This is a genomic window from Rossellomorea vietnamensis (assembly GCF_025398035.1).
Classification (GTDB): domain Bacteria; phylum Bacillota; class Bacilli; order Bacillales; family Bacillaceae_B; genus Rossellomorea; species Rossellomorea vietnamensis_B.
In genome coordinates this window covers 3,518,185-3,575,855 of record NZ_CP104558.1, presented here as the reverse complement: position 1 = coordinate 3,575,855, position 57,671 = coordinate 3,518,185, and the positions used below count along the sequence as shown (strand labels likewise).

Annotated in this window: 57 protein-coding genes, 1 tRNA gene, 1 other RNA gene and 1 riboswitch (1 of these 60 running past the window's edge); of the genes, 14 read left to right on the top strand and 45 right to left on the bottom strand. The window is 44.3% G+C overall.

From position 1 onward, the window contains the following. Positions 1-299, top strand: the end of a protein-coding gene (locus N5C46_RS18210; protein ID WP_261749703.1) for a sugar phosphate isomerase/epimerase family protein. Its footprint begins 457 nt before the window's first position; only the last 299 of its 756 coding nucleotides appear in the window; its start codon lies beyond the left edge, outside the window; the stop codon is at positions 297-299. Positions 300-344: 45 nt separating this feature from the next. Here N5C46_RS18210 and N5C46_RS18205 read toward each other — a convergent pair whose 3' ends face one another. Further along, positions 345-1,325, bottom strand: coding sequence for a zinc-binding dehydrogenase (locus tag N5C46_RS18205; protein ID WP_261749702.1), 981 nt, complete (start codon positions 1,323-1,325; stop codon positions 345-347). Positions 1,326-1,553: 228 nt separating this feature from the next. On the opposite strand from N5C46_RS18205, the gene N5C46_RS18200 reads away from it, so the two are divergent. Then, a complete protein-coding gene (locus N5C46_RS18200; RefSeq protein WP_261749701.1) occupies positions 1,554-1,928 on the top strand; it encodes a winged helix-turn-helix transcriptional regulator in 375 nt (124 codons plus the stop codon). Positions 1,929-1,967: 39 nt separating this feature from the next. On the opposite strand, the gene N5C46_RS18195 is transcribed toward N5C46_RS18200, so the two are convergent. Beyond that, a complete protein-coding gene (locus tag N5C46_RS18195) occupies positions 1,968-2,858 on the bottom strand; it encodes a TIGR01777 family oxidoreductase (protein ID WP_261749700.1) in 891 nt (296 codons plus the stop codon). Between the two features lie 345 nt (positions 2,859-3,203). On the opposite strand from N5C46_RS18195, the gene N5C46_RS18190 reads away from it, so the two are divergent. After that, complete coding sequence (locus tag N5C46_RS18190; RefSeq protein ID WP_261749699.1) at positions 3,204-4,847, top strand: M4 family metallopeptidase; 1,644 nt, start codon at positions 3,204-3,206, stop codon at positions 4,845-4,847. A gap of 159 nt (positions 4,848-5,006) precedes the next feature. Further along, positions 5,007-6,095, top strand: a complete 1,089-nt coding sequence (locus N5C46_RS18185) for a GGDEF domain-containing protein (RefSeq protein WP_261749698.1) — start codon at positions 5,007-5,009, stop codon at positions 6,093-6,095. A 123-nt stretch (positions 6,096-6,218) separates the two neighbouring features. Here N5C46_RS18185 and N5C46_RS18180 read toward each other — a convergent pair whose 3' ends face one another. From N5C46_RS18180 to N5C46_RS18170, 3 genes are all read right to left on the bottom strand, one after another. Further along, positions 6,219-6,644, bottom strand: coding sequence for a DoxX family protein (locus N5C46_RS18180; RefSeq protein WP_159362785.1), 426 nt, complete (start codon positions 6,642-6,644; stop codon positions 6,219-6,221). Positions 6,645-6,700: 56 nt separating this feature from the next. Next, positions 6,701-6,841, bottom strand: coding sequence for a hypothetical protein (locus N5C46_RS23335; protein WP_261749697.1), 141 nt, complete (start codon positions 6,839-6,841; stop codon positions 6,701-6,703). A gap of 158 nt (positions 6,842-6,999) precedes the next feature. After that, complete coding sequence (locus N5C46_RS18170; RefSeq protein ID WP_261749696.1) at positions 7,000-7,944, bottom strand: arginine deiminase family protein; 945 nt, start codon at positions 7,942-7,944, stop codon at positions 7,000-7,002. Between the two features lie 127 nt (positions 7,945-8,071). Between N5C46_RS18170 and N5C46_RS18165 the strand changes: the two genes are divergently transcribed. Beyond that, positions 8,072-9,382: an amino acid permease gene (locus N5C46_RS18165; RefSeq protein WP_261749695.1), complete on the top strand. Its 1,311-nt coding sequence runs from the start codon at positions 8,072-8,074 to the stop codon at positions 9,380-9,382. 4 nt (positions 9,383-9,386) lie between these two features. On the opposite strand, the gene N5C46_RS18160 is transcribed toward N5C46_RS18165, so the two are convergent. Together N5C46_RS18160 and N5C46_RS18155 are read right to left on the bottom strand one after the other, a co-directional pair. Beyond that, positions 9,387-10,124, bottom strand: a complete 738-nt coding sequence (locus N5C46_RS18160) for a YqcI/YcgG family protein (protein WP_261749694.1) — start codon at positions 10,122-10,124, stop codon at positions 9,387-9,389. A gap of 73 nt (positions 10,125-10,197) precedes the next feature. After that, positions 10,198-10,827 carry a LysE family translocator gene (locus tag N5C46_RS18155; RefSeq protein ID WP_261749693.1) on the bottom strand — a complete coding sequence of 210 codons (630 nt, stop codon included), beginning with the start codon at positions 10,825-10,827 and terminating at the stop codon, positions 10,198-10,200. Between the two features lie 136 nt (positions 10,828-10,963). On the opposite strand from N5C46_RS18155, the gene N5C46_RS18150 reads away from it, so the two are divergent. Both N5C46_RS18150 and N5C46_RS18145 read left to right on the top strand, forming a co-directional pair. Continuing rightward, entirely contained in the window at positions 10,964-11,599 is a 636-nt protein-coding gene (locus tag N5C46_RS18150; protein WP_406686291.1) for a spore coat protein, read from the top strand. 121 nt (positions 11,600-11,720) lie between these two features. Then, entirely contained in the window at positions 11,721-12,215 is a 495-nt protein-coding gene (locus N5C46_RS18145) for a L,D-transpeptidase family protein (protein ID WP_261749692.1), read from the top strand. Positions 12,216-12,249: 34 nt separating this feature from the next. Here N5C46_RS18145 and N5C46_RS18140 read toward each other — a convergent pair whose 3' ends face one another. Both N5C46_RS18140 and N5C46_RS18135 read right to left on the bottom strand, forming a co-directional pair. After that, entirely contained in the window at positions 12,250-13,446 is a 1,197-nt protein-coding gene (locus N5C46_RS18140; RefSeq protein WP_261749691.1) for an aspartate kinase, read from the bottom strand. A 49-nt stretch (positions 13,447-13,495) separates the two neighbouring features. Further along, entirely contained in the window at positions 13,496-14,743 is a 1,248-nt protein-coding gene (locus N5C46_RS18135) for a homoserine dehydrogenase (protein WP_261749690.1), read from the bottom strand. 127 nt (positions 14,744-14,870) lie between these two features. Beyond that, positions 14,871-14,981: riboswitch (SAM riboswitch) on the bottom strand. A 252-nt stretch (positions 14,982-15,233) separates the two neighbouring features. Between N5C46_RS18135 and N5C46_RS18130 the strand changes: the two genes are divergently transcribed. Beyond that, complete coding sequence (locus tag N5C46_RS18130; RefSeq protein WP_261749689.1) at positions 15,234-16,619, top strand: DUF2254 domain-containing protein; 1,386 nt, start codon at positions 15,234-15,236, stop codon at positions 16,617-16,619. A gap of 14 nt (positions 16,620-16,633) precedes the next feature. Here N5C46_RS18130 and N5C46_RS18125 read toward each other — a convergent pair whose 3' ends face one another. Both N5C46_RS18125 and aspA read right to left on the bottom strand, forming a co-directional pair. Then, on the bottom strand, positions 16,634-17,596 hold the full coding sequence (locus N5C46_RS18125) for a helix-turn-helix domain-containing protein (protein WP_261749688.1): 963 nt from the start codon (positions 17,594-17,596) through the stop codon (positions 16,634-16,636). 333 nt (positions 17,597-17,929) lie between these two features. Continuing rightward, complete coding sequence (gene aspA / locus N5C46_RS18120; RefSeq protein WP_261749687.1) at positions 17,930-19,360, bottom strand: aspartate ammonia-lyase; 1,431 nt, start codon at positions 19,358-19,360, stop codon at positions 17,930-17,932. Between the two features lie 248 nt (positions 19,361-19,608). Between aspA and N5C46_RS18115 the strand changes: the two genes are divergently transcribed. After that, complete coding sequence (locus N5C46_RS18115) at positions 19,609-19,974, top strand: cytochrome-c oxidase (protein WP_261749686.1); 366 nt, start codon at positions 19,609-19,611, stop codon at positions 19,972-19,974. Positions 19,975-20,123: 149 nt separating this feature from the next. Further along, positions 20,124-20,546, top strand: coding sequence for a VOC family protein (locus N5C46_RS18110; RefSeq protein WP_034764171.1), 423 nt, complete (start codon positions 20,124-20,126; stop codon positions 20,544-20,546). A 48-nt stretch (positions 20,547-20,594) separates the two neighbouring features. On the opposite strand, the gene qoxD is transcribed toward N5C46_RS18110, so the two are convergent. The 11 genes from qoxD to N5C46_RS18055 all read right to left on the bottom strand — a co-directional run bounded on the left by qoxD (position 20,595) and on the right by N5C46_RS18055 (position 31,216). Next, positions 20,595-20,891 (bottom strand): cytochrome aa3 quinol oxidase subunit IV, encoded by a 297-nt coding sequence (gene qoxD, locus N5C46_RS18105; RefSeq protein ID WP_261749685.1) that lies wholly within the window; start codon positions 20,889-20,891, stop codon positions 20,595-20,597. Next, the gene (qoxC, locus tag N5C46_RS18100; protein WP_098349987.1) at positions 20,891-21,502 is read right to left on the bottom strand and encodes a cytochrome aa3 quinol oxidase subunit III; all 612 of its coding nucleotides are present in this window, start codon (positions 21,500-21,502) and stop codon (positions 20,891-20,893) included. The genes qoxD and qoxC overlap by 1 nt, the downstream gene beginning before the upstream one ends. 2 nt (positions 21,503-21,504) lie before the next feature. Next, positions 21,505-23,466, bottom strand: a complete 1,962-nt coding sequence (gene qoxB, locus N5C46_RS18095) for a cytochrome aa3 quinol oxidase subunit I (RefSeq protein ID WP_261749684.1) — start codon at positions 23,464-23,466, stop codon at positions 21,505-21,507. A gap of 16 nt (positions 23,467-23,482) precedes the next feature. Next, entirely contained in the window at positions 23,483-24,493 is a 1,011-nt protein-coding gene (gene qoxA / locus N5C46_RS18090) for a cytochrome aa3 quinol oxidase subunit II (RefSeq protein ID WP_159362797.1), read from the bottom strand. 372 nt (positions 24,494-24,865) lie between these two features. Then, on the bottom strand, positions 24,866-26,389 hold the full coding sequence (locus N5C46_RS18085) for a multicopper oxidase family protein (protein WP_261749683.1): 1,524 nt from the start codon (positions 26,387-26,389) through the stop codon (positions 24,866-24,868). Between the two features lie 51 nt (positions 26,390-26,440). Further along, a complete protein-coding gene (locus N5C46_RS23235; RefSeq protein ID WP_272501214.1) occupies positions 26,441-26,677 on the bottom strand; it encodes an SHOCT domain-containing protein in 237 nt (78 codons plus the stop codon). Between the two features lie 231 nt (positions 26,678-26,908). Beyond that, on the bottom strand, positions 26,909-27,190 hold the full coding sequence (locus N5C46_RS18075; protein WP_034764181.1) for a glutaredoxin family protein: 282 nt from the start codon (positions 27,188-27,190) through the stop codon (positions 26,909-26,911). Positions 27,191-27,218: 28 nt separating this feature from the next. Then, positions 27,219-29,675 carry a heavy metal translocating P-type ATPase gene (locus tag N5C46_RS18070; RefSeq protein ID WP_261749682.1) on the bottom strand — a complete coding sequence of 819 codons (2,457 nt, stop codon included), beginning with the start codon at positions 29,673-29,675 and terminating at the stop codon, positions 27,219-27,221. 15 nt (positions 29,676-29,690) lie between these two features. Further along, entirely contained in the window at positions 29,691-29,906 is a 216-nt protein-coding gene (locus N5C46_RS18065; RefSeq protein ID WP_034764185.1) for a heavy-metal-associated domain-containing protein, read from the bottom strand. 22 nt (positions 29,907-29,928) lie between these two features. Next, positions 29,929-30,390, bottom strand: a complete 462-nt coding sequence (locus N5C46_RS18060; protein WP_261749681.1) for a CopY/TcrY family copper transport repressor — start codon at positions 30,388-30,390, stop codon at positions 29,929-29,931. Positions 30,391-30,625: 235 nt separating this feature from the next. After that, positions 30,626-31,216, bottom strand: coding sequence for a YdhK family protein (locus N5C46_RS18055; protein WP_261749680.1), 591 nt, complete (start codon positions 31,214-31,216; stop codon positions 30,626-30,628). A gap of 208 nt (positions 31,217-31,424) precedes the next feature. On the opposite strand from N5C46_RS18055, the gene N5C46_RS18050 reads away from it, so the two are divergent. Together N5C46_RS18050 and N5C46_RS18045 are read left to right on the top strand one after the other, a co-directional pair. Next, positions 31,425-32,786, top strand: a complete 1,362-nt coding sequence (locus tag N5C46_RS18050; RefSeq protein ID WP_261749679.1) for a sensor histidine kinase — start codon at positions 31,425-31,427, stop codon at positions 32,784-32,786. A gap of 18 nt (positions 32,787-32,804) precedes the next feature. Further along, positions 32,805-33,491 (top strand): response regulator transcription factor, encoded by a 687-nt coding sequence (locus N5C46_RS18045; protein WP_261749678.1) that lies wholly within the window; start codon positions 32,805-32,807, stop codon positions 33,489-33,491. 51 nt (positions 33,492-33,542) lie between these two features. On the opposite strand, the gene N5C46_RS18040 is transcribed toward N5C46_RS18045, so the two are convergent. Both N5C46_RS18040 and N5C46_RS18035 read right to left on the bottom strand, forming a co-directional pair. Next, a complete protein-coding gene (locus tag N5C46_RS18040; protein ID WP_261749677.1) occupies positions 33,543-33,869 on the bottom strand; it encodes a four-helix bundle copper-binding protein in 327 nt (108 codons plus the stop codon). 217 nt (positions 33,870-34,086) lie between these two features. Then, the gene (locus N5C46_RS18035) at positions 34,087-35,268 is read right to left on the bottom strand and encodes a permease (protein WP_261749676.1); all 1,182 of its coding nucleotides are present in this window, start codon (positions 35,266-35,268) and stop codon (positions 34,087-34,089) included. A 150-nt stretch (positions 35,269-35,418) separates the two neighbouring features. Between N5C46_RS18035 and N5C46_RS18030 the strand changes: the two genes are divergently transcribed. Next, positions 35,419-35,826 carry an LAGLIDADG family homing endonuclease gene (locus N5C46_RS18030; RefSeq protein WP_261749675.1) on the top strand — a complete coding sequence of 136 codons (408 nt, stop codon included), beginning with the start codon at positions 35,419-35,421 and terminating at the stop codon, positions 35,824-35,826. 446 nt (positions 35,827-36,272) lie between these two features. On the opposite strand, the gene ssrA is transcribed toward N5C46_RS18030, so the two are convergent. The 15 genes from ssrA to N5C46_RS17955 all read right to left on the bottom strand — a co-directional run bounded on the left by ssrA (position 36,273) and on the right by N5C46_RS17955 (position 51,518). Continuing rightward, positions 36,273-36,613, bottom strand: a transfer-messenger RNA (tmRNA) gene (gene ssrA, locus N5C46_RS18025). A gap of 158 nt (positions 36,614-36,771) precedes the next feature. Further along, a complete protein-coding gene (smpB, locus tag N5C46_RS18020) occupies positions 36,772-37,242 on the bottom strand; it encodes an SsrA-binding protein SmpB (protein ID WP_201714110.1) in 471 nt (156 codons plus the stop codon). A gap of 118 nt (positions 37,243-37,360) precedes the next feature. Beyond that, a complete protein-coding gene (gene rnr, locus N5C46_RS18015) occupies positions 37,361-39,703 on the bottom strand; it encodes a ribonuclease R (protein ID WP_261749674.1) in 2,343 nt (780 codons plus the stop codon). 27 nt (positions 39,704-39,730) lie between these two features. Then, positions 39,731-40,477, bottom strand: a complete 747-nt coding sequence (locus N5C46_RS18010) for an alpha/beta hydrolase (RefSeq protein WP_261749673.1) — start codon at positions 40,475-40,477, stop codon at positions 39,731-39,733. A gap of 317 nt (positions 40,478-40,794) precedes the next feature. Continuing rightward, on the bottom strand, positions 40,795-41,022 hold the full coding sequence (gene secG / locus N5C46_RS18005) for a preprotein translocase subunit SecG (RefSeq protein WP_060672588.1): 228 nt from the start codon (positions 41,020-41,022) through the stop codon (positions 40,795-40,797). Between the two features lie 409 nt (positions 41,023-41,431). Continuing rightward, on the bottom strand, positions 41,432-42,724 hold the full coding sequence (gene eno / locus N5C46_RS18000; RefSeq protein ID WP_034764211.1) for a phosphopyruvate hydratase: 1,293 nt from the start codon (positions 42,722-42,724) through the stop codon (positions 41,432-41,434). 13 nt (positions 42,725-42,737) lie between these two features. Then, positions 42,738-44,273: a 2,3-bisphosphoglycerate-independent phosphoglycerate mutase gene (gene gpmI, locus N5C46_RS17995; RefSeq protein WP_254652316.1), complete on the bottom strand. Its 1,536-nt coding sequence runs from the start codon at positions 44,271-44,273 to the stop codon at positions 42,738-42,740. Continuing rightward, complete coding sequence (gene tpiA / locus N5C46_RS17990) at positions 44,266-45,030, bottom strand: triose-phosphate isomerase (protein ID WP_261749672.1); 765 nt, start codon at positions 45,028-45,030, stop codon at positions 44,266-44,268. Before tpiA ends, gpmI begins: the two co-directional genes overlap by 8 nt. 61 nt (positions 45,031-45,091) lie before the next feature. Further along, positions 45,092-46,276, bottom strand: coding sequence for a phosphoglycerate kinase (locus N5C46_RS17985; RefSeq protein WP_261749671.1), 1,185 nt, complete (start codon positions 46,274-46,276; stop codon positions 45,092-45,094). A gap of 181 nt (positions 46,277-46,457) precedes the next feature. After that, complete coding sequence (gene gap, locus N5C46_RS17980) at positions 46,458-47,465, bottom strand: type I glyceraldehyde-3-phosphate dehydrogenase (RefSeq protein ID WP_044338275.1); 1,008 nt, start codon at positions 47,463-47,465, stop codon at positions 46,458-46,460. A 55-nt stretch (positions 47,466-47,520) separates the two neighbouring features. Then, positions 47,521-48,540: a sugar-binding transcriptional regulator gene (locus tag N5C46_RS17975; protein WP_098439085.1), complete on the bottom strand. Its 1,020-nt coding sequence runs from the start codon at positions 48,538-48,540 to the stop codon at positions 47,521-47,523. 149 nt (positions 48,541-48,689) lie between these two features. After that, complete coding sequence (locus tag N5C46_RS17970; protein ID WP_261749670.1) at positions 48,690-48,935, bottom strand: glutaredoxin family protein; 246 nt, start codon at positions 48,933-48,935, stop codon at positions 48,690-48,692. A 160-nt stretch (positions 48,936-49,095) separates the two neighbouring features. Then, positions 49,096-50,436 (bottom strand): RNA polymerase factor sigma-54, encoded by a 1,341-nt coding sequence (gene rpoN, locus N5C46_RS17965; RefSeq protein WP_261749669.1) that lies wholly within the window; start codon positions 50,434-50,436, stop codon positions 49,096-49,098. Positions 50,437-50,732: 296 nt separating this feature from the next. Beyond that, on the bottom strand, positions 50,733-51,332 hold the full coding sequence (locus N5C46_RS17960) for a 3'-5' exonuclease (RefSeq protein WP_261749668.1): 600 nt from the start codon (positions 51,330-51,332) through the stop codon (positions 50,733-50,735). 114 nt (positions 51,333-51,446) lie between these two features. Then, positions 51,447-51,518 (bottom strand) — tRNA-Arg (locus N5C46_RS17955). A 571-nt stretch (positions 51,519-52,089) separates the two neighbouring features. Between N5C46_RS17955 and clpP the strand changes: the two genes are divergently transcribed. Beyond that, on the top strand, positions 52,090-52,689 hold the full coding sequence (clpP, locus tag N5C46_RS17950; protein ID WP_034764224.1) for an ATP-dependent Clp endopeptidase proteolytic subunit ClpP: 600 nt from the start codon (positions 52,090-52,092) through the stop codon (positions 52,687-52,689). Positions 52,690-52,801: 112 nt separating this feature from the next. On the opposite strand, the gene N5C46_RS17945 is transcribed toward clpP, so the two are convergent. The 6 genes from N5C46_RS17945 to N5C46_RS17920 form a co-directional block, all read right to left on the bottom strand. Further along, on the bottom strand, positions 52,802-53,059 hold the full coding sequence (locus N5C46_RS17945; protein ID WP_060672665.1) for an HPr family phosphocarrier protein: 258 nt from the start codon (positions 53,057-53,059) through the stop codon (positions 52,802-52,804). A 27-nt stretch (positions 53,060-53,086) separates the two neighbouring features. Next, entirely contained in the window at positions 53,087-54,034 is a 948-nt protein-coding gene (whiA, locus tag N5C46_RS17940) for a DNA-binding protein WhiA (protein WP_034764240.1), read from the bottom strand. Between the two features lie 60 nt (positions 54,035-54,094). Further along, on the bottom strand, positions 54,095-55,057 hold the full coding sequence (locus N5C46_RS17935; RefSeq protein WP_261749667.1) for a gluconeogenesis factor YvcK family protein: 963 nt from the start codon (positions 55,055-55,057) through the stop codon (positions 54,095-54,097). After that, on the bottom strand, positions 55,054-55,947 hold the full coding sequence (gene rapZ / locus N5C46_RS17930; RefSeq protein ID WP_034764245.1) for an RNase adapter RapZ: 894 nt from the start codon (positions 55,945-55,947) through the stop codon (positions 55,054-55,056). The genes N5C46_RS17935 and rapZ overlap by 4 nt, the downstream gene beginning before the upstream one ends. Before the next feature lie 48 nt (positions 55,948-55,995). After that, positions 55,996-56,454: an 8-oxo-dGTP diphosphatase gene (locus N5C46_RS17925; RefSeq protein ID WP_261749666.1), complete on the bottom strand. Its 459-nt coding sequence runs from the start codon at positions 56,452-56,454 to the stop codon at positions 55,996-55,998. 425 nt (positions 56,455-56,879) lie between these two features. Next, entirely contained in the window at positions 56,880-57,596 is a 717-nt protein-coding gene (locus N5C46_RS17920) for a GDSL-type esterase/lipase family protein (protein ID WP_261749665.1), read from the bottom strand. Positions 57,597-57,671: the final 75 nt, after the last annotated feature.

The window sequence follows — 57,671 nt, the reverse complement described above, 5'->3', positions numbered from 1 at the left end:
CCCATATGGTCAAAGCTGAATTTGATATCTATTGGCTGACCTACGCAGGGGAAAAACCTGTTGAGTGGCTGAAGCGTTATCAGGGCCGGACTCCACTTGTCCATTTAAAAGATATGACAACGGATGGCGAACGATTTTTCGCAGAACTTGGATCGGGTGGAGTGGATTTGGAACCTATCCTGGAATTCGGTATGCACAGCGATGTGGACTGGTGGATCGTCGAACAGGACGACTCCAAGATCCCGCCCATCGACAGCGTTCGAAAAAGTCTTGAGTATTTACGGCATAATCAAGTTTAATATAAGAAAAAGGAGAGCCGGGTATAATGGCTCTCCTTTCTTACATTATTTTAGTTTCGCTACAATCTTGCCTTTCACATGGCGCTCGGATAAACGGCCGAGGGCTTCCGGCACTTCTTCAAGTGTCACCGTCTCCTTCAGCATGGCATCCAGCTTCCCTTGTTCCAACAGGTAAAGCATCTCATCACCGATAACCGCAAAGTCCTTTTGGGCTTTGAAATCTTCCGTTTGATGCGCTGCAGCAAGGGCGATTTCATGATAGGAAACGACTTTTGTGAATGATTTGATTTTGGTGAAATCAGGGGCACCGGCGATGTACACCATGTGACCCATATAGGCTAGGGCATCCAGGGAGTCCGTCGCACTCTGTCTGCTGACCGCATCCACGACGGCGTCCACACCTCGGCCATCCGTGATTTCCATTATCTTCGCCGTGACATCTTCTTCCCTGTAGTCGACACAATAGTCTGCTCCAAGTGATTTCACATAGTCATGATTATGACGGGACGCAGTCGATATGACGGTCTTCCCTGCAAGCTTCGCAAGCTGTACACCAAACCCGCCTACTCCACCGGCACCGCCGTGAATCAAAATCGTCTCGATGTTGTCGAGGGGCAATTTACGGTGAATGGCCTGGTAAGCTGTATAACCCGCAGTCGGAAGGGCTGCAGCATCCTCGAAGGAAACATTGTCAGGGATGCGTGAAGCCGTGTGTGCTGTGATGGTGGCGAATTCTGCATATCCGCCTTTTTTCGTAAAGTCTCCGTGGTAAACGACACGATCTCCTTCTTTAAAATCGGTTACCCCCTCACCGACTTGTACGACCACTCCCGCCACATCCAAACCGAGGATATGCGGATAGGACCAGACAGGCATCCCATTCGTGGCTGTCTTGTAGTCAACCGGGTTCAATCCGACGGCATAGACCTCCACGAGAAGTTCTCCTTTTTGCGGTGAAGGTGTTTCGATTTCCTCCACCTTCATGTCTTTCCATAAACCTTTATCTTTCAATAATAAAGCTTTCAATATATTCATCTCCTTAAAGAGCGTTATGATTATTTTGCTTACATGGTATATAATATATACTATAAACACGATAAACAAGTAGGCACTATTTAGTATCATGGTTACCGTTTGGAAACCTGGGGGTGACTGCTTCAGGTCGATAGTTTGAGTTCAGCTGCTGATTTTCCATTCTTTTTCAGCAGCTGAACCCAATTCCACAAACAACAACAACATCAAGGAGGTACCAATATGAAACAACTCAACCCCGAATACCAATGTGCCATCGACCTCGTGATCAATGTTATCGGAGGAAAATGGAAGGTACTTATACTATGGAATTTAAATGAAGGTGTAAAGAGATTCAATGAATTGAAGCGGTCCCTGCCGAACATCACCCAGAAGATGCTCACACAGCAGCTGCGGGAGCTGGAAGAACACGGACTGGTCGAACGTACGGTGTATCAGGAAGTCCCGCCGAAAGTCGAATATTCGACGACTGAGATGGGGAAGAAACTCCAGGCCACGCTATTTGAGATGTGTAAATGGGGAGATGAATATGCCGAGCAGAAAGGGATCGGGATGAACCGCTGCTGGACGACGTATGATTTCATGGAGAGTGAGTAAGGCGAAAAGGACTTGTCGCACGGACAAGTCCTTTTATTGTCACTCCACAATGATCTGTCTCAGTGCCTTTTCAAGTGTATCGTACTGAAAGACGAAACCTGCTTTCTCCAGCCGTTCCGGGATGACCCATCTGCTTTTCAGGACCAGTTCGGTTTCCGTTTTGATGAACACCGCACCTGCTTCAAGCATCCATTTCGGGGTCGGAAGCCCTATCTTCTTGTTCATCACGTTCCTTAGGTTTGCCATGAGTTCACGATTGGTGACTGGATCCGGCGAGGCACAGTTGAACACTCCGCTTAACTCCTTCTCTTCATTCAAAAAAAGGATAATCCGGTACAGGTCTTCTACATGAATCCAGCTGAATTTCTGGGTTCCCGGTCCCTGCACACCTCCGAGACCAAACCTGACAAGGTTTTTGTACGGTGTCATCACACCGCCATCCGGTCCCAATACGATCGCGATCCGTAAAGCAGCCTGCCGCGTCCCGGGTAATGAAAAGGAAAAGAATGCTTTCTCCCATTCCTTTGCTACTTCAACGGAAAAGCCTGTGCCGATATCGCCCTCTTCCTCCGTCATCGGCCGGTCCTCTGCATGACGATAGATCGTGGCCGTACTGGAATTGATCCATAAAGGAGGTGGATTCTGACATTGTAAAAGAGCCTCCCCCAATATGTTCGTCGTGTCCGTCCTGGATTTGAAAATGTACGCTTTATTCTTTTCATTGTACCGACAGTCGACTGACTTCCCTGCAAGATTGATGAGCATATCTGCATCCTCTAATGACTGAACGATTTCATCGTGGCGGTCCCAGGAAACATGGGGAGACTGTCTTGAAATGATGGTCACTTTAAAGCCCTTCGCGAGAAACTTCTTCTGAAGATACTGGCCGATAAAGCCTGTTCCCCCTGCTATGACAATTTTCTTTTTCACACTATCCACCCATTTCTTTTACGTGAGTTTGTGAATTAATTCACATTAATTATACCAAATACTGTAACATATTCAACCGTTTTTTGCCTGATACCCACATGCACAAAAAATAGTGGAATATTCCTAGAAAAATATTTTTCTTTGAACGGCAAAGATAAAGGGTGAAATTCACCTCAAATTTTGGATATATCGACATTATCAAACACTAAATATTTCAAATTTACTGATAATTACCATTTTTTTCATTGTCAACCTTCCTTTTTTTTACTAGACTACTAATTAGCCGCCGGGGCCAAAAGAAATAGCTATTTCCAAAATCTATGATCAAAAGGGGAAATTGTAATTATGTCGAAAAAGAAATTAGTTAGTTTAGCACTAGGTACTTCTCTTGTATTCAGCGCATCTTTTACAGGTGCCTCCGCATTCGCCCAGTCTTCAGATTCGATTACTTCGAAAATGGACATTCATCAAAAGGTCATGAACATAGATAAAAAAGGGCCAAGCTTCCTATCTGGGAAACTATCAAAAGGTATTGTAAAGAACGATCAAGACGTGAAAAAGTTCATAAAAGACAATAAAGAGCTTTTTGCCGTCGATCCCCATTCTGAACTGACATTACTTGAAAAGACGACAGATGATCTTGGAATGTCTCATTATCGATTCACTCAATCAGTGGACGGTGTGCCTGTTGATGGAGCCATCTTCATTGTCCATACAAATAAAAAGAATGAAGTAACGGCTACAACCGGTCAGCTTTATAAAGAAGCTTCTAAAAAGGTGACCAAGACCAAATCCAAAATCAATCAAAAATCCGCGACGGATCTTGCCTGGAAGCATATCGGTCTATCTAAAGCCGACACTTTGAAAGGGGCTCAAAACGAGTTCAGCATTGATGCAAAGAAAGACAGTAAAGTTGAAAACACTACTGAGAAAAATGATCTTGTGATCCATGAAAAGGATGGAAAGTTCACTCTTGCTTATAAAGTGCAACTTCAGTTCATCGAGCCTTATGGAGCAAACTGGCAGATCTATGTGGATGCCAAAGACGGATCGATTGTTGAAGCGTTCAATGCTGTGACAGATGCAGCGACAACCGGAAGCGGTTACGGAGTTTTAGATGACTATAAAACTCTTAATACTTACTCTTCAAATGGAACTTATTACTTATATGATGTGACGAAACCAATGAATGGTGTCATCGAGACCTTTACGGCTCAAAATGGATCAAGCCTTCCGGGGTACTATTCAGTAGATAGCAATAACTCCTGGACCGCTTATTCCCAGGCCGCTGATGTCGATGCCCATGCGTATGCCGGTAAAGTCTATGACTATTATAAAAACACACATAACCGCAACAGTTTCGACAACAACGGAGCGACCATCCGCTCCACTGTCCATTATGGATCCAACTACAATAATGCGTTCTGGAATGGTTCCCAAATGGTCTATGGTGACGGGGATGGGTCGACTTTCACATCTCTTTCCGGTGCACTTGATGTCGTGGCCCACGAGCTGACTCATGCCGTGACGGAGCGTACTGCCGGATTACAATATCAATATCAATCCGGGGCCCTGAACGAATCATTCTCTGATGTGTTTGGATACTTCTTGGATCCGGGCGATTACTTAATGGGTGAAGACGTCTACACACCTGGCATCTCGGGAGATGCGCTGCGCAGTCTTTCAAACCCATCTAAATATGGACAACCGGAACATATGAATAACTATGTGAACACTTCTTCCGATAACGGTGGTGTTCATACAAACTCCGGTATCCCGAATAAAGCTGCTTACAACACGATCTCAAGCATCGGTAAAGCCAAAGCAGAGAAAATCTACTATCGTGCCCTGACTGTTTACTTAACACCAACAAGTAATTTCAGTTATGCACGTGCTGCCCTTCTTCAATCAGCAGCTGACCTGTACGGAAGTGGAAGCTCCACTTACAATTCCGTTAAAGCAGCATGGGATGCTGTCGGGGTTTATTAAGACACGATCCAGTTAGAGCCCAAAAAGCCGTCCTATCTTGGACGGCTTTTTTCCTTTATACGAATCTCAGAAAATACTTCACCAACCTTCCCGGCAATCCGATATAATAAATATAGGTAATATGTCACGGTGTCGGTCCATTATGAAGGAGGGATGATCATGTTAGAGCATTTATTCATCAACATATGTATTTTCATATCCTTTTTGTACTTTGCCGGGATTGTGTTGAGAAATCCACAGAAATCACCGATTCCAATGAAAGTATTGATTGGGTCCTTCTCCGGGGTCCTTGGATTGGCTCTCATGTATTTTGCCATTCCCTTGGATTACAATAGTATAGTGGACCTGAGGCATTTAGCGATCGTGACCACCGCCGTCTATATCGGCTGGATTCCTGCCCTTCTTTCCGCCTCCATCATCACAGTCGCCAGAATGATCATGTTCGGAGTCACGCAGGAAGCGATTGTGGCGGCAATCGGTATGTTGGTTATCGGGATCACCTCAAGCGTATTAAGCTTGCTCCCTTACCGGAGACTAGTGAAGATTCAGATTATGAACATGGCCGCCCTGATGATCATTTTCATCTCGTTACAAAGCAACATAGGGCTCTTGAATGCATTGAAAATCATTTCCTTTCATACGATTACTTCTATCCTGGTCGGCTTTATCATTTATTTTATTGCCGAGCAGATCAAACGTTCAAATGAACAATATCATCAGCTGGAACAGAATGCGACGAAAGATTTCCTCACCAGTCTCAATAATGTCCGGCAATTTGATGTAAGTTATAATCAAGCTTTGAAGCATGCCCAGGAAAGACATGAAAAACTGTCCCTGCTCCTCATCGATATTGATCATTTCAAAAATGTGAATGATACATTCGGTCACCAGGCAGGGGATGAAGTGCTAAAAGGACTCGGAAAGGTATTGACCCACCATTCCAGATCTTTCGATATCGTATCCAGAAATGGAGGGGAAGAGTTCAGTATCCTTCTGATCGACTGTCCCCACAGCCATGGGATGGTCATTGCGGAAAGACTTCGGGAAGCGGTGGAACGACACTCCTTTAGAATTTCTGAAGAGCAGTCCATTCACATTACGATTTCCGTCGGAGTATCCACTTTCCCGGATACTGTTTCACCTGCGGGAGAAGAGATTTTTGAACAAGCAGATAAAGCCCTTTACCTGGCGAAACGAACAGGCAGGAATAAAGTGTGCGATTTTAATATGGTTCAAGCCGTCACATGATTATAACCGACAGGGTTCAACATCATTTCCTGGGAAAAGATGTTGAATCTTGTCCAATATGTAAAAAAAGGAGCGAAGAATCGAATTGGGCACACCCGACTCTTCGCTCCTTTTCTTATTCCTTTACCTCCCCGATGACAAAGAAGGATTTTCAGATGCCTCTTTTTCGCGTTGCTTATTAATGACGTTCATTAATGACCATTTATTACTTCCTGCTATGGAGAGCATAACAGAGAGACCCAATAATGCTAAAGGAAATTCATATCCTCCAATCAGACCCATTTTAAATTTGACCAATATGATGGCTCCAAACATCGTTATGGCCAAGGCTATAGCTGAAGGAATAACATAAAATCCAATGATCAGCGTAAGTCCTGCAACTGCTTCAATAATTGCCGTTGTATATGCCATAATAGGCGGTAACCCGATTTGATCAAACATTCCGATCGTCTTTTCCATGCCCATGATTTTTTGCATGCCATGTGCCACCATGATAATCCCTAAGATGATTCGGCCAACAAGCAGAGACCACTCCACTCGATTCTTCATACAATCACTCCTCTTTCCTATGCTAACGCTAAAAAAGGATAAATAGATCACTTTACTTATTCAGAAACAGCCGTAATATCCGATCGTCCTCTTCCCAAAGCCGAATTGTCCCCATCCTCTGTTATTACTTGGAAACCTGCGACCACAACAACGACGTCATGCCCCTTGTTCTTCTCCTGTATGATTCTTTCAGCCATTCGTTTTATTCTCTCGGTGGAGCCAATGGAGGTCCCGCCGAATTTTTAAACAAATGTACTATTATCTTCAGCACTTCTTATTGAGAATTAATGGTAGCGAAACACAAACAAAACCGGAGAATAGTCTCCGGTTTATTATTTCATTCAGTTAATATTGTTCAGCCTCTCTCAAACGGCAGCGTCATGCACCTGATCCCGCCCCCGCCTTTTTCAAGCTCATTCACATCCACTTCAATCAGTCTCTTTCCTTTTAAAAACGGATGATCCTTTAAAATGCTCTTATTGGCCTTCGTGCTGATCAGCAGGGTTTCCGGGTCCAGATTCAGAAAATTGATATCCGCGACCGTATGCTTTATGTCATCCGTCCATAATACCTCGAAGCCCTGACGTTTGATGAATTCCTCCATCATCACGTACCGTCCTCCCATTTCAGAGACGATCCGGACAGGGAACAGCCTCATATAGCTTTTGGCAATGAGAAGATTTCCACCTGCAACATTGCAATTCATGTCCAGATGCATCGTTTCACCCGTCCGGGGTAAGTCGATGATCCCGATTTCCGAAAACCCCGCCTGAAAGATCTTCTCCTTCAATGCTTCTATGCTTTCGATGCTGGATCTAAGACCCGTATTAATGAAAACGGTGTCCTTGTTCAACACAAATACATCCCCGTTCTCCAATGCCTTCAAACGGTTATTATCCCGAATGGAAAACGTCTTCTCCTCAAACCAGGTTTGAAATAATTCATGACTGTGAATATACTCGGGAGCCCTCATCGTAGTGCCCGCATCACCCGGAATCACCGTTTTCCCGTACACACAGGCGAGATCCCTTACAAACACACGATTGATGAGCTGTTGATTCAAGTCCCTGACCTCATCTGTAAGGTAATCGGAGTAATCAATGACCTTTGCCCCCGCGTTCTCCATGGCTCTCTTCATCTCTTCGTGGTTTTCCTTCGCTTTCTCCTGGTTAACCGGCTTCTCCCAGCCGACATAATCCGCGGTTCTTTGATCCGGTACATCCACTGATGAAGGCGAGCATACCATGACCGTCTTCAATTCTCCATGTTCGTTCCAGCAATTCGGATGAATCTTTTCCATCAGCCAGCCTCCTCGATTTCATTCTCCCTTACTTTCTCCTGTCTCATAAAAAATCATTCCGTGTCCATTCACATATTTCAGGGTGTTCAACGTCAAACTATGAAGGATAAAGGTCAGGTGAAACGATATGAGCAAATGTACGAATCAGACAAATCTTTCATGGTGGCAGCTCTCTTTCATCGGGGTGGGCTGCATCATCGGAACCGGTTATTTCCTTGGCTCTGCCATTCCGATTCAAAAAGCGGGTTCCTCGGTTCTCATTGCCTATTTGGTTGCAGGGATCGGAACCTGGATGGTATTCCAGGCACTCGCTAAACTGACGGCACATCACCCGGAAAAAGGTTCATTCCGGACATATGCTAAGCAAGCTTATGGTTCCTGGGCAGGGTTCAGTAATGGATGGGTGTATTGGTCGGCCGAAATGTTGATCATGGGGAGCCAGTTAACGGCTCTCGCCCTCTTCGCTCAATTTTGGTTCCCAGAAATCCCCCTTTGGATATTCACGGCCGGATTTGCCTGCCTGGGGTTGGTCATCATCCTGATGGGAGTCCGGAAAGTGGAACAAATGGAGAATGTGTTTGGAGTGATGAAAGCCGCCGCCATCGTCATGTTCATCATCATTGCCGGTGCCGCCATGTTCGGCTTTCTGGGGGACGGGTCTTCGGGTCGGGTTCTTCAATCCCCTATGAATGAAGTACTCCCGCATGAGGGAAAAGGCTTATGGCTCGCCCTTCTTTTTGCCTTCTATGGATTCGGGGGTATTGAAGTGATGGGTCTGATGGCCAAGGAACTGAAGGATCCCAAGGAAGCTCCGAAATCAGGGAATATTATGCTGTTGATATTGACGGTCCTTTATATACTTTCCTTCTATCTCGTTTTAAAGCTGGTTCCGGCAAGCAGGATCGACCCAAATGAAAGTCCCTTCCTGACCGCCCTCGATCAATACAGCATTCCGTGGGTCCCCCACCTATTCAATGCCGTGTTGATCATTGCCGGATTTTCTACCATGGTCGCTTCTTTATACGCTGTCACCACGATGCTCGTGGCTCTGGCCGAAGAAGGCGATGCCCCCCGTATCTTCGCCAAAAAGGGAAAAATGGAAGTCCCGCTGCCCGCTTTCGGTCTGACTACTCTCGTCGTGGCTCTATCCATTGTCGTCGCCATGCTGCTTCCGGATAAACTCTTTGAATATATCACTACGGCTGCAGGACTGATGCTTCTTTATACGTGGCTTTTCATCCTGGCTTCCTTTCACAAACTTATGAGCCGGACTGCCTGGGATCTGACCCGTTCCATCATTGCCCTGCTTCTCATCCTTTTTGCCATCAGCGGCACTCTTCTTGATGAAGTGAGCCGCGTCGGTTTTTTTGTCAGTCTTGGATTCATCATCTTGATTGCAGTGGCTGCATTCATAAAAGAAAAAAGAGTTAAAGCCTGATGCCTTAACTCTTGATCTTCTTATGCATATGGGAAAAGGGACATTTACTCATGGAAGAATCATCGTCGCTGAGATAATATTGCTTCCATTCATAGTTGTCTTCCTGTCCGTACCATTTCAGGCTGGGATGAGGATCGACACCATCGAATTCAACGAGCCGCTTTCGTATGACCTTCTTTAATTTCTGACCGAATGCCGTTGACGAATTGATTTCGTCAAATACCCACCGGGGCTGAAAAGCAAGTAGAAAATAGGGAAAATGCCGGCTCTTTCGGACGAGGTGGGCAGGAGTCGCGCAGAAGGAAAAATAGGGTTCTCCGTCAAAGCAAAACTCCCACGTGTGATCATGGGGATCCTTTCCGATATCATCCGGCCAAGGTGTGGCATCGAGCCTGTGTACCCGATTCAACAAGTCCCAGAAAATCTGTTGATAGTATTCAACGGAACCCTCGATCTCTTTTGATTGAAAAAACACGACAAGAGAGGCGTATTTCCCTGTAGCCCTTGAGATGCCACCGTATTGTTTTAATAACGAGACCAGCTTATCCGTTGCCTCACCCTTTCTCGGATCTTCAGCAAAACCGAAGCGCAAAGTATCTGTTTGAAAGCCTTGTTTACCTGGTACACACGGATACGGGTGCTCTTCATCACACATCAGTTCCGAGAAGTGGAGATAAGCAGATTGCTGCCAGGGAGTGAGTTCTTCCATATGTTGATCGATCCAGCTTTTTGTATATAACATGAAGCCGATCCCTCCTAACGATTACTCATCTATCCTATTAGGAGGGCGCCCATTGGGTGTCTGTCTAATCTGTCTAACCAAACAATATGCGACAGGCCTCTACGCCGAAATAAATGCCAAATCCCATCAGGACAATCCCCGATACGACGGAAATGATCCTCAGGATGAGGGGGCTCACCAGTTTCCTTGCCCCCGTCGCGACAAAAGCCATCGTCACATCCCACAGGGTGATGCCCAGAAATATTCCTAAACTATACAAGAAAAGCTGGGAGGATTCATACGATCTGGACGTCTGTGCAAGGATCGATCCATAAATCCCAAGCCAGAACAAAATGCTTAACGGATTCGAAATCGCCATAAAGAAACCCGTACGAAACGATTTCCCTTTCGACTCATTCTGCAATTGAGGTGAAGAGGAGGTGAGGGTTCCCGACTTCTGTATGCTTTCAATCCCCGTATAGGTCAAAATAAAAAAGCCAAAGATCCATAAACATAATTTTATGAATGGTGTATCAATGAATTGAGCCAGTCCAAAATAAATCACGAGCATAAAGATCCCGTCCGCCACCATCCCCCCGACTCCAACAAGCCAGGCGTGAAAGAAACCGAAGCGGATCCCCTTGTCCAATTGGGCGGCATTGATCGGTCCCATAGGTGCAGAAAGGGATAACCCTAAAACGATATAGCTAATAAATATACTCATATCCGTACCACCTTCATATTGACTTCTCCCTATTGTATTCGGACAGGCCGGGAAGTAGTAGGCCAACGAAGAATCATACATAATTTTATTTCGAAGGGTTATTCTAATCATCGAAGCCAATAGAGGAGGAATAAGTATGAATAACCAAGGTCAATCCAATGGGATGCCGCAACCCGGCGCTCAAATGCCACCGAACATGATGAACACCCAACAGGACCATGGGGGTCATGAGCTATTTGATGCCCATGAAGTCATCGCAGGGATCATCAGCATGCTGGACCAATATCAAATGTATGATCAACACATCCAGGATCCGGAATTGAAAGATATCGTCAAGCGCCAGACCGACTTCGTGACGACTATGTACAATACCATTGTAGGAAGTTTCTCGACGGGACAGGACCCGATCGTCCCGACACAACAATACAAAATGACCCAAAACCATACGACCACCTACGGTATCAAAGCCGGTGCACCTAAAAAGCCGAATCAATCCGTCCAGGAGCTTTCCGATAAAGGCTTGTCCGCTTATATGCTGGGCCAGACGAAATCCCTGGCCACACTCCTTGCCATGACGGCTCTCGAGATGACGAACCCCGTGCTGCGCCGGGTGGTTGCAGACAGTGTACCGAATTTCATTGAAATGAGTTATGAAATTTTCCTTTATCAAAATAAGCACGGGTATTATCAAGTTCCTCAATTGAATGGGCAGGATATGACCCTCATGCTGCAGAGCTATACGACTGTCCCGCAGCAAAACCTGCCTCAATGATCTATCCTTTAAAGCCTGCATCTTCATGGATGCAGGCTTTATTTGACGCAAGCTCATTGAACCACTTTCCCCCTGACACATAGAATGGAATGATAAGGTGAAATGAGGAGGTCTGATATCAATGATCCACACCGTCAAGACTGGAGAAACTCTTAATCAGATATCAAGGGATTTCAGGACTCCCCTGCCTGACATCCTGAACGCCAATCCCGGCATCAATCCGGATCAACTATACCCGGGACAGACGATCACCATCCCGGGAATCCCCGATACCACTGGGAATCCGTATAGCATCCAAGTGTCTGTCAACAATCGGACTCTCCGATTATTCAAAGATGGGGTTCAAGTGAAAGAATACCCCATTGCAGTCGGAAGGGTTCTTTTCGAAACGCCCATCGGCGAATTCATCATCATCAATAAAGCACCGAACCCCGGGGGACCCTTTGGCACGATGTGGATGAGTTTATCCAAAGAAAGCTATGGGATCCACGGGACGAATAACCCCGCCTCCATAGGCAATGCAGTATCCAAAGGATGCATCCGGATGAATAACAAAGACGTGGAAGAGCTCTCGGGCATCGTACCAATTGGGACTCCTGTATCCATCACCCCATAAAGAAAGAAGTGTATGGACCATACACTTCTTTTCTTTATAAAATCGCCCTTTTGGATTCGATATAATCCAATCCGAAATGCATATGAAGGATTCTTGCGGCCTTTTCAACGTCCGTGCGATCGACAATGGCGCTCAGGCCCACTGACGATTCCCATACGGACACCTTGCCGATATGGTAATCATGGAAGACATTCGTAACCTTTTCTTTTACTTCCCCAGAAGACTGGATGCTTCCAATCACACACACCTTTGATACATCTTCCCTCATGTCAAAATGGGAGTAAGCCTGGTTATATTTCCTGACGATTTTTTTCACAAGGTGAATATCCTGATCTTTAATGATCAGGACCAGCCCTTGTCGGTGTCTGATTCTTTCTGTTTCGATGTGGTGTGAATCAAGATCATAAAGAATCAAGGATTCCCCTCCATCACAGCCATGGATCGTAAGGACGGAGACTTCTTCCTGGAGGGCTACCCCCACGATGCTATCATTTCTTTGGACTTTCCCGCTGATGACGGTTCCCCGCCCCTCTTTTAAACTGGAACGGACGATCATAGGGACTCCGTGTTCTTTGGCGTGTTTAATCGCTCTTGGATGGAGGACATTGGCCCCCATCATGGCAAACCGGAGCATGTCAGTATAGGATAGGCCATCGATTTTTGCAGCCCGGGGGACTACCCTCGGATCGGAGGTATACACCCCGTCCACATCCGTATAAATGTCGCATCGATCCGCTTTCAGGGCTGAAGCCAGGGCAGCAGCCGACGTATCCGATCCACCCCTGCCTAAAGTGGTGAGCTCCCCCTCTTCGGTGACCCCTTGAAATCCGGCCACCACAACGATTCGCCCGGCGGATAACTCTTCTTTAATCCTTCCCGTATCAATGGAAGTGATCTTTGCATTTCCGAACACGTCATCGGTCCGGATCCCCGCCTGCCGACCTGTCAGGGACACGGCCTTCATCCCTCTGTGCTGAAGGGCCATCGTTAGCAGGGAAATCGTGACCTGCTCCCCTGTAGAGAGGAGCATATCCATCTCTCTTTTACCGGGGTAATCAGAAAGTTCCCCTGCCAGTTTCACAAGGGTGTCCGTCGTATTGGCCATCGCCGATACGACCACCACGACGTCATTCCCTTTTTCCTTTTCCTTCACGATTTGACCGGCCACCCTCTTCATACGATCCGTAGAACCTACAGAGGTTCCACCAAATTTCTGAACAATGATACCCAAGTGATCTCCTACTTTCCATCAGATCTATTTTCTGCTTTCAATGATGGCGTCATGAAACAGCCAATCCTTCCTTCACTTCGTTTTCAAGAGGAATTTCGTCTAGAATCGATACAGCCTGTATGTGTTCATGGGATTGAAGAAGATAGTCCAGTTCTTCTTGTCTTCCTTCGACAAAGACGTAAAGGTCATCTCCAAGCTGAATGCGGTCCTTTAAGGTGAACGGTGTGATCCAGCTTTGATACTCCTCTTTTTCCTTGAACCGCAAGACCCATTGCCCCATGCTTTCTTCTTGAATATCTTCGCTCGTCACCGTCTTTTCGGGAGAAACGGTGTATTTCCCCTCTATCAGGGAGAGAAAATCCTCCACCATGGCACTTCCCGTCGGATATTTACCAGCTCCGGGACCCAGCAGTGTGACCCTCCCCACCAGACTCCCTTTCAGTGAAATCGCGTTTTCCACATCCTCCACCCCGTAAAAGGGATGAGTGTCGTGGACAAGGATCGGTTCCACTCCCCCTTTGATGCGATTGAATCCGTCACGTTCCAGTGATCCAACATGCTTGAAGCGCAAACGGAAGGACTCGGCTGCCTGCAGCCATTCAGCCGTCAAGTGGGTGATCCCTTTCTGCCTGATATCCTTCCAGTCCGGCTGCCTGCCAAAGGCGGTCTGACTTAAGATCAGAAGCTTATAAAAGGCATCATATCCTTCTATGTCGTTCGTCGGATCCGCTTCGGCATATCCCTTCTCTTGCGCCTGCTTGAGGGCAGTTTCAAAGGAAAGCCCCTTTTTCCTCATCTGGGATAAAATGAAGTTGGACGTTCCATTCAATATTCCTTGAATGCTTTTGATTTCGTTTACCTTCAGGAGCTGACGGATGGTGCCGATGACCGGTATCCCTCCCGCCGTGGTCGCTTCGAAACCAAGGGACACCCCATTATGTGAAGCTTTCTTCAGAAGCTCTGGGCCGTATTTTGCGAACATGGCTTTATTGGCCGTTATGACGTGAATCCCCTTCTCGATGGCTTGTGTCACATACGTATAAGTCGGTTCTTCTCCTACGATCGCTTCAAAGATTACATGAAGGTCAGGTATATCGAGAATGTCTTTAAAATCGGTCGTAATCCTGATGGATGGATCGATTTCCCTTTGCTTAGAGGGATCCTTGATGAGGATTGCTCTTATTTTCACCTCTTTACCGAGTACTTCTTTTAATCTCTCCTGATGAGTATCAATGGCTTCACAGACCCCTTGACCAACGGTTCCAAAGCCCAGAAGCGCCACATTTATCGCTGACATCATTCAGCCTCCTTTTTTCCGTTTTGACCTGCACGTACGATTCCTGTCTGAAGGTGTGGTGGAAAGAAAGAGGGTATGCAGAAAAGCCCTCTTCTTGTAAGAAGAGGGCTAATTGATCATGCTCCTCCCCTTATCTTCCAGATCCACATGGAATCTGTAGGAATTGGCACCTTTACAGATTGATCCTGCAGGTTGCCGGGCTTCATCGGGCCTATCCCTCCGCCGCTCTTGATAAGAGATATAGATAACGTTATGTTTTCACTTGATATTTGAGTATGAATTGGATTATATAGGGGATTCACCCCTTCGTCAATAGAGTTTTTGTTATTTTTTAAAAATTCTTTCTAATAAATGAGGATGGTTTATTTCCGATCGGTTTAGTCCAGATTATTCACTTTTCTACTAATCTTTTTGAATAAAGGAAGTTTTAACCGTGTTTGAGAGGGAAAACTAACCCATATCCATTTACTAGAAAGGAACCGTTTCGATCATGTTGAAAAAAATGCTTCCATTATCCATCAGAAAATATTTTCTCATGTCAAAGCGGCAGCGCAGGCATGAAATCAGGCTCACCATTTGGTATATGCCTTTTATTTACATATGCCTGTCCTTGCTCATGGTTGCCGTTACCCTTTATTTAGATCTCTCTCTGGAAGTGTCACAGTACACGTCTGATTTGTTAAGTATGGATGCATCCGTCACCCGTATCCTGGTGAGCACGCTCATAGGAGGCATTCTGACACTCAGCGCTTTTACACTTAACTCCTTGCTCGTCGTGCTGACGATGTTCAGCGGCCAGTTTTCACCAAGGATGCTGTTGGATTTCATTTCGGATAAACAAACACAGCACGCCCTCGGCATTTTCAACGGAAGTTTCGTGTACGTACTCCTCCTTTTCCTTTTTATCGGAAGTTCAAAGAAGGAAATGTTTGTTGCTGCCCCGCTCATGACGATCGGACTGGCGTTCCTCTCAGCCCTAACGTTCATCTTTTTCATTAACCATGCGTCGACGTGGATGCAGGTCCATAATATTACGTACAATATGAAGCAGGTTTCCGAAGTGATGATCAACCAGACTCTGAAGAAAGACTTAGAAACTCACCGTACCGCGGATAGTGGGGACATCATGGAGAAAGAGAAAAGGAATATCGTTCACGTGACGTCCAGAGGGTCGGGATATATACAATTGGTCGATTTTCAGGGGATGATCCAACGTGCACAAGAAGAGAACATTGTCCTCAAGCTTCATTACAAAGTGGGAGATTTCGTTCTCGCCGGGAATGAACTGATGAGCCTGTGGGGGCCGGAAACTGACCATATCTCCACTGGTTCATTCCTTTCATTCATTGAGATGGGGCATAAAGAGACCGAAATCCAGGATCTGCAGATGGGGATCCACAAACTTGCGGAAGTGGCGATAAAATCACTGGGAAATGACGATCCCAAAACCGCATCAAACACCATCCACCAAATGGCGGACCTGATGCTGACGGTGGAGGATCAATTATCCTTCAGTCCCTATCTGATCGATCACCAGAAAAGGATCCGTGTCATTCTCCAATCAGAACCGTTCGACTATTATCTTTACCGGGGATTCGGTTACATTCGACACTACGCTAAAGACAATCATTTAATTATAACGGAAATCGTGCGGGCATTGGCTCTTTTAGCAGAATCCATTCAACCATCGAAGCATAAGGATCTGTGGGAATTCGCCTGTAATACGATTGATCATATAGAAAGAGAGGTCATCTATGAGCTGGATAAGAGCTTTCTCCTGCAGGAAGTCCATAAGCTTGCTCGGCTCACCCAAAACCTTGAGGAGTATGAGAAAATCGAAACGAAATTCTACCCGGCCGCCAATGAAAACACGTAAAAAGCTTCTTCCCTTTATACGGGAAGAAGCTCACTGTTAGCCCTATATACATGATTCAACAACAAACTGTCTTCCCCATGTGCCGGGACACCATGCTTCAGTAAACTATCCGCCGTTTGAAAGGCTTCTTTTGCCTTCCTATCATTCCTCACATCACGATACACATTCCCCAGATTCATATAAAGGATCGCTTTTCTTCGATAATCATGAAGATGATCACAATGCTCAAGCCAATCTCTATGTTTAACTTCTAATTGTTCAAGGTTCTCTTTCCCTTTCTTCGCTTCCGAGACCAGTTGAACCGTCGCAGCATCAATGCAGCGGGTGAAATTCAACGTTTCTTTAAAATGATGGAGGGAAATCCCACCATGATGGATGGCCGCCTCATGTTGATCCAATTGTTGATGGGCAAGAGCCATGTGGTAGTGATATTCGAAATTGGTGTATACCTTTGCGTCAATTTTTTGTAAAACGTCGATTGAGGCTTTGGCGTCACCTTTTAATAGCTCGAATATTCCTTTTATATGGTAGTATAAGTGATGATCATACTCTCTCATATAATAGGACAAGCGTTTAGTTGAAAGTTGGTTTAAAAGAAAGGCCGCTTCCTGAACGTCACCCTTCCCCATAAGATAGCGGGCTTTGAGGAGCTTATAGGTACCGTTCAGTGTTTCAATCTTCACGAGGGGATTCTGCTCTATCGTCTCTTTCAATAATTCCACTTTCCCATGAATCCGCTTGATCATGGCCTCGTACCACTTCCCCAATTCGGTCTGTAACTTCTGATACGCATTTCGTTCATGTTCAATATTGATCCCCAATCTTTGATTAAAGAGATCCAGCTTATCTTTCGTAACATGCAGGTGACCGCTTTCAATCTTACTAATATGTCCCGGGGTACAAATGCCATCGCCCACTTGTTTCTGGGTCATCCCCTTAAAGATTCGGTAGTATTTCATACATTCCCCAATGTTCATGACTCAACCTCCAGGATGCCGTAGTAGAAAGTACATAACAGGTCTCACGCTTTATCTTTTATTATAGCGATATTGTTTTCTACTCCTATTATACTAAGAAATAATCCGTGTGAAATTGGGGTTTTCTTATGACGTAAGCCTTGGTAATCACAGTCCATATACCTATATTCCGCATTGGCATTCGCAAGATTCTGTTTAAATAGCCCCACTTTTTCAGAAAACAGGAATAAGCACCCACTCCCTTTAACCTATTCTATTATCCCAACTGGGGGCAGAAATGGTAGATATACAAAAAAACGCTCCGTCATTCATAACGGAACGTTTTTCATATTCTTATTCCCGATCAAACAGCACTCGACCAGCAATCCCCGGGTTCGTCATTTCATAAGGGTTCAAGATCAGGTCAAGCTCTTCCTCTGTCAGAACATCATATTCGAGACAAAGCTCTCTCACAGACTTCCCTTTCAGGATCGCTTCCCTGGCGATCCGAGATACGACTTCATATCCCAGGTGAGGATTGACCGCCGTGATGATCCCTACGCTGTTTTCCACATACTCTTTCATTCGCGTCTCATTTGCTTCGATACCGACAAGACAGTTGTCCGTAAAGCTTCTGAACGCATTGTTCATGATGCTGATGGATTGAAGGAGATTGAATACGAGCACAGGCTCCATTACGTTCAATTCAAGCTGACCGGCTTCCGATGCCAATGAGATGGTCTGATCATTCCCCATCACCTGGAAGGCTACTTGATTGATCAGTTCCGGCATGACCGGATTCACTTTACCCGGCATGATGGAAGAGCCGGGCTGTCTTGCCGGCAGTGAAATTTCACCAAGTCCGGCCCGTGGTCCGGAAGCCATCATACGAAGATCATTGGCGATCTTGGACATATTGGTCATACATACCTTCAGTGCTGCTGAAACTTCAGTGTAAGCGTCGGTGTTTTGTGTAGCGTCTACCAAATGTTCTGCCCCTGTCAATGGTAATCCGCTGATATCTGCAAGGTGCTTGACGACACTCTTGATATAAACAGGATCCGCATTCAAGCCGGTTCCTACTGCAGTTGCCCCCATATTCACTTCGTAGAGATGTTCACGGGTGCGTCCGATCCGCTTGATATCCCGTTCCACTACTCTGCTGTATGCTTCAAACTCCTGCCCGAGGCGAATCGGTACCGCATCCTGCAGGTGGGTACGTCCCATTTTAATGATGGGATCGAACTCCTGGGCTTTCTGTCTGAAGGCTTTCAGCATATGTTCCATCGTATCCAATAGCTTCTCCAGTAATTTCAAAGTGGAAATATGGATGACCGTCGGGAATACGTCATTGGTTGACTGAGACATATTCACATGGCTGTTCGGGCTCACCTTCCCATATTCCCCTTTACGGTGGGACATGAGTTCCAGGGCACGATTCGCAATGACCTCATTGGCGTTCATGTTGATCGACGTACCAGCCCCTCCCTGGATCGGATCCACGATGAAGAATTCATGAAGCTTGCCTTCAAGTATCTCATCGGATGCCTGCACGATGGCTTGGCCGATTCCGTCATAAAGACGCGTCGTCTCCATGTTCGCAAGTGCCGCCGCTTTCTTTACCACTGCCAGGGCATCGATCATTTCTTTATGAATTTTATAACCAGTGACCGGGAAGTTTTCCACGGCCCTTAGCGTTTGTATTCCATAGTATACATCTTGGGGTACTTCTTTTTCCCCGAGGAAATCTTTCTCTATTCTAAATCCACTAGTGACGTTTATCATTTCTCTACTCCCCATATTTGGATTGTCTCTCTAATTGATGATTCTATCAATTAGAGAGGGAGTAGGCAACGTTTTAGGGGCAAAACCATTAATTTCAAAAATTTCAAAAAAGCGCTTTCAGAATGTTTAAATGATCTTCCCGTTTTTTCAGAAAACGGATGCGTTAAACTTATTGTCATCTCACCATGACAGAACGTTCTACACGGGTCTAAATACTCATATATTACCAGTGAAGGAGGAGGATTCGTATGGGGATCAAACTGATTAAAATTTCTGTCGTCTACTTTATGATCGGTGTATGTATCGGACTGTATATGTCCATGGTCCATGACTACACCCTGACCCCGGTTCACGTTCACATTAACTTATTAGGCTGGACAGCACTGACGCTTGCAGGTCTCATTTATCACTTATTCCCGGCTGTATCAACCACGAAACTGGCCAAAGCCCACTTCTGGCTCCATAATGTCGGTTTGCCGTTGATGATGATCGGATTATTCTTGTTTGTACTTGGGAATGAAGCAGTCGTCCCGGTCATTGCTACAGGCGGGGTCTTGACGACAGTTGGTATACTGTTGTTTGGCATCAATATCCTGAGAGAATTAAAAGCTTGATCCAATTCGGAAAGCCCCTTTCGCCAGTTGGCAGGAAGGGGTTTTTAGCGGTTTTATTTTTTTGACTTTTCAAATTTTTATTATTTCATATGCCTACAAAGATGGTAAAATACAGAAGAATACCCAACTCAATTTTAGGAGTGATGTATATGTCGGTCAATGTTTACCTGAATTTCAACGGCAATTGCCGGGCTGCCGCAGAGTATTATGCAGAAGTATTTGAAACCGAACCACCACAGATCATGACGTTCGCTGAAGCACCCCCGCATCCTGACTATCCCCTGCCCGAAGAAGCAAAAGATCTGGTCCTACATACACGACTCACCATCGACGGCAGTCATGTCATGTTTTCCGATGTTTTTCCAAATATGCCTTTTGTAGAAGGAAACAACATTACCCTTGCCATCGTAAGCGATGACCCTGAAAAACTGATGGCCCGTTTCCACAAGTTGAAAGAAGGCGGTAAGGTGGACATGGAGCTTCAGGAAACTTTCTGGAGCAAGCTGTACGGTCAGGTCACCGATAAATTCGGCATTCAATGGCAGTTTAATTACGAAGGTCAGGATATGTAACAATGCAAAAAAAGAAGCTGCTGGAATCCCAACAGCTTCTTTTCTATTTTAATGCATACTGCTCAATACCCAGACAGATCCGGCCACGATGACAATCGCGATAAATGCCGCCGACATCATCTTACCTACCTGCCATCTGCCTTCACCTTCCGTTACGTGCATGAACATGAAGAGCTGGATGGCAGCCTGTATGAAGGCCAGGACGAATACGATCGCTACGATCAGTTCATATGCCATATTCGTATACAGTCCAAACCAGACGGCTAAGAACGTCAACGCAATCGATAAGATAAATCCAATGATCTGAGTCCAAGGTAATCCACTATGATTCGAATGTTGTGACATTATCCCACCATCCCTAGTAAGTACACGCTTGTGAACACGAAGATCCAGACAAAGTCCAGGAAGTGCCAGTACAAGCTTGATACAAATAGTTTTTTAGCGGTATCAGGATTCAATCCGCGTTGCTTCACCTGGAACATGACGAGAAGGATCCACAGGATACCCACTGATACGTGGAGACCATGAGTCCCGGTCAGTAAATAGAAGGATGACCAGAATGCGTTCGTGCCCATGGCAGCTCCTTCATGGACCAGATGAATGAATTCGGTGATTTCCATGTAAAGGAATCCGAGTCCAAATAATAATGTGATGACCAGCCAAACCATCATGGATTTGACATTACGTTTTCTTAATTCATTTATTGATAGACCAGACGTGAAACTACTGATTAACAGCAACAGCGTCATGATGATCGTATTCTTCATATCAAACACTTCACTTGGAAGCGGGCCACCCATGGTGCCTGCCTTCAGAGCGAAGAACGTTGCGAAGATCGTGGCGAACAATGCGATTTCCGCACCAAGGAAAACCCAGAATCCGAAGATGTTCAGTTTACCGATATCGGATTGATATTCAAGTGGCGTGTTTGGATCTATATTCGTACTATGTGCCATGCTCACGCCTCCCTCTTATACGGATTTTCAGTCTTTTCTATTTCTTCCACACTTACATAATAACCTTCATCCTGCTTGTGTGACATCATTGAACGGAATGCCATGCATCCGAAGATCCCCACAAGTGCTGCTATGGCCATCCAGAACAGTTCAAATACTAAACCAAATCCTGCAACGAAGAACAGTCCGGACATAATGAAAGGTGTGCCTGCATTGCTTGGCATGTGAATTGGTTGGTATTCAAAGTTGTCAGGAACCATCTTTCTTCCTTCTTGCTTCATATCATAAAATGCATCATGACTCTTCACTTCAGGTACATGTGCAAAGTTGTAATGAGGCGGAATGGCTGAACTTGTTGCCCATTCAAGGGTACGTCCATCCCACGCGTCACCTGTTGTTTCTCTCTCAGCAAAACGGTAGCTGTAATAGATACCATAAACGAGCACCATGAATCCTACTCCCATTCCGAAAGCACCAACAGAAGAGATCACATTCAATGCCGTCCAGCCATCTTCAGGACCGTACGTGTATACACGTCTTGGCATACCTGCAAATCCTAATACGAACTGCGGTAAGAAACATAGATTGAATCCGATGGAGAAGAACCAGAAAGCCCATCGTCCGATTCGTTCATTCATCTTATGACCAAACATCTTCGGATACCAGTATGCAAGACCCGCGAAGCAGGCAAATACAACACCGGCAATCAACGTGTAATGGAAGTGAGCAACCAGGAAGTAGTTATTGTGATATTGGAAATCGGCCGCAGCCATTCCAAGCATAACCCCTGTTACCCCACCAATTAGGAATGTCGGAATGAACGCGACAGACCATAACATCGGGACCGTAAATTCGATCTTACCTTTAAATAACGTACCCAGCCAGTTGAATATCTTGATTCCAGTCGGTATGGCAATCGCCATCGTTGAAATCGAGAATACACTGTTCACTGCCGCGCTTCCACCCATTGTAAAGAAGTGATGGACCCATACGACGAAGCTTAGTCCAGAAATCGCAACAAGTGAGATAATCATAGATTTATAACCAAATAGTGTTTTTCTTGCAAACGTAGCAATGATTTCTGAGAAAATACCGAAAGCCGGCAATATAACGATATATACTTCCGGATGTCCCCACAGCCAGAAAAGGTTTGACCATAGCATCGGGTCTCCACCACTCGTAAGCGTGAAGAAGTGGGAACCGAAAAGACGATCAAATGTCATCAGAGCCAGTGTGACAGTCAAAATCGGGAAAGCAAACACGATGATGAAAGCCGTGATCAACGTCGTCCATGTGAACATCGGCATGCGAAGAAGCGTCATGCCAGGCGCACGCATCTTGATGATGGTGACGACAAAGTTAATCCCCGTCAGTAACGTACCAATCCCCGATATCTGTAAGCCCAGCAGGTAATAGTTGATACCCGGTCCAGGACTACCTTCAATTGCAAGCGGTGCGTAGTTCGTCCAACCAGCATTCGGTGAACCACCGAATACGAATGAAATATTGAAAAGGATTGCCCCGAACATGAATGACCAGAAACTCAGGTTATTCAAATAAGGGAAGGCTACGTCCCTTGCACCGATCTGCAAAGGAACGACCACGTTCATCAATCCAAGTAAGAACGGCATCGCCATGAACAGGATCATGATCGTACCGTGAGTCGTAAAGATTTCATTGTAGTGCTCGGATGTTAAAAATGAGTTATTCGGCACTGTCAATTGTGCCCTCATCAAAAGTGCATCGACCCCTCCGCGGAAGAGCATGACAAGTGCAGCCAGGATATACATAATCCCGATTTTTTTATGATCAACGCTTGTGATCCAGTCGTTCCACAACCATTTCCACTTTTTAAAATAAGTGAGGACTGCAACGATTCCGATAACGGTGAAAACGATCGAAATGTTGGCTCCCAGAATCAACGGATCGTTGAGGATCAGATTATCCTTAATAAAATCAAACATTTAAAGTCCTCCTCTCTTAGTGCTCATGACTACCTTCGTCTTCATGATCGTCTTCCTTCTTCTTATCATCATGGTCCATGCCTTCATGGCCATCCATATCCATATTGCCATGAACGGACTGAGCATCTTTATCTGCTCCATCCACGGTAGTATCCAGTCCGTACTTTTGGCGGATCGCCATGGCATACTCGGAATTCTTACCATGATCGACAAATGCTAAGTGAGTAGATGAAAAAGTCATCTTATCAACCGTTTCTGGAAGCATCAGTTTTTCATAAGTGTCTTCCGTCAATTTCGGTTCGTCTTGTGCATCTTCTACCCAATCTTCGTATTTGTCCTGCTTCATCGCAACAAAATCAAACGTTTGGTGAGTCATTCCTTCACCTGTGAAGTTTGAATTCCTTCCATCATACGTTCCAGGCTCATCAGCCTGCAGATATAAGTCATTGACCATTCCAGGCATTCCATAAATCTGACCGCCGATTTGCGGTACCCAGAAAGAAGCCATGGAATCTGCCGCTGTTACTTTAAATAGAATCGGGTGATCTTCAGGAACATTGACATAGTTGACCGTTTCAATTCCTTCTTCAGGATAACTGAAGATCCATTTCCAATCGACAGCCGTCGCATGGATCACGATCGGGTCTTTATGAGAGGTCGCTTCCGGTGCATTTTTCAATTCATAAAGTGCCTTTGTATTCGGGATGGATAATGCGATGACGATCAGGACAGGAATCAACGTCCAAATGATCTCAAGGAATGTACTTCCGTGCATATCCGGTTTATAGTCACTATTCTTCTTACTGCTTCGATACTTGAATAATATGATTGTAAAGAATCCAAGTACAACAACCATAATGGCAATCATATAGTAGATGGACAGCATAATCAGATCTTTTTGAACGGCTCCCACCGGTCCTTTGGGATCCAGGATGATTAATTCGCTATCCGTACTGAAAATAATGATGAAAAATAACGAAATAAGACTTATTAAAACAATTAGATACGGTTTAAATTTATTAAACAAAAGAAATCACCTTCCTTTATGTAGAATTTACTCTCGTAGACCTATACTATCAAATTCTCTAATCAGGTACCCTCCATAACTGCATTTTTAAACAGATTTTCGAAATTTCGACGCATTTTATTCACAGAACGGTAACAATGTTGGAAAGAATTGCTCAATGGACAAAAAAATAACTCTCAAAGTTATCTGAGAATAACGTTGAGAGCGGTTTATAGGTTGATTATTTAGAATATTAATAATCATCACTCATAAAATGTGAACAGACCTAAAATTTTTCTCTGATTACCATTATGCTAATAAAACATTCATTATATATATCTGTATCCTCATGAACGTTTTATACCTCTCTTGTGGTAAATACTAATGATCGATTCAGTTAGGCTGATTCTTCTCTTGTCCGCCTAACTCAAACGGGGAATATACTCCTTCATAATCGACAATCGTCACCATTCCCCTGGCAGCATGATTGTTATCATGGCAATGGAATAACCATTCTCCCACATTATCGGCTTTAAAATAAATCACGTATTCCTCGCCTGGTTTCACATGAATTAAGTCTTTAACAATCGGTTTTTCAAATTCTTTTCCGTTCTTGGATTCCACCTGAAAACGATGACCATGAAGGTGCATGGGATGATTCATCCTGCCTTTATTTCTTAATGTGACTTTTACGATGTCCCCTTCTTGCACCTTGATAGGCGGTGTATCGGGAAAGGTCTTATCGTTAATTTGGAAGGACATGCCTTCTCCCATTGACATGCCCATGCTTAGATCCATGTCATAGGTAACATCGGGGTCAGGGGTTTTGTCGAAAATAAGTTCTTCACTCCCATATGAAATTCCTTTCGCAGTCCCTGCTTCCCTTGCAAGTGACGCTTCTTGATCGGCATGAGTCTCATTCGAAACAACTGGGAGAATCATGTCTTCTGCGTAGTCTATATTCTGTTCCTGACCAATGAATACCGTATCTTGATCGGGCTTCGTGAATTCCACATCCACTCTTTCGCCAGGGGCAATTTCAAGAACATTGGTGTTGTTATCATCAGAGACCACTCTTTCTGCATCATTCTCAATAACCTTCATCGATCCCTCCGGAAAGACCAACCGATGAACCTGGTATCCGGCATTCACGAATCTCAATCTTGCTTTTTCACCTGCTTCCATCACGAGGGGTTCAATGGCCTTTCCTGATTTTCCGTTCACGGTAAAGGTATCGTACATTTGTTTCGTATCTGCTTCACCGTCCCCGGACATGGCTCCCTTCATCATTCCTCCCATATTGGTGATGTCCTCTTTTTCTTGATTTACTGCCCACTCATCGAGGATGAAGACTTCATCCTTCTTATACTTTTTTTCCTTTTCTTCCACAATGAACGATCCATATAAGCCTTTGTCGACCTGTACGGAGCTTTGTTGATGGGAATGATACCAATACGTACCGGCATCTTGTGCAATGAATTCGTAGGTAAAGCTTTCTCCCGGCTGAACAGCATCTTGAGTCAAACCTGGGATCCCGTCCATTTTATTTGGCAGCAGGACGCCGTGCCAGTGAATGGTGACCGGTACATCAAGCTCGTTCTTAAGCTTAACTTGTACAAAATCTCCTTCCGTCACACGAATGGATTTTCCAGGAACCGTCCCATTATAAGTCCAAGCATTCACTTTTTTACCTTCACTGATCTGCCACTCCGTATCCTGAGCCGTTAATTCAAATTTTTTGACATGGCGGTCACCTTTTTCTTGTGCGCTTACGTCTAATATACTCGTCTCTCCGTCCGTCACTCCCTTGGGCAATGCCATTTCCCCATTTTTATACCAGGGTGATTGAAGAAAGACGAGCACCCCGATTGCCACTAATAACGTAATGAGTATGCTTCCAATCATTTTTCTTTTCATCGCTGCCTCTCCTAACCGTTTGTCGTACCAACCAGTCTTGCAAGTAGGTTATTACTCTTGGATTTTCCGTTTAAGTCGTTCGTATTCTTCTTCCGTTATTTCCCCTTTTGCCAGTCGGCCCTTTAATAAACTCAATGAATGTCGATTTGCATTCGGCGTCTGGTTGTTCTCTTTCGGCGTCTTGGCCCTCATCATCCAGACGAATACCCCCAAAATAGCTACGATCAATAGGATAAAAAGAAAACCTGTTCCAAAGAATCCGCCGCCCATTCCTCCACCATTCATCATAGAATCATCTCCTTAATGTTTTTTATCCCCATATACCCATTACGGTATTTTTTAAAACAAAAACCTCATGTAATATCTTGGAGACTCCTTTATTCTTTCTTCCCCATAAATGTGCAAATTTAATGAAGAAAACAACAAAAAACAAATCAGAAATGTCCTTGATTATCTACTGGACATTTCTGATTTGTATATTGCAGCCCTCTGCGTCATCCTTGAGCTGTTTTAATGAAGTTATTTCAATCCTAATAATTGCTTGATTTCTTCTTTATTGTTCTCAAAACCAATCAAATTCTTTACGACTCTTTTTTTACCGAATATACCTTTTTTATAGAAAGCAAAGGAAGGAACGATTCTGGAGCCGGATATTTCCTTGAGTTCCTTTTCGAACCTTTCATCTTCTCCTACGTTCTTATGGACATATTTGATGTTCTGCCCATTCAGGTATTCTTTAGCAGCTTGACAATCGGAACAGGTTGGTCTGGTGTAAAGCTCTAATTCAAGGTCATGACTCATGGTATTCGAAAGCTCCTTTCGTCAAGAACTACGTTTCTGATGGTTTGAATCCTTTCAGACGCAGGGCGTTCAGCAACACGGATACAGAACTGAAGCTCATGGCTGCACCAGCGATCATTGGATTCAGTAAAGGTCCGCCGAACAAATACAGGATTCCCATGGCAATAGGTATGCCGAGGATGTTATAGCCAAAGGCCCAGAAAAGGTTCTGTTTAATGTTCCGTATGGTTGCTTTACTCAATTCGACGGCGGTTGGTACGTCCATGAGATCACTTCTCATAAGGACGATGTCTGCCGACTCCATGGCTACATCCGTACCAGAACCGATGGCGATCCCTATATCCGCTTGTGCAAGTGCCGGAGCATCGTTGATTCCATCCCCGACCATCGCCACTTTCCTGCCTTCTTCCTGAAGCTTCTTGACTTCATTTGCTTTGTCTTCAGGCAGTACTTCACTCAGTACGCGGTCGATCCCTACTTCTCTTGCGATCGCTTCCGCTGTGCGCTTATTGTCTCCCGTGATCATAGCCACTTGGAGCCCCATCCTGTGAAGCTTTTCAATGGCTTTGAAACTCGTTTCCTTCACCGTATCAGCAACGGCGATGATGCCCGCAATCTCTTCTTCGACGGCGATATACATGGGCGTTTTCCCCTCGGCTGCCAAGCGGTCCGAAACTTCCGCCAGTTCACCGACATCGACATCATTTTCGTCCATCAGCTTGCGGTTTCCGAGCAGGAGATCGTCTCCTTCAACCGTCACTTCAATTCCCTGTCCCGTAATGGCGTCAAAGAAGTCGGTCTTTCGCAAGGTGAGCCCTCTTTCTTCCGCCTCTCTGACAATCGCTTCGCCAAGAGGATGTTCAGATCCCTTTTCAGCTGAAGCGGCAAGTACCAGGAGTTCTTCTTCTGAAATGGATGCTGATGTTACGATATCCGTAACCACAGGCTTCCCTTCCGTGATGGTGCCGGTTTTATCGAACACGATGGTGTCTATTTTATGGGTCGTTTCAAGGGCTCCGCCGCTTTTAATAAGGACGCCATTTTCCGCGCCTTTCCCCGTACCAACCATAATGGCCGTAGGTGTTGCGAGTCCCAGTGCACAAGGACAGGCTATGACAAGAATCGAAATCGTGATCGTAAAGGCGAAGAGACCTGACTCACCTGCTATATACCAGGCGAGACCGGATAGGATGGAAAGGACGATGACGATCGGAACAAAATAACCTGAAATGATATCGGCCATTTTGGCGATTGGTGCCTTTGACCCCTGGGCATCTTCGACCAGCTTGATGATCTGGGAAAGTGCAGTATCTTTTCCGACTTTCGTAGCCTCGTATCGGATGGTTCCATTTTTGTTGATGCTCGCACCGATGACGTTTGAGCCACTGGTCTTCTCTACAGGGATGCTTTCCCCTGTCAGCATCGCTTCATCGACGGATGTTTTTCCTTCCAGCACCACTCCATCCACCGGTATCTTCTCACCGGGTTTCACGATGATGATCTCTCCCACTGCCACTTCGTCCACTGAGATTTCTACTTCTTCTCCATCTCTTACGACAGTAGCCGTTTTAGGGGCAAGCCCCATCAGCTTCTTGATGGCTTCAGACGTTTTCCCTTTGGAAAGGGCCTCGAAATATTTACCCAATGTAATGAGGGTGAGGATGACGGCTGCCGATTCAAAATAAAGGTTCTGCGCATACCGTTCACTTCCTGCTATGATCATGATGCTTGCAAACAAACTATAGAAAAACGCTGCCCCCGTTCCGAGGGCCACCAATGAATCCATATTCGGATGGCGTTTGGAAAGCGTCTTAAATCCTACGGTGAAAAAGGGTTTCCCCATCGCTACGACAGGAATGGTAAGAACCAGTTGTATCAATGCAAATCCAGTTGGGTTCACCATCGGATCGATCGCATCGGGCAGCGGCATGCCGAACATATGCCCCATGGAAACCAGGAGCAAAGGAACGGTGAAGACGGCTGAAACCCAGAAGCGTTTCCACATGGTCTTGATGTGCTGCTCCTTCTTATCCCGGTCTTCGTCCACTGATTGTTCGACATCAGTGTCCTCATGTGCTTCATATCCTGCGTCAGATACCGCTCCCTTGATATCAGACACGGTAACGACGGCGGGATCGTACTCAATGACCATTTTCTCTGTAGCCATATTGACCGTCGAATCCTTGACGCCATCGAGCCTCATTGTTGCCTTTTCGACCGATTGCACACAGGAAGCGCACGTCATGCCTGTCACGCTGAATGTCTTTTTCTCCATTTCTGTAACTGCTCTATAACCTGCGTCATCCACGGCTTGCTTGATTTCTTCAAGTGAGAGCTCATTTTCATCATAGGTTATATTCAATTTCTCCGTTGCAAGGTTTACGCTTGCTTGTTGAACACCAGCCAGTTTCTTAGTTGCTTTCTCAACAGCCTGTGAACAAGAGGCACATGTCATTCCTTCGATGTTCAATGTTTTTCCCGTCATTGTGCTAACCACCTTTTATTTGGCAGGTTCTGTTTGATATCCCGCATCAGACACCGCTTTACTTAAACTGTCTGGTGATTGCTTCGATTCGTCAAACTTCACCTTAGCCGCACCATTCTCGAGATCAACTTTGGCTTTTTCTACTCCGTCCAGTTCATTCAGAACCGTCTCTACTTTTTTCACACAATTCCCACATGTCATTCCAGATACGTTTAATAATGTTTTTTCCATTGCTAAAACACTCCTTTAATTTTTAGTGATGGCAGTTCATGCCGTGATCCTTTTTACAGGTACACTGTCCTGGTACGCAATTACATGCGATCTCATCGACAGCATCCCTTTTCTTGGTTTGTAAAACTTGTTCAAGAAGGGCGATATCATCATGGCTCAGCTTAGCCTCTCCAATCAAGTCGGCAATCGTCTTACCCACCGCCCGGCTGCATATGTTAGTAAATAATCCTGCCTTCAGTGTTTTTAGGCTTTCTTCCTCACTGACTCCCGGCCTGTAAATGAACCGGTTGCCGATTTTCTCAGTCGTCAGTATCCCTTTTTTGACCAGGCGCCCAATAAAGGTTTTCGTCGTTGCCGGCTTCCACTCTTTCTTTTCCTGAAGGACAGAACTTATTTCCTTACTGGTCACTTCTTTGAGCGTCCAGACAACTCTCATCACTTCCCACTCAGAATCCGTGATTTCCGGTTTTTCTTCTTTGGGCAAGTTTATCCCCCCTTTTTTGTTTACATTTGTAATCGATTTATATTTATAGTTTACAACTGTAATCGATTATAGTCAACAGAATTGATTTGATTAAATGTAAAAATGGGCTGTTGCTCTTGATCCCTGTTTTTTATTCTGTACCACTGGTGGTATTCTATAAACCTTCAATCTCAAACAGAGAGGGAAAGTGATTGTGTGAAAAAGAGATGACCTATTTCGGACATCTCTCCCTTCTTTATTCAACTGGTGATAATTCGCTTTCAGTTACCCATTTATGATTCTTGACTACACTCCCACCTGAAGTAGGTGTGTAATCTACCATATAAACCGTCATCTTCTCAGCAGAGTCAATGGTAGCCCTTGCCCCTTTCATCCCCTTCATATGAACGGCATTCAAGACAACCTCTTCTCCAGGTTTATAAGGTTTCTCACCAAAGTCCTTCAGTTCTTCATGTATGACCCATTTATGATTCTTCACTTTCTCTCCACCAGTGGTTGGTGTATAGGTAACGGTATAAACAACTGTGTCGTAAGCCCCTGTAATGGTTGCTTCTGCACCCTTCATCCCTTTCATATGATCAGCCTTTATGATGGCTTTGCTTCCTACTTCATATTTTGGGCTTGATGCTTCTTTCAACCCCTCTGGTACTTCTTCCGAACCTGAGTGATTCATGTCACCATGGTCCATACCGTCCATTTCTTCGGACTTCTCCGTCTTATTATCATTATTTGCTTTATTCTCATCTTGGTTAGTTGAACAAGCACTCAACATGAGAAACAGAGCTGTCATGATAAATGGGAACCATTTTCTTCTGCGTTGTTTCATAGGTAGTACCTCCTTGAATCATTTCTTTTAAAATTTTACCCAGCAAATATGCAAATTATATGGAGACCAAACATTTTCAAGACAGCTTTTTTAGGGTATCGTATTGAGTACTTAATTAAGCGAATTTAAGTTGAAGGGATAATATGCATACTTTTTTCATATTTTTCCCCTAAACTAAACAAAGAAATGTATAAATGGGGTTGCCGATATGAATAAGATTTCAATCAAGTTAGCTGCTTACTTTACGATCGCCGTATTCATCATGGAAGGTTTATTAATGTTATACCTCCATGACAATATAATTGATGTCCGGATTCAGGAGGAATTTCAATCCATCCTTTCCCGGGGGAACAGCCACCGGGATGTATTAGAGGATCGTTATTCAACTACTACCTTGCACCATATTGCGCTCATGGAATCAAAAACCGAAACCGAAGTGGTGATTACTGATAAAAATCATCACGTTATTATCAGTTCGAAGAAATTAACAAAAGGAATGAGAGAACTCATTGATGAGAGCCCCCGATCTTTGCCCCGGGGAGGAAGGGTCATTGAATCAAATTGGAAAGACATGAATTATTTAGCTACGGTTACGGCTTTTGAGAAAGATGGCAACGAAGGTTATGTTTTTATGTTTAAAAGCGCCTCTCCATTACGGAACTTGATCAGTAAACTAAATGGACACTTTCTTCTTGCAGGAATCATGAGTCTCATCATATTAGCAGGTATCCATTTTCTTCTATCCAAAATGTTGACACGGCCGCTCATTAGAATGAAGCGAGCCACTGAAGAATTGAGCAAAGGGAATTTCGAAGTCAAGCTACCCCACCTGGGAAAAGATGAACTAGGGGAACTGGCAACATCCATCAAAACTCTGGCCAATGATTTAGAGACCATTCAACACGACCGATCTGAATTTCTGGCCACTATTTCTCACGAGCTGAGAACCCCGTTGACGTATGTTCTTGGCTATACGAATGTATCTCTTCGTGACGAAATCCCTGAATCTGAAAGAAAAGAGTATTTAACGATCATACAGGAAGAATCAAAGACCATTGTCACATTAATCGATAACCTATTTGAACTTGCCAAGATTGATGAGAATAACTTTTCTATCCACCAGGAAGAAATACAATCTTTGCCATACTTCCATAAAATCATTAAAAAGATCACTCCTGCTTTCAAAAGCCGGGAAATGGATTTAATCCTTTCTGTCAAGGACCCTTTTTCATTCCATGCAGATCCAATCCGTCTGGAACAAATCATCATGAATCTATTGGATAACTCCTTGAAATATTCAAAGCCGGGTTCAACCACTACGGTCATCGTCCGACCACATGGAACTGGCGGGTTGGGCCTTACAATCAACGATCAAGGCATCGGGATTCCAGCCGATGAGCTTCCCAAGGTATTTAACAGGTTGCACCGGGTAGAGAAATCACGCTCAAGGGAATTTGGAGGTTCCGGTCTCGGTTTATCCATCGTAAAGGAGCTCGTGGAAGCCCACGGCGGAAACATCTCGATCGAAAGTGAACCGGAAAAGGGGACATCAATCAATATCATCATGTAATGCCTGGAGGGTTGAACGATGAACACCATTTTATTAATAGATGACGAAACAAAGATGTTGAATCTATTGGAACTTTATCTCACTCCACACGATTATTCGTGTGTAAAGAAGAATAATGGCTATGATGCGATTCAATATATGAAAAACCATCCCGTAGACTTAATCATTTTAGACATCATGATGCCGGAACTGAATGGCTTTCATACATGTGAAAAAATCAGGAAGTTTTCCACTGTTCCCATCATCATGTTGACTGCCAGGGGGGAAAAGGATGACATCGTGAAGGGGTTAAATGTAGGGGCTGATGACTATATTACCAAGCCTTTTGACGAAGATGAACTTGTTGCACGGGTAAACGCCCTATTAAGAAGAAAAACCTGTTATGAGCAAATAGAAGATTCGGAACAACTAACCAGGGGCGGCTTCACATTGGATGGACATACCTACACGTTAAAGTATGAAAATCAAATTCTTTCCTTAACCTTAAAAGAATACAATATCCTGCATTCCCTGATGAAAAATACTGACCGTGTATATACCCGGGAACAACTCCTTCTGATGGTGTGGGATATCAATTCCAAAACCGACATCAGAACCGTCGATTCACACATCAGGAATCTGAGGGATAAATTAAAAAAAGCAGGATTCCCAATCGAGAATCACTTGAAAACGATTTGGGGCATTGGGTACCAGTGGAAAATTTGAACGTATATAAAAAGAAGTGGAGACTATTGGATGGTCTCCACTTCTTTCTGATTAAGCGATTTTCTTACATTCTTCTGCACAATTGAAGCAGGCATCGGCGCATTTCTGGCAATGATCATGATCATGCTTCTTACATTCTTCCCCGCATGTTTCACAAATCTTCACACACACTTGTGCTAGTTCCGCTGCAAATGGGGTTCCCCTTACCAAGGATTGTTCTAAGTATGCACATATATCCGCACATTCACGGTCCAAACGGATACACTCTTTCATCATGTTAATATCCTCTTCTTGTAAACAAGAATCGAAACAGTGGTTACAGGCTTCCATACACTCGTGAAGTGCTTTGATGGCAGATTGATACTTTTCATGTGACATTTTATCTTCCTCCTTAAGATTGTTTGTTACTACAACATTACTTTATCCAGTTAGAATGGCATTAAACGGAAAAGCTACTTTTTTCTTCGTTTGATCAGCTTTATTTTAATTTGCATAGAATCTGCACAAACACAGGGTAAACATAGAGAATTTAACGTAATGACGAATGGTAAAAGGGATGTCCCATAACGATGGGACATCCCTTTGTGCGACCCTATTAAAAAATGAATAAGATGGTTCCTACTATTAAATAAAGTAAGCATAAATACGTCACAATCGTCTTGAACTTTGAATCTCCCTCCATCATCATCATGTGCGAGTGGGCATCGGATTCTTTAAATAATTTATTTAAGTAGATGGCCACACCTGCCACCACCGCAAAGACGATATTCAACCAAAACGTATAATCAATCTTAAACGGATCTTCATTCATGACCTTCTTGGCATCTTCAGGGAGAAGCCCCATGGCTGTGAAGCCGTAGTGCATGCCAAGCGCTGTTAAAATAATGGATACGTAAAAGACACCGGCAATATATAAGGCCGTCTTAAGACCGTAGTATTTTTTATGAACCGCAACGATCGGAGGAACGACCAAATCTGAATAAATGAATGCCATGATTCCTGCGAAAGCCACCCCACTGGATGCGAGTATGGTGGAAATCGGAATATTCCCCATCGAGCCGATAAAGGTCAACATCGCTACCAACGGCCCTATGAGGGCATTCTCCAATACCTTTAAGAATGAGTCCGGCTGATCTGCGAGAAAGAAGCTTTTCCACGTGTCTTCCGATACAAAAGTCGCCATCATCCCGGCAATCGTAAATCCAATCGTGATTTCTTTCCATACCATCTTCCAGTTCATGACGAACTCATGACCGACCTGAAGCCAGCCTTCTTTAGACCTTATCTTCTCTTTCCAATCGAACTCCTCATTTTCATCTTCCTCATCCTCTACATGCTCTCTTGCTTCTTCCACTAATTTTTTCGGGAAGGTGAGTTTCACTAACACCCACGTAACCAAAATCAGTGCTATACCGCCGACCATTTCGGCCACAACGAACTGCCAACCAAGAAAGATATAAATAAGAATCCCCAATTCAATCACCAGATTGGTAGACGCAAACAAAAAGGCAAGGGTCGGAATGAAATGGGCACCTTTTTTAAATAAGTTCCTCCCCGCCGCCAGTGCCGCAAATGAACAGGATGAACTGATCGCCCCAAACAGCGAGGATAACCCAACCGACTTCAAGCTGGCATTCCCCATATACTTCACCATTTTATCCTTTTGGACAAATGCCTGAATCATGGAGCTGATCAAATACCCCAGTACAAAAGCCCACCCTGATTTCCAGAAGTACCCCAGGGAGGTCTTGGCTGATTCGCCGATTAAATCTAACAAAGAATCATCTCCTTTTTTAAGTAGGTGTTTATACAATGCCCGTTAAATGTGCAGATATGATGCAAATAGGAAATTTATGTTGGTTAGAATTTATTTAAAAAGAGGAATAGTACAACTGATATATAAATTATCAAATAGGAGTTGTTTAGCATGGAGGATTGGGAAGCAGCTTATCTAGCTGGAATTATTGATGGAGAGGGTTCCATTACATTGACACGCATGCATGACAAAGAACATAGACGCCCTTGCATTACTGTCGCCTCTACTGATTATGAACTTTTAGAATATCTTCAAATACTAACAAACGGTCAAATCACTAAAAAGAAAAACTACCATCCAGATCGTCACCTTAATTCATACACACTCTCTATCAAGGCTAAGAATCAAGTTCTGTATATATTAAAATTAGTTTTCCCATTCCTAAGAGTTCACAAAAAGAAGAAAAGAGCATCCTGGATTCTTGATCATTATGATCGAGTTACAGTTAGAAACGGAAAGTATAGTACGGATAAGTTAAAACAAAAGGTGACTTTTGAAGAGGAGTTTTTCAAATTATAAAATTTATTAAGAAATCATTTCCCTCCATAATAGCACTAAAAAAACCATGTCTATGCCAATCAGCAAAAACATGGTTACACTTATGTTAATTAAGAGGATAACATTCAAAAGTTCTCATATAGTTATATAAAATAAAAACCACCAAATATGTATTTGGTGGAGACGGTGGGACGTGCAATTCCATGCTTTCGACATGGCACTGACTATATCTTGAACCTTGTAGTTTCAGGTCCTTTGGCGTATTATGCGAAATGTAAATTTATCTGCTGAGAGATAGGATTCCGCATCCTAGTACTACCGAACTTCGGCAGCCTATAAGTCGATACACGGCTGTTGGATTGCTCCACATACCGCTCGGCATTGCCATATCACACTGGGTGTGACTTAGGTTTCACCGATAAAGCCAAATTTTCACTTATGTGTTACCACATAAGGCGACTATGAACTAATCGAACCCACGTCCAGAAACATCGCCACTTAAGCGTCTACGAGCGTAGTCGATATATTCGCAAGTTCGCTACAGCTTCTGCCTATCGACGGGCGTCCGTGCAGCTAGTCTGATTAATCTCTTCCTTTGTCCTCAGACGGTGGACTCCGGCGTAGCCTACTAAGAGTGAGTCCCTTACCCTACCACATAGGCGATGGAGGGAGGAACAGCTAAAGTGCTATTACGCAGCTAAAGCTAGGTTATTGTTAGTTTTGCCAGTTATTATTGGCTTTGGCGTTTTAACGTAGACGACCCCTACGGCTCGCGACCTAAGCTCGAACTATCCCTGTCGAATCCGTAACGTCCCCATGATAGAAAGGGAAGAACGGGAAAGAATAAGTTCAGCGTGTAAGTCACTTATTCAATTGTTCTTACTGCCGCCTGATTACCTTGCGACATATACTAGTATAACAAATCCTGAGATAATTGCAAATGCCACATTCCGGAAATCTGTAGTGTTACATTCCTTTTTGACGCTGAGCCAGTTCTCTCTGGATGGAACGATTCGCTTCTTTACGCTTCAAGTCTTCACGTTTATCATACTTCTTCTTACCACGTGCCAGTCCGATCAGAAGCTTTGCTACACCATTTTTGATGTATAGCTTTAAAGGAACGATTGAGTACCCTGCTTCTTTGGAATCACCGATCAGTTTATTGATTTGCTTTTTGTGAAGAAGTAGTTTACGTGTTCTGAGCGGTTCGTGATTGAATCGATTACCCTGCTCATATGGACTGATATGCATATTGTGAATAAAGATTTCCCCATTTTGCACACGGGCAAAGGAATCTTTCAAGTTCACCCGGCCACCCCGGATCGCTTTGATTTCAGTACCTTGCAGCACAAGACCCGCTTCGTATGTCTCTTCTACGGCATAGTCATGCCTTGCTTTTTTATTTTGGGCAATAAGCTTGCCTTCTCCCTTTGGCATTGGAATCCCCCTAGTCATCGCTGGTTTACTCATTATTATCTCATATCTTGAAGGAAAATTGTATTGTTACACATTGAAAAGAAAAGGAGCAAAGGGCGTCCCATTGCTCCTGATCCGATTATTTCTTCTTTTTCCGTTTGCTTCTAGGTGCATTTTCAAAATGCTTTTTATTTGTTTTTTTCTTCTTATTGTTTTTAGGCGGACGTGTTGACCATTCCCCGTCCTTTTTACTGGAAGAAGAACGATTCGATTTCCCTCGGTTTGGTTTTCCTTGATCTGACGAAATCGAACGGACACGGCCTTCACGCTCTTTACGCTTCCCTTTCATCCCAACAATTTCGAAATCGATAGCACGCTCATCTTTATTGACGCTTACGACACGAACCGTGATCTCATCACCAATCCGGAATACATTGGCAGTCCTTTCACCGATCATGGCAAGATGGCGTTCATCAAATCGGTAGTAATCGTCCGTCATATAGCTCACATGGACAAGACCCTCGATGGTGTTCGGCAATTCGACGAACAGTCCGAAATTCGTAACGGAGCTGATGATTCCGTCGTATTCCTCTCCCACCTTGTCTTCCATATACTCTGCTTTTTTCAATTCATCGGTTTCACGCTCTGCGTCCACTGCACGGCGCTCACGGCTGGATGTATGCTCAGCGATATGACCCATTTGCGCACCCCATTTTTCACGGGTGGCCTGATCGATTTTCCCTTCAATCAAATACGTTCTGATCAAACGATGAACGATCAAGTCAGGGTAACGACGGATCGGTGATGTGAAATGAGTATAGAACTCAGTTGCGAGCCCGAAGTGCCCGAGGCTTTCAGGATCGTATTTCGCCTGCTGCATGGAACGAAGCATCATCGTCGAAACGACCATTTCTTCCGGTTCGCCCTGTACATCTTCGACTATTTCCTGAAGGGCACGGGGATGAATGCTATTAGCTGTTCCTTTTACGATCAAACCGAAATTGGTGATGAACTCGAAGAAGCGCTGAAGCTTATCTTCTTTCGGATCTTCATGGATACGGTAGATGAATGGCACTTCCATCCAGTGGAAATGCTCGGCAACCGTCTCATTGGCGACCAGCATGAATTCTTCGATCAGCTTCTCTGCGACTGAACGTTCACGAAGGACGACATCCGTCGGTTCCCCTTCTTCATTCACCAGCACTTTCGCTTCTTTGAAATCAAAGTCGATGGCTCCACGCTTCATCCTTTTTGTACGTAGAACCTGTGCCAGGTCCTCCATCTCCTCGAACATCGGCACCAGAGGCTCATATTTCGTACGGAGCTCTTCATCTTTATCGACAAGGATCTTGTTTACATCTGAATAGGTCATTCGCTCGGTTGTCTTGATGACACTCTGGAAGATTTCGTGTTTGACGACATCGCCTTCAGGTGAAATTTCCATGTCACATGATAACGTTAAACGATCCACTTTTGGATTAAGGGAACAGATCCCGTTGGATAAACGATGCGGAATCATCGGGATGACCCGGTCTACGAGATAGACAGACGTTCCTCTATCGAATGCTTCCTGATCGATCGGTGAGCTCTCTTTGACATAGTACGTGACGTCTGCGATATGTACTCCGAGCTTATAGTTCCCGTTGTCGAGCTTCGTCACGGTTACGGCATCATCCAGATCCTTGGCGTCTGCCCCATCGATCGTGACGATGGTTTGATCGCGAAGATCTTTCCGGTTCGGAATTTCCGATTCGTCGATTTCACTCGGCACCTTATTCGCCTGATCCATGACCTCTTCAGGAAATTCAACGTCAATCCCGTGCTTATGGATAATCGACAGAATATCGACGCCAGGATCATTTTTATGACCGAGGATTTCGATGACTTCCCCTTCGGCACTCTTGCGTCCTTCCGGATAAGACGTCAACTTCACAACGACCTTATGTCCTTCAGCCGCTCCCATCTGGGCAGACTTCGGGATGAAGATGTCACTTGCAAACTTTTTATCATCAGGGATGACAAAACCGAAATGCTTGCTTTCCGTGAACGTACCGACCATTTGATCGACACCGCGTTCGACGATCCGGACGACGGTCCCTTCCCTTCTTGAACCTGAAGAAGAGGTCGAAACCCTGACTAATACAATATCGCCATGCATGGCGTTATTCGTTTCATTCGGAGGGATGAAGATATCATCCATACCAGATTCTTCCGGTATCACAAACGCAAATCCTTTTGCATGAGCGGATACTTTCCCTCTAACCAGATTCATTTTCTCAGGCAGACCGTAGCGATTGCTTCTTGTGCGTACGACGAGCCCCTTTTCTTCCATTACGACAAGTGCTTTGACAAAATCCTTGAAATTCGTGGACCCTTCAATTCCGAATGCTTCTTCAAGCTCCTGCACCGTCAATGGTTTGTATGCCTCTTCCTTCATATAAGAAAGGAGCCTATCCACATGCACTTTAATATTTTCGTCCATGACAATCCCTCCTGATCATCGAATTCATCAAACCGTCCAATCCAATTTCTCCAGGAAATCGTAGACGTCTTCATGAAGCTGTTCTTTTTCTTTATCCAATGTAATGACATGACCGGACTCTTCGTACCACTTGATCTCTTTCTCATCCGACTCCACGTTGTCGTAAATGATATTCGCAGAATCCGTATTGATCATATGATCATGCCTTGCCTGTACGACGAATGTCGGTGAATAGATCATGTCCACGTTTTCACGCACATCTGCAATCAATTCCTGCAGGGACTTCAACGTATTCATCGGTGTTTTCTTAAACTCTTCTATTTCTTTTTCAATTTGGTCTTCCGGTTTTCCTTCAAACTTTTTAAATTCACGGGCGTAATCGACAACCCCTTTAAACATTACGTCTTCACTTTTTATATACATTGGCGCACACATAGGGACAATACCCTTTACAGGTACAGTGTAACCTAATTTAAGAGAAAATACCCCTCCAAGAGAAAGGCCTGCAACCGCAATTTCCTCGTACCCCTTGCTCTTTAAATGCTCATAGCCTTCCATGACATCCTTCCACCAATCTTCAGGCCCTGTATGGACCAATTCTTCAGGTGGAACACCGTGTCCTTTATAGTGAGGGGCATGGGATGAATAGCCCTTCTTTTCCAGGAAGCGTCCAAGCATCCGGACATCGGCCGAATTTCCCGTGAATCCGTGAAGCAGCAATACGGCTCGTGGACCCGCTTCGAATGTAAATGGTTTTGGTAATACAGTTTTCATCTTTATGACTCCTTTTATCTCATTTTAAACAAACGTTTGAATAAGAGACAGAAACCTTGATTTAACGGGCTTCATTCTATTAAACGGTTGTTTAACCGATTTTAGTATGTAGGCTGATTTTCTGTGGATTTTTGTTAAACAAACGTTTGATTAGTATCAAGAAACCTTATTACAACAGGCTTGGTTCGATTAAACGATCGTTTAATCCACTCTTCTTCTCTATTTTTAGCAAACAATGGTCAGACAATCCAATATTTCGCTTGAACTGTTTGTTAAAATAAAAAAACCTGACCTTAATGATCAGGTTTTGGTTCGTATTAGATAGCTACGATGGCGATGGTTAGTACGAAGAATAGTACCGATAATACGATTGTGATTCTGTGCAGTACTAAGTCAATCCCACGAGCTTTTTGTTTCCCGAAAAGTTGTTCTGCACCACCAGAGATGGCCCCTGAAAGTCCAGCACTTTTACCTGACTGAAGTAATACAAGAGCAATAAGTGCAATTGATACAATAATAAGTAAAGTGACGAGTATTGTGTGCATGAGTCCCACCTCCTGATACGAACATAACATTAGTCTTAGTTTACCATAGGAAAGATGTAGGGGACAAGGTAATATTGTTTGAATTATGTAAAGAGTTGGATGGAGGTCAGTGGATCGCTGTGTTTGGTTTTGGAATTAAATGTCATTCGGCTGGATTACTTGCGGTTTTGGCCGGATTTGACGCTGAATCGGCTCGATTTTCTCCTAAACCCGCCGGATTATCATCGAAAACGGCCGGATTTTCACCCAAACCCGCTGGATTCCTATTAAAACCAGAAACTGTCCCCCTCCGAAAGCCCTCAAATCAACACCAAAAAGCTGGACACAGATCACATCCCCCTCCAAAAACCTCCCCAAACCAAAAAAACAGCCCCGTCCAAAGACGGGGCTGCCTCTCTTCAATCGCTAATTAGCGATTAACGTTATAGAATGTTTTCGCTCCAAGATATTGAGCTGTGTGAGCCAATTGATCTTCGATGCGAAGAAGTTGGTTGTATTTTGCTACGCGGTCTGTACGTGATGGAGCACCTGTTTTGATTTGACCAGCGTTTGTTGCAACAGCGATGTCAGCGATTGTGCTGTCTTCTGTTTCACCTGAACGGTGAGAGATGACGGCTGTGTAACCAGCGCGTTTCGCCATTTCGATCGCGTCGAATGTTTCAGTCAGTGTACCGATTTGGTTCACTTTGATCAGGATCGAGTTACCGATACCTTGCTCGATACCTTGAGAAAGCTTCGTTGTGTTTGTAACGAATAGGTCATCTCCTACTAATTGAACCTTGTTACCGATGCGGTCAGTCAGTAGTTTGAAACCATCCCAGTCGTTTTCGTCAAGACCATCTTCAATTGAGATGATTGGGTATTTGTTACACATTTCTTCGTACCAATCAACCATTTCTGCTGACGTACGAACAACGCCTTCACCAGAAAGATGATATTTACCGTCTTCTTTGTTGTAGATTTCAGAAGCTGCTACGTCCATTGCAAGAAGAACTTCTTCACCTGGTTTGTAACCGGCTTTTTCGATTGCTTCAATGATTGTTGATAGTGCTTCTTCGTTAGACTTAAGGTTTGGAGCGAATCCACCTTCGTCACCAACTGCAGTGTTGTAGCCTTTTGATTTAAGAACTGATTTCAGGCTGTGGAAGATTTCAGCACCCATGCGGAGACCTTCTTTGAAAGTAGGAGCTCCTACAGGCATAACCATGAATTCCTGGATGTCTACGTTGTTATCAGCGTGTTCTCCACCATTTACGATGTTCATCATTGGAACTGGAAGCTGCTTCGCGTTGAAACCACCAAGGTATTGGTATAATTCCACTCCGAAGAAGTCAGCAGCTGCGCGTGCAACAGCCATGGATACACCAAGGATTGCGTTGGCACCTAATTTACCTTTGTTTTCTGTACCGTCAAGAGCGATCATCGCCTGGTCGATTGCTACTTGTTCTGTAACATCGTAACCGATGATTTCTTCAGCGATTTCATTGTTTACGTTATCGACTGCTTTTTGTACCCCTTTACCAAGGTAGCGGTCTTTTTCACCGTCACGAAGTTCAACTGCTTCGTATTCACCCGTTGATGCTCCAGATGGAACAAGCGCGCGCCCGAAAGCACCTGATTGTGTGTAAACTTCTACTTCGATTGTTGGGTTTCCGCGTGAATCCAATACTTCACGTGCGTATACGTCTGTAATAAATGGCATTTAGAATCTCTCCTTATTTTTTAATTAATGATTTTCCAGTCATTTCGTCTGGTTGGTTTACATTTAATAGATCTAACATGGTCGGGGCTAGGTCTCCAAGGATTCCACCGTCACGAAGCTCCACGCCCTCTTTTGTCACGATGACAGGAACCGGGTTCGTTGTGTGAGCCGTCATAGGAGTGCCTTCTTCCGTCACCACTTCATCAGCATTCCCATGGTCTGCCGTGATGATGGCTGTACCGCCTTTTTCCGTGATGAGGTCGATGATCTTCCCTAGACACTCATCCACTGTTTCGATTGCTTTGATCGTTGGCTCAAGCTTACCTGAGTGACCGACCATATCAGGGTTGGCAAAGTTCAGGATGATCGCATCCTGACGATCTTCACGAATCTCTTCAAGTAGTGCATCCGTCACTTCATATGCACTCATTTCAGGCTTCAAGTCATACGTTGCCACTTTAGGAGAATCGATCAGGATCCGTTTTTCACCTGGAAATTCCTCTTCACGTCCACCGCTCATAAAGAACGTGACATGAGGGTATTTCTCCGTTTCAGCGATGCGCAATTGCTTCAGTCCGTTTTGAGAAAGGACTTCACCAAGCGTGTTATCAAGGTTCGTCGGTTTGAATGCAACAAAGCCGTCAACCGTTTCACTGAATCGTGTCAGGCAGACAAAGTGAAGATCTTTCGGGAACTTGTCTCCGCGATCGAATGAACGGAAATCTGCATTCGCAAATGTATTCGAGATCTGGATCGCACGGTCCGGACGGAAGTTGTAGAAAATGACTGCATCTTCGTCTTTGATCGTTGCGACAGGCTCTCCGTTTTCTTTTGTAATCACAGATGGAATCACGAACTCATCATAGATTCCATTTTCATACGAATCGTTTACAAGTTCGATTGGATCCTGATAGCTTGGGCCTTCACCATATACCATGGCACGGTAGGATTTCTCCACTCGTTCCCAACGGTTATCGCGGTCCATTGAATAGTAACGACCTGAAATCGTTGCGAATTGTCCGACGCCGATTTCCTTCATTTTTGCTTCAGCGTCTTCAATATACTTCTTCGCCGTTTGAGGGCCGACGTCTCGACCGTCAAGAAAGGCATGGACATAAACATCTTTCATTCCTTCTTTGGCCGCTAAACCTAAGAGGGCATAAAGATGCTCGATATGGCTGTGCACTCCGCCATCCGAAAGCAGTCCGAAGATATGAAGATTCGTGCCTTTTTCCTTTGCATGATTGATGGCATCCAGGAACGTCGTATTCTGTTCGAATTCCCCTTCACGGATGGCCAGATTCACACGCGTCAAGCTTTGGTACACGATACGTCCTGCACCGATATTCAAGTGACCCACTTCGGAGTTCCCCATTTGACCTTCAGGGAGTCCCACCGCTTCGCCACATGCTGTCAGTTGATTATGTGGATATTGATTCCACAGGCGGTCAAAGTTCGGCTTGTTTGCCTGAGCGACCGCATTTCCTTCTTTCACATCACGGAAGGCAAAGCCGTCCAGGATGATTAATGCTACTGGTGACTTACTCATTGTTACTAGCACCTTCTAACAATTGAAGGAAGCTTTGTGGTTCAAGGCTTGCTCCACCTACAAGGGCACCATCGATATCCGATTGAGCCATGTATTCTTTGATGTTAGCAGGCTTTACACTACCGCCGTATTGAATGCGCACTGCGTCTGCAGCTGTTTCAGAGAATTCTCCTGCAACCACTTGACGGATATGGGAACATACTTCGTTCGCATCTTCCGCTGTAGACGATTTACCAGTACCGATTGCCCAGATTGGCTCATAAGCAATCACAGTTTGTTTCACTTGATCTTCAGAAAGACCTGCAAGTGCTTTTTTCACTTGAGTTCCGACAAGATCTTTTGTTTCATTGTTTTCGCGTTGTTCAAGTGTTTCACCTACACAAACGATCGGTGTTAAACCGTGTTTGAAAGCAGCAAGAGTCTTCTTGTTCACTGACTCATCTGTTTCGTTGAACATTTCACGACGTTCAGAGTGTCCAAGGATGACATATTGTACACCTAAGTCAGAAAGGGCTACAGGACTAACTTCTCCTGTGAACGCTCCATTTTCTTCAAAGTGCATGTTTTGAGCACCTACAGCCACTTTTGAATCTTTCGTCAAGTTCACCAGGGTTTCTAAAAATAGGGCTGGTGAACAAATGACAGAATCCACTACTTCTTGATCAGGCACAAGTCCTTTTACTTCTTCAGTGAAGGATTTAGCTTCTCCAAGCGTTTTGTTCATTTTCCAGTTACCTGCAATAATCGGTTTACGCATTGTCCTCATCCTTTCTGTTTTTCATATCGGTTCAGCAAGATGTTGGTCTTTGATGAAGCGATTACTTATCGTTAAGAGCCACTACTCCAGGAAGTTCTTTTCCTTCCATGAATTCGAGTGATGCTCCACCACCTGTAGAAATATGACTCATTTTATCAGCATATCCGAATTTTTCTACGGCTGCTGCCGAGTCACCGCCACCGATAACAGAATATGTATCTGTTGCATCGGCTAACGCCTCCGCTACGGCTTTCGTTCCATTTGCAAATGTTTCTAATTCGAATACACCCATCGGTCCGTTCCAGATCACAAGCTTAGAATCTTTGATCGTATCCTGGAATAGAGTTCTCGTCTTAGGTCCGATATCAAGTGCTTCCCAATCTGAAGGGATCGAATCGATGTCCACTTCTTTCGTATTTGCATCATTTGAGAAGTCATCAGCAACGACTACATCAACAGGCATAAGGAATTTAACACCTTTGTCCTCTGCTTTTTTCATGAATTGCTTCGCTAAATCAATTTTATCTTCTTCAAGAAGGGATTTTCCTACCTCATGGCCTTGGGCTTTCACGAATGTGTAAGCAAGTCCTCCGCCGATGATCAGGTTGTCCACTTTATCTAACAGGTTGTCAATGACACCGATTTTGTCTTTTACCTTTGCTCCACCGACGATGGCCGTGAATGGGCGTTCCGGATTGGATAGGGCTTTTCCTAATACGTCAAGCTCTTTCTCCATCAGTAGTCCTGCTACAGCCGGAAGGTGCTTCGCGACTCCTTCAGTGGAAGCATGCGCACGGTGAGCAGCACCGAATGCATCGTTCACATAAAGGTCTGCTAATGCTGCAAATTCTTTCGCAAGCTCTGGGTCATTCTTTGTTTCACCAGGGTAGAAGCGTACGTTTTCCAATACAAGGACATCGCCTTCAGACATATCGCTGATCTTCGATTGAACAGCTTCACCATAAGCTTCATCCGCTTTGGCTACATCTTTACCAAGAAGTTCGGAAAGTCTTTCAGCTACTGGAGTTAAACGCAGCTCTTCCACCACTTCACCTTTCGGACGGCCTAAGTGACTAGCCAGAATGACTTTTGCTCCGCCTTCCACTAAATACTTAATAGTTGGAAGTGCAGCTTGAATACGGGTTTCATCTGTAATCTTGCCTTCAGACATCGGTACGTTGAAGTCTACCCGGCAAAATACGCGTTTCCCTTTTACATCGACATCTTTGATCGACTGTTTGTTCATCGTAAAGGCCTCCTTTAGTTCTCAATTTCTACATCTTTTTCAAAATAATAGAAATAACAATAAGAAAAGGGAGAGGGGAATCTTCCCCGCTCCCCTTCATCACATCTTCATTATAGATGGTGGGACAAAATTTATCCATCAATCACCATGCTAATGATGTCAATTTTTAAAACTTTAAGGATTAAAGTCCTTTTGAAGCGATATAACCAGCTAGGTCTACTACACGGTTAGAGTATCCGCTCTCGTTATCGTACCAAGAGATGACCTTCACCATGTTGTCTTCCAGCACCATTGTAGAAAGTGCATCGATTGTAGAAGAAGCAGGGCTACCGTTGTAGTCAGTTGATACTAAAGGCTCTTCGCTATAAGCAAGGATTCCTTTAAGATCGCCTTCAGCAGCTTCTTTAAGAGCTGCATTTACATCTTCAGCCGTTACGTTCTTATCAAGTTCAGCAACTAAGTCTACTAGAGAAACGTTTGGAGTTGGAACACGAACAGCTCCACCGTTCAGTTTCCCTTTAAGCTCAGGAAGTACAAGAGATACAGCCTTCGCAGCACCAGTAGTTGTTGGAATCATGTTCTCAGCAGCTGCACGTGCACGACGGTAATCTTTATGTGGTAAGTCTAAGATCTGTTGGTCGTTTGTGTAAGAGTGGATCGTTGTCATCATTCCACGCTTGATTCCGAATTTATCGTTAAGAACTTTCGCGAATGGCGCTAAGCAGTTTGTTGTACAAGATGCGTTAGAGATAACGTCGTGGCTAGCCGCGTCGTATTTATCTTCGTTAACACCCATAACAACTGTGATATCTTCATCAGATGCAGGAGCAGAAATGATGACTTTCTTCGCGCCGGCTTCGATGTGTTTCGCAGCGTCAGCACGCTTTGTGAAACGGCCAGTAGATTCAACAACGATATCTACACCAAGATCTCCCCAACCAAGTTGAGCAGGATCGCGCTCAGCGAGTACCTTTACTTTCTTACCGCCAACTACAAGGTAGTCACCGTCAACAGTTACTTTCTCTTGAAGAGTTCCGTGAACTGTATCATATTGTAAAAGGTGAGCAAGCATGTTTGCATCAGTTAAGTCATTAACTGCTACTACCTCTACGTCGTTATTTTTAAGTGCTGCACGGAATACATTACGTCCGATACGTCCAAATCCGTTAATACCAATTTTTGTTGCCATGAATAATTTCCTCCTTTAGATAGTTAAGGATGATTTTTTTATATTTCAAAAGGGCTTACCCTTTTAAAAGCTCTCTCGCTGCTCCTTCATCCGTGATGAGCACGGTCTTGTGAGGAGCGCCCTTCATATACGCCCGAATCGCTTTCGCCTTCGAACTGCCGCCAGCGACGGCGATGACGTTCTCGATGTGACTTAAGTCTTCTAATTGCAGGCCGATCGTCGGCACCTTATGTACCACTTCACCTGCTTCGTCAAAATAGTAACCAAATGCTTCCCCGACGGCGTGACCCCCGGTGATTTTCTCGAAATCTTCTTCCGTGGTCTTCCGTCTTTCTGCCATTGTGATAGCATCCCCAATTCCATGGAGAACCATGTTGGCGGATTTGATCAAATTAAGTACCTCTTTGATCATCGGTTCTTTCAAGAAGGACTTATATACTTCTTTACTAACCTGATCCGGCACATATAAAACACGATGACGCGTCCCTGTGTGCTCAGCCATCTTGGCACAGATGGTGTTGGCCTGGTTCTTAACGTCTTCCCCAATTCCACCCCGAGCAGGAACGAACAAGGTTTCGTCAGAGAAATCGGGTGTCAGCCTTTCTGCTACGGCTGCCATCGTCGAACCTCCAGTCACAGCGATGATAGTATTTCCCTTAAGTCGGCGTTTCATACTAGCAGCTGATGCACGCCCTAATTCTTCTTTTACCCAAGGTGACTCATCACTATTCCCCGGAACGATTACAATTTCATGAAGATTAAGTAACGATTTTAATTCCTGTTCCATTACGTTGATTCCGGAAATCTCTCTCATCATGCTTTCAAGATTCTCTAAAAGCTGGATACCCTCTTCCGTCATGATCATCCCGGAAGTTTTAATATCAATGAGATCTTGATTATTCAGGAACTCCACTTCACTTCTCAGTACGCGTTCCGTCAGGCCCATATTCTGAGCAAGACTTCTGCGTCCGACAGGCTGCATGAACCGGATGGAACGTAGAATTTGATGCCGTTTTTGCATAATCTCAAGCAGGTCAGGTAATAATCGCTTTTGTATGTCAATTAAAGATTCCATAGTTAAAAGCTCCTTCAAATGAAGTGCGTGGATGCGTTGGACTCATTTGGTCCCACATAGACATATTGTGTCCCACTACCTCCAAAAAAAATTCATCCCTGCTTACAAGTCTTATTTTATCAGGGTATGAATCGTAATTCAACTAGAAACTATCGGGTTTTTTCATGTAAACGCTTGCTGAGCGTAAAATAATCAATCTGCCCATACTGAAGGATTTCACCGTCCAGTTCCACGACCGGGATCATCAGTCCGAAACGTTCTGTGAGGTCATCGCTTTTATCGATGTCCTGTTCTTCAATGGAAAAGCCCATCTCATCCTGAAGCAGTTTCAGGGTGATTTTTGCGTCTTCGCATAGTCCGCATTGTGTGCGTGTGTAGAAAATGACTTGCTTCATATTGTTGCCTCGCTTTGTTTTAGTTGTAGGTTGGGTTAGGTTGGGAGGTTGTTTTTGTACCAGGTACATTTCGTTGATTGTTGTACCTGGTACAAAACGGCTTCGGTGTACCTGGTACAAACCAACCATTGTGTACCCGGTACACTCTACATTCTATCTTCTATTCATATCTCTTCCTCATCGTCGAAGAAGTGATCCCCATTTGATCACGGTATTTGGCAATGGTCCTTCTGGAAACATCATAGCCTTTATCCAAAAGTAGATTCACAATCTTCTGGTCTGATAGAGGCTTTTTCTTATCTTCTTCATCAATCAGCTTCTGGAGCTCATTTTTCACAGTCCGGGCAGAAGCCGCTTCTGAATCCTCCAGTTTGACCGATTTGATCGCTGAGGTAAAGAAGTACTTCAACTCGAAGATCCCAAAGGGGGTTTGCATATACTTCCCCTTCACGGCGCGGCTGATCGTCGATTCATGTACATCGATTTCATCAGCCACCTGCTTTAACGTCAGGGGCTGGATCGCAGATGGCCCTTCCAAAAAGAACGACTTCTGCTTCTCAGCAAGTATCTTCCCGACTTTCAAGATCGTCTGTTTCCGCTGTCGTAAACTTTGCAGGAGCCACCGGAAATCCTGCTCCTTCTCTTGAAGATAGGTTTGGACTTCCTTATCCGGGTGATCTTTCATGAAATCGGTGTACTCTTCATTATACGTGACGTTAACGGTTGTCCCATCATATAACGATACGGCCACGGTATGCCCGCCGATCACGTTCACCACAAGCTCAGGCGTAATGTATTCAGCGATATGCTGGGAATATTTCGATCCCGGCCTCGGGTTACAGTGTTGGATGAAATCAGCAGCCTGCTGGATGTCTTTCAGCTCAACCCCAAGCTCCTTGCTGATCGCTTTCCACTTCTTTTCCCCGAAGGCTTGAAAATGATCGGTTACAATCTGCTTCACCAAAGGGGGAACATCTGCTTTTCTCTGCAACTGAAGGGAAATACACTCCTGCAGAGTCCTCCCTCCTATCCCAGCCGGTTCCAACTCCTGAATCTTCTTAATATAGGTTTCCAGTTGAGCCCCTTCCAAACCATGTTCTTGCATGAAGGATGGTTCTTCCACTCTTAAATAACCGTTATCATCCAAGCTGCATATTAATTCATCAAGTATTTTCCGATCGAAAGAAGTAAGCGATTTCAAATTTATTTGAACAGATAAGGCATCCGCAAGGGTTCTCGTCGGCACGGAAACATATTCATACCAATCCACCGTATTCCCGGGATTGCCGGCATTTCGTTTATACGTATAAGGTTCTCGTTGATAGAGGGAGTCTTGTTTAGGCGGTTCTATTTGTATAAGGGGGTTCTCTAATTGCTTAGCTTCTAAGTAAGCATTCAGTTCCATCGTAGAATATTGGAGGATGGTGATGGCTTGAGAAAGCTGTTGAGTCATTTGAAGTTTCAGTTGTTGATGTTGAAAAAGTCCTGCTTTCAAATTCATGATTACTAACCTCCCATTTATCTATTCTACAATAAAATTGGTGGTTCGTTAATGGGAATTCGTTGGTAGTATTATGTATATGATATTTTTCAAAAAATTCCACTGAGCGTGTGGTGGTTGATTTCCGCTGCAGGAGTCGAGCACCTTCCGCTTCAATCAACTGTAAGGGTGTAGGTGTACTCCATCCATATAAACACCATTCCCTTACTTTATATTCAATAGAATAATGAAAAAGCACTCTGGAGGATGCCACAATTGAATTTCATTATAAGATTAAGGTTCTCCGTAAAGTTGGGTTATTTAGCAGATTTACTTACTAGAGAAGAGCGATAGATGCCTTCGGATATTTCACCCGGTTTGATTCGAGTCTTATGGTAGAGGGAATCAAAGTCCGTAATATTGTACTCTTCTGCTAGTTTTAGCATTATTTGAGCGCATGCTTTCGCATCATCTGCAGCATGATGGTGATGATCTAATTCGATTCCAAAATAAGTGCAAAGAGAGGAAAGCTGATAGGCAGGAAGACCCTTCACCATTTTCCTGGACATTTGATATGTGCAGAGAAATTGGTTGTACACAGGCTTCATTTCATAACGGGCTAAATTATCCCTCAAAGCGTACCCATCGAAGGAAAGATTATGAGCAATCATCAACTTATTCTCAATTTTGTCCTTGATAGAATGATAGAAAGCATCGAACGTCATTGCACCTTTGACATCTTGTGGTGTAATTCCATGTATGCTGATATTAAACCTATCGAATCCCTCTTCCGGATCGATTAATTCGTAAATGGAATCAACCATTTCACCATTTTCTACAAACACCATTCCGACTGAGCATATACTGTGTCTTGCACGATTAGCCGTTTCAAAATCAAAAGCTATAAAATCTTTCATACGAAGCCACCATCCCAATTTTAGATTGTTCTTCTTCACTATATCAAGAACGAAAAAAGGTGCTTCCACAAATTATTAACTTGTAGAAACACCTTCATATCTCTCTTTCAACTACGCCCTCGGAGGGAATCGAACCCCCATTTTAAGAACCGGAATCTTACGTGCTATCCGTTGCACCACGAGGGCATGAAATGAATAACCGTCACGAATATATATTATAAGCCAGATATTGCTTGTTTGCAATAGATATTATCGTTTACTTCTTTTTTAGATTATCCATTAATATCTTTTAAAAGGTGAAGTAGGAATTTATTTGTAATTAGTGAACTCTAACACGATCTGCTTTACTCTTTATCTACCCTATTAAAGAACCAAAGAGTGGATTGAAGCGGAAGGCACTTGACTCCTGCGGGACTAGAGGGAAGGTCGAGACCCCACAGGGCACAAGCCCGAGGAGGCTCGACTCCCTCCCCGCCGGAAAGCAAGTGCCTGCAGCGGAAAGAAACGGTCTACGATCTATCCTTATTCTTTTTAATATTCAAACTAGAACTGACTTGACCAACTCACTAATACAACAAACTTTACAACTTGTGTGCCGTTTAAAAAAGGTATGAATGGGTATCATGTAGAAAGGATTTATATACAGGGTAAATAAGGAAGCGTTAAGTTTGACCTTTATTGACCATGGGTGTATGATAACAGTACAAAGTGAATAAGTAACTCTAAAAAAATAAAAGATATCTAAGGAGGAACGAGGATGAATTTAATTCCTACAGTTATTGAACAAACAAACCGCGGTGAGCGTGCGTATGACATTTATTCACGTTTATTGAAAGACCGTGTCATCATGCTTGGAAGCGGCATTGACGACAATGTGGCGAACTCCATTGTAGCACAACTTCTTTTCCTTGAATCTGAAAACCCGGAGAAGGATATCTCAATCTACATAAACTCTCCTGGCGGAAGCATCACGGCAGGTATGGCTATTTACGATACGATTCAATACATCAAGCCTGATGTTCAAACGATCTGTATCGGTATGGCGGCTTCAATGGGAGCGTTCCTTCTTGCAGCTGGAGCAAAAGGCAAGCGCCTAGCCCTTCCTAACGCCGAAGTGATGATTCACCAACCACTTGGTGGTGCTCAAGGTCAGGCGACAGAAATTGAAATCGCTGCAAAGCGTATTCTATTCCTTCGTGAAAAATTGAATCAAATCCTTGCTGATCGCACTGGTCAACCTCTTGAAGTAATTTCAAAAGATACAGACCGCGATAACTTCATGACAGCTGAAAGAGCGCTTGAATACGGATTGATCGACCGCATCATCACACGTAACGAAATGGATAATAATAAGTAAGAACCATAAAACCCCCTTTCCGTACTCCGTGAAGGGGGTTTTATCGTCTTCCCTACCCAATAGAAAAAGCCGGTGACCACTCCCTGGTCATCGGCTTTTTGTGAAGTTGGTGTTACGCTTCTTTTTGCACGAATCCTTCAAGGGCAACGAGCGCTTCTTCTTCGTCGCTTCCGTCCGCTACCAATGTGATGGCAGAGCCGGTGGAGATCGCCAGACTCATCAAGCCCATGATGCTTTTGGCATTGACCTTCTTCCCGTCCTTCTCTAAGAAGATTTCAGATGAGAAGCGATTTGCCTCCTGTACGAATAGTGCTGCCGGTCGTGCTTGTAAACCCGTCTTTAATTTCACTTCTACTTGTTTTTCCACCATATTCATTTCTCTCCCCTTTGTCCTTAGTTAGGTATTGAGCTTTTCTCCCGCTCGTAACTTGTCTGCCAGCTGATCGATTTTCCGTAAGCGGTGATTGATTCCCGATTTACTGATCGTGCCGCCTGACACCATTTCCCCCAGTTCTTTCAACGTGACATCCTGATAGTTCACTCGAAGCTCTGCTATCTCCCTTAGTTTATCGGGTAAAACCTGCAATCCTACATGTCTTTCGATAAACTTGATGTTTTCTACCTGTCTCAAGGCAGCACCGATGGTTTTATTCAAGTTAGCCGTCTCGCAATTCACCAGACGATTAACGGAATTCCTCATATCACGGACGATCCGTACATCCTCAAATCGGAGCAGGGCGTTGTGTGCCCCTATGATATTCAGGAACTCCGTGATCTTCTCCGCTTCCTTCAAATACGTAATGAAGCCTTTTTTCCGTTCAAGGGTCTTACTGTTCAAGCCAAAGGAATTCATCAGCTCGGACAACGCCTCGTTGTGTTCAGAATAAAGAGAAAAGATTTCTAAATGATACGATGATGTTTCCGGATTGTTGACCGATCCGCCGGCAAGGAACGCTCCCCGCAGGTACGAGCGCCTGCAACATTTCTTCTTGATCAGGTCTTCCGCTATATTATGGATAAAGGTGAAATGTTCACCCAGTATTTTCAAGTCCTCAAGGATCATCTTTGTATCCTCTTTGATTCGTACAATGTACACATTGTTTTTCTTCAGCCGCATTTTCTTCCGTACCAGAAGCTCTACCGGGGTGTCGTACCCTTTTTTGATCAGTGTATAGATTCTTCTGGCAATGGCGGCGTTTTCGGTTTGAATATTGACGACGAGCATTTGATTCGAGAAGGACAATGAACCATTCATCCGAATCAATGCGGAAAGCTCTGCACTTGCACAGCAGTCCTTTACTTCAATATTGGTCAGTTCTTTTTTTGTTTCAGACGCAAACGACATCCCCATCACCTCCTAGCAAACGCTTGCACAACCTTATACACAAGAAATTTTCGTTGTATATCAGTTGGTTGAATCTTTCAAATAAGAATAAATAATATCCGCGACCTTCTCTGTGTTATGACGAACGAGATGATTGTCATAGGAAAGGATCTCTTCTGCAATCACTTCCAAGCCCATGGATTTTAATTTATCCACATCGAAATGAACGGGGCTCGCCTGCTCTTCAATATATCTTTCCTGCACCTCTTTTGGCACCTGTTTCTTGTTTACCAGGATATAATCAATGCTCGGAGTTTCCAAGTGATCGTATAACGCCTTCACGTGGTCGCTTGCTGAATAATCCAGGGTCTCCCCTGCCTGGGTCATGATATTGCAAATATACATCTTCTTGGCTTCCGCTTTGCAGACGGCTTCGCCAATTCCGGGAACAAGAAGATTGGGTAAGATACTAGTATATAGGCTTCCCGGTCCCATCACAATTAAATCGGCTTCTTTGATGGCCCGCAACGTTTCACCTAATGCCTTGATGCTGTCCGGCTTCAGGAAGACACGTTTGATCTTCTTGCCGGCTTTAGGAATGGCGGATTCCCCCGTCACGATCGTCCCATCCTCCATTTCAGCCTTCAGGATGACACTCTGATTCGCGGATGGAAGCACCTTTCCCTTCACATTCAACACCCTGCTCATTTCCTGGATCGCATGAACGAAGTCCCCAGTGATGGAGGCGAGTGCCGCAATGATCAGATTTCCCAGTGCATGACCGGAAAGTTCATTCGTCGTTTCAAAACGATGCTGAAACATTTGTTCAACCAGTGGCTCTACTTCAGAAAGGGCGGCAAGGACATTCCGTATATCTCCCGGAGGCGGAATATCCAAACTGTCCCGCAAACGGCCGGAACTGCCACCGTCATCTGCGACGGTGACGATGGCCGATATATCAATCGGGTGTCGCTTCAATCCCCTGAGGAGGACCGGCAGGCCGGTCCCTCCCCCGATCACGACGACCTTGGGTGTATGTGTCATGTTGTTAGACCCTTTCTCTTCTGGATGTCTCGATGAGAAATTTTTGTTTGGTAGTCTTTTTCAAAATGATGTCCAAGATACTCTGCCAGCGCAACGGAACGATGCTGTCCGCCCGTACATCCGATGGCCACAACAAGCTGGCTTTTGCCTTCACGCTTGTATTGGGGAAGCATGAACGAAAGTAAATCGGTTACCTTTTCGATGAATTTATTCGTCTCATTCCATTTCAACACATAGGTCGATACCTCTTCATCCAATCCCGTTTTCGGTCTCATATGATCGATATAATGGGGATTCGGGAGGAAGCGCACATCAAACACCAGATCGGCATCGATGGGAATACCGTGTTTGAAACCGAAGGATACGACGTTCACCGTGAAGATCGTTTTCTTGTTCACCGAGAATTCCGTTAGAATCTTTTCCCTAAGTTCTCTTGGCTTCATTGTGGAAGTGTTGTAGATCAGCTGGGCACGCCCCTTTAATTCCTCGAGGAGCTCCCTTTCCTGTCGGATCCCTTCAAGAGGCAGGCCTGATGGCGCCAATGGATGTGAACGGCGTGTTTCCTTGTACCGTCTCACCAGGGATGAATCATCTGCGTCAAGGTAAAGGATCTGGGGTGATACCCATGACGTTTCCGCCAGTTCATCCAATGCCTTAAATAGATGATCGAAGAATTCCCTTCCCCTGAGGTCCATGACAAGGGCGACCTTATTCATTTTATTACCGGACTCTTTCATCAGTTCCAAAAATTTTGGAAGAAGAGTGGGCGGCAGATTGTCCACACAGAAGAATCCTAAATCCTCAAAGCTTTGAATGGCAACGGTTTTGCCAGCTCCGGACATACCCGTTATGATGACCAATTGAACATCGTTTGTCGAACCTGTACTCATGCTCTTCCCCCGCTTTTATCGTAATAGTCTATATATAAAGTTCGTTGTTTAACTTGGATCCAGTCGATAAGATAATAATGTAAAATCAGGAGTATAGGTAAATGTCCCATAAATCGTATTCTTTCCGTGCAATAGATAATCCAGAATATGATAATCTCCTTCAGCCATCGGTAAATCCTTGATGTCTTCAATCGGATGCCATTTAATCTTACCTTCTGCGGATTCCTGAAGGTTGACTCCATCCGCCTCAGTTGCGAAAAAAGAAAACATCATCCACTCCGAAACGATTTGATCACCGTCTTTAATAATGAACGTAAAGACACCTTTCAAATCAGGATTCTTTAAATAGATGCCCGTTTCCTCGCGATATTCCCGGATGACGGCATCCCTGATTGATTCACCGGACTCCATCTTCCCGCCCGGGGCGACCCACCAGTTCCTTCTTGGCTTTTGGAGAAGGAGCACTTTGTCTCCATCCAGATATAAACAATTTGTGACACGTTGCACTACCTTCACCTCAATCTTGATGATTCGGGAGCGATGCATCAGTCCCGATTACAGTCAACTTCATTCCTTACATTATACTATGATTGCAGACAAGCTACAATGTCTCCGCCTGCCGGAAAACGTGTCGATTAAAATCGAAAGATATTGGGACAGGTTTTGACATGTTGAGGAGACTGCAAATGAATGGTACAGGTATACCCCAGTCACTATAACAGGAAAAAGGCAAAAAAAATAGACACAGGCGATTCCTGTGTCATCTACGGGATTTATTACTTAAAAGGGGGTCAATTTCTTATTTTCTATATTACCCGAAAATTGTTTCACTAGTGTTACAACAGATTTAAAACGGTATTACGGAATTGTTAATGTTACAAACGTGGTTGTGCAAATCTTCCCGAATCCTCACGAATCCTGTAAAACTAAGCTTAAAAGTCATAATTTTTCATGATTTGATCTGCCATTAATTCATATCCTTTCCCATTAGGATGGAGGGAATCATGGAAATAGTTTTCCTTGGACTTTCCTTTGAATAATGGATTGGTTGATACGAATTTCACATTTTCATGTTTTTCTGCTTCCTTCTTTATCGACTTATTCCAATCATCCACATATGCTTCGATTTTATCGCTGTCTTTATCCGGGTACGGATTATACAATCCCAACACGATGATATCCGCTTTTTTGCTCGCTGTCCCGGTAATATTCAGGATCTTATCAAGATGATCGAGATAGTCCTTTTTCGCATCCATGATCTCATCATGGTGCAAAGGGAACAAGTCTCCACCATTGTTCTTGATTAAATCATTGGTTCCAATATTGATGATAAATACATCCGCTTCACTTAAATCCTCGGCAACCTCGGGCTTTACGATTTGTGCGAGTAACTGATCCGACTGCTGCCCCGGTATCCCTAGGTTTTGGAAGTTATACGACTTCTTCGTTTGTTCTTTGTTTACTTTCTCTTCTAACCGCCCGATGTATCCTGCTTCCTTCTTATCACCATAGCCGTAAGTGAGGGAATCCCCCAATGCAATCACCCGCTTCTTTGAAGATGACTCTGTCTCATCTGCAAAAAAACTGAAGTAGACGATGGGAATAAGAGCAAACAGTACGACAACCCCTGCGATTTTTAACATTTTCATTCATGATCCGACCTTCCGATATAAACTGAGATGACTTTCATAATAGTCGTTATTCCCTGTTGGAGGGGTTATAAC

Excerpts from the sequence above, each read along its gene's own strand:
- N5C46_RS18115 (WP_261749686.1), top strand. The coding sequence starts at position 19,609 with ATGGGGATCAAACTGATTAAAATTTCTGTCGTCTACTTTATGATCGGT.
- qoxB (WP_261749684.1), bottom strand. The coding sequence starts at position 23,466 with ATGTTTGATTTTATTAAGGATAATCTGATCCTCAACGATCCGTTGATT.
- gap (WP_044338275.1), bottom strand. The coding sequence starts at position 47,465 with ATGGCAACAAAAATTGGTATTAACGGATTTGGACGTATCGGACGTAAT.
- clpP (WP_034764224.1), top strand. The coding sequence starts at position 52,090 with ATGAATTTAATTCCTACAGTTATTGAACAAACAAACCGCGGTGAGCGT.
- N5C46_RS17970 (WP_261749670.1), bottom strand. The coding sequence starts at position 48,935 with ATGAAGCAAGTCATTTTCTACACACGCACACAATGCGGACTATGCGAA.
- N5C46_RS18010 (WP_261749673.1), bottom strand. The coding sequence starts at position 40,477 with ATGAAAACTGTATTACCAAAACCATTTACATTCGAAGCGGGTCCACGA.
- whiA (WP_034764240.1), bottom strand. The coding sequence starts at position 54,034 with ATGTCGTTTGCGTCTGAAACAAAAAAAGAACTGACCAATATTGAAGTA.
- N5C46_RS18145 (WP_261749692.1), top strand. The coding sequence starts at position 11,721 with ATGATCCACACCGTCAAGACTGGAGAAACTCTTAATCAGATATCAAGG.
- rnr (WP_261749674.1), bottom strand. The coding sequence starts at position 39,703 with ATGGACGAAAATATTAAAGTGCATGTGGATAGGCTCCTTTCTTATATG.
- N5C46_RS17935 (WP_261749667.1), bottom strand. The coding sequence starts at position 55,057 with ATGACACATACACCCAAGGTCGTCGTGATCGGGGGAGGGACCGGCCTG.
- N5C46_RS18130 (WP_261749689.1), top strand. The coding sequence starts at position 15,234 with ATGTTGAAAAAAATGCTTCCATTATCCATCAGAAAATATTTTCTCATG.
- N5C46_RS18200 (WP_261749701.1), top strand. The coding sequence starts at position 1,554 with ATGAAACAACTCAACCCCGAATACCAATGTGCCATCGACCTCGTGATC.
- N5C46_RS18170 (WP_261749696.1), bottom strand. The coding sequence starts at position 7,944 with ATGGAAAAGATTCATCCGAATTGCTGGAACGAACATGGAGAATTGAAG.
- N5C46_RS23235 (WP_272501214.1), bottom strand. The coding sequence starts at position 26,677 with ATGATGAATGGTGGAGGAATGGGCGGCGGATTCTTTGGAACAGGTTTT.
- N5C46_RS18190 (WP_261749699.1), top strand. The coding sequence starts at position 3,204 with ATGTCGAAAAAGAAATTAGTTAGTTTAGCACTAGGTACTTCTCTTGTA.
- rpoN (WP_261749669.1), bottom strand. The coding sequence starts at position 50,436 with ATGAATTTGAAAGCAGGACTTTTTCAACATCAACAACTGAAACTTCAA.
- N5C46_RS18045 (WP_261749678.1), top strand. The coding sequence starts at position 32,805 with ATGAACACCATTTTATTAATAGATGACGAAACAAAGATGTTGAATCTA.
- N5C46_RS18155 (WP_261749693.1), bottom strand. The coding sequence starts at position 10,827 with ATGAGTATATTTATTAGCTATATCGTTTTAGGGTTATCCCTTTCTGCA.
- N5C46_RS18110 (WP_034764171.1), top strand. The coding sequence starts at position 20,124 with ATGTCGGTCAATGTTTACCTGAATTTCAACGGCAATTGCCGGGCTGCC.
- N5C46_RS17920 (WP_261749665.1), bottom strand. The coding sequence starts at position 57,596 with ATGAAAATGTTAAAAATCGCAGGGGTTGTCGTACTGTTTGCTCTTATT.
- N5C46_RS18040 (WP_261749677.1), bottom strand. The coding sequence starts at position 33,869 with ATGTCACATGAAAAGTATCAATCTGCCATCAAAGCACTTCACGAGTGT.
- qoxC (WP_098349987.1), bottom strand. The coding sequence starts at position 21,502 with ATGGCACATAGTACGAATATAGATCCAAACACGCCACTTGAATATCAA.
- N5C46_RS18125 (WP_261749688.1), bottom strand. The coding sequence starts at position 17,596 with ATGAACATTGGGGAATGTATGAAATACTACCGAATCTTTAAGGGGATG.
- N5C46_RS23335 (WP_261749697.1), bottom strand. The coding sequence starts at position 6,841 with ATGGCTGAAAGAATCATACAGGAGAAGAACAAGGGGCATGACGTCGTT.
- N5C46_RS18075 (WP_034764181.1), bottom strand. The coding sequence starts at position 27,190 with ATGAGTCATGACCTTGAATTAGAGCTTTACACCAGACCAACCTGTTCC.
- tpiA (WP_261749672.1), bottom strand. The coding sequence starts at position 45,030 with ATGCGTAAACCGATTATTGCAGGTAACTGGAAAATGAACAAAACGCTT.
- N5C46_RS18085 (WP_261749683.1), bottom strand. The coding sequence starts at position 26,389 with ATGAAAAGAAAAATGATTGGAAGCATACTCATTACGTTATTAGTGGCA.
- rapZ (WP_034764245.1), bottom strand. The coding sequence starts at position 55,947 with ATGAGTACAGGTTCGACAAACGATGTTCAATTGGTCATCATAACGGGT.
- N5C46_RS17960 (WP_261749668.1), bottom strand. The coding sequence starts at position 51,332 with ATGAAAGATTTTATAGCTTTTGATTTTGAAACGGCTAATCGTGCAAGA.
- aspA (WP_261749687.1), bottom strand. The coding sequence starts at position 19,360 with ATGATAAACGTCACTAGTGGATTTAGAATAGAGAAAGATTTCCTCGGG.
- N5C46_RS18030 (WP_261749675.1), top strand. The coding sequence starts at position 35,419 with ATGGAGGATTGGGAAGCAGCTTATCTAGCTGGAATTATTGATGGAGAG.
- N5C46_RS17945 (WP_060672665.1), bottom strand. The coding sequence starts at position 53,059 with ATGGTGGAAAAACAAGTAGAAGTGAAATTAAAGACGGGTTTACAAGCA.
- qoxD (WP_261749685.1), bottom strand. The coding sequence starts at position 20,891 with ATGTCACAACATTCGAATCATAGTGGATTACCTTGGACTCAGATCATT.
- N5C46_RS17975 (WP_098439085.1), bottom strand. The coding sequence starts at position 48,540 with ATGGAATCTTTAATTGACATACAAAAGCGATTATTACCTGACCTGCTT.
- N5C46_RS18055 (WP_261749680.1), bottom strand. The coding sequence starts at position 31,216 with ATGAAACAACGCAGAAGAAAATGGTTCCCATTTATCATGACAGCTCTG.
- smpB (WP_201714110.1), bottom strand. The coding sequence starts at position 37,242 with ATGCCAAAGGGAGAAGGCAAGCTTATTGCCCAAAATAAAAAAGCAAGG.
- N5C46_RS18160 (WP_261749694.1), bottom strand. The coding sequence starts at position 10,124 with ATGTTATATACAAAAAGCTGGATCGATCAACATATGGAAGAACTCACT.
- N5C46_RS18065 (WP_034764185.1), bottom strand. The coding sequence starts at position 29,906 with ATGGAAAAAACATTATTAAACGTATCTGGAATGACATGTGGGAATTGT.
- eno (WP_034764211.1), bottom strand. The coding sequence starts at position 42,724 with ATGCCATTTATTACAGACGTATACGCACGTGAAGTATTGGATTCACGC.
- N5C46_RS18165 (WP_261749695.1), top strand. The coding sequence starts at position 8,072 with ATGAGCAAATGTACGAATCAGACAAATCTTTCATGGTGGCAGCTCTCT.
- secG (WP_060672588.1), bottom strand. The coding sequence starts at position 41,022 with ATGCACACAATACTCGTCACTTTACTTATTATTGTATCAATTGCACTT.
- N5C46_RS18185 (WP_261749698.1), top strand. The coding sequence starts at position 5,007 with ATGTTAGAGCATTTATTCATCAACATATGTATTTTCATATCCTTTTTG.
- N5C46_RS18150 (WP_406686291.1), top strand. The coding sequence starts at position 10,964 with ATGAATAACCAAGGTCAATCCAATGGGATGCCGCAACCCGGCGCTCAA.
- N5C46_RS17985 (WP_261749671.1), bottom strand. The coding sequence starts at position 46,276 with ATGAACAAACAGTCGATCAAAGATGTCGATGTAAAAGGGAAACGCGTA.
- N5C46_RS18070 (WP_261749682.1), bottom strand. The coding sequence starts at position 29,675 with ATGACGGGAAAAACATTGAACATCGAAGGAATGACATGTGCCTCTTGT.
- N5C46_RS18135 (WP_261749690.1), bottom strand. The coding sequence starts at position 14,743 with ATGTCAGCGATAAATGTGGCGCTTCTGGGCTTTGGAACCGTTGGTCAA.
- gpmI (WP_254652316.1), bottom strand. The coding sequence starts at position 44,273 with ATGAGTAAGTCACCAGTAGCATTAATCATCCTGGACGGCTTTGCCTTC.
- N5C46_RS18050 (WP_261749679.1), top strand. The coding sequence starts at position 31,425 with ATGAATAAGATTTCAATCAAGTTAGCTGCTTACTTTACGATCGCCGTA.
- N5C46_RS18180 (WP_159362785.1), bottom strand. The coding sequence starts at position 6,644 with ATGAAGAATCGAGTGGAGTGGTCTCTGCTTGTTGGCCGAATCATCTTA.